The organism is Paenibacillus woosongensis (assembly GCF_009725165.1).
GTDB lineage: Bacteria > Bacillota > Bacilli > Paenibacillales > Paenibacillaceae > Fontibacillus > Fontibacillus woosongensis.
Genome location: NZ_WNZW01000014.1, coordinates 1 through 57,671, shown reverse-complemented (window position 1 = coordinate 57,671; position 57,671 = coordinate 1). Strand labels below are relative to the sequence as shown.

Below are 57,671 nucleotides of genomic sequence, written 5' to 3'. Positions count from 1 at the left end.
GAGAAAGGAATGGAACAAGGAGCAGAAAATGGACTTAAACAAGCGAAACAACCTAAATAAGCTAAACAAGCGGGCGCTCATTGAATCTATAATTTTTGTCGTCCTCATCTTGGCAGGTGTGGTCGGCTTTCAGGTCGTGCAAGGGGCGCTGTTGACCAGAAATTACGTCCCAGATGTTATTAATAACTATGCATCAGTAGAGCATTTACAGCAGCAGGTGGCATTTGGAACCATAGCTCGCACGGACGGAATAACCCTGGTTTTGGAAATAGGCGGTTTATTGCTCATGGCAATGGCCTACTACATGCTGCGAACGAGGCTGATTAGATTAAGGAAGCGCAAGAAATGAATAGCAGGGTCTTTTACACCAAAACATGCGTCCCGGTCTTAAAAGCGAGTGTGCTAGAACCTGGACGTTTTTAGATACGGATGAGATGTGAATGTTCAATTTGGCGGCGCCTCGCTAGCGTGGTTATGTCACCTTACTTCCCGATGCCGCATGAAGACCCAGACGCCCGCTATGATTATCAATCCGGAAAATAACCGCAATCCTGTCAGTATTTCACCCAGGAGCACCAGAGCGAGCAGGGAGGCGCAGATTGGTTCGCCAAGAATAGCCATGGAAACCGTGGTGGCATTCATATACTTCAGCAGCCAGTTAAACAGGTAGTGGCCAAACAGGGTGGACACGACGGATAATAGGAAGAATATTCCCCACTCTTTCATAGGATAACCGGTAAATGGATAACCCATTGCAAGGTTGTAGCAGCCCAAGGAACAAGCGGCCATGATGAACATCCAGAAATTATACGGCAGGGCAGCCAGATCCTTGCGCAAGTGCTGGCCGACCAGCATATTAACGGAGATCGCCAGCGTGCCCAGCAGCGAGAGAATATCCCCGTACAGGGCTGATCCCGACAGACGGAGGTCGCCCGAGCCAATGAGGATGGAGCCGACGACCGCTATGCCCATGCCGAGCAGCATCATTCGGTTGATTCTCTCCTTGAACAGCCAGATGGAGCCGAGCATGACGAGCACGGGCTGCAGCGTAAGGATAACCGTAGAGCTTGCCACGCTGGTATACCGCAGCGAATTCATCCACAGCAGAAAATGAATTCCTAGCAGCAGTCCCGAAGCGGCAAGCAGTCCCCATTGTTTCGGCTTTAGCCGCAGCATTTCATGCCTGTGTCGCCAGGCGAAAGGCAGCAGGATTAAATTGGTAATGAACAAGCGGTACATCGCGACAACGGATGCCTCCGCATTCGACCAGCGAATAAAGATGGCCGAGAAAGAGATAGCAATGATGCCGAGGATAAAGAAGATTTCATAGGCTCCCCCGGCACGTTGACGGCCAGACATGTATTTAACTCCCTTCTAAGATGTGTCATGGTGGCAGGTATGGCTAGAGTCGCTAGCTTCGTTAAGCGTAGTTCCACAACAATCTATTATACGGGCATTTGCGAGAATGGATAGATTTTTATATAGGAGCGAGGCGTAAAGATGTTCCCTGGCGCTCTACAATGTTAGAATGGAAATTAAAAGGAGGAGGGAAACGAGCAATGGACGTAATAGAGGCTATTCATACGAGAAGAAGTATTGGAAAGGTTAAGCAGGACAAAATTCCTGTAGAGACGATCGAGCAAATTTTAGAGGCTGGAGTCTGGGCGCCAAATCATAGACATACCGAGCCTTGGAAATTTTTCGTGCTCAGAGGCAAGGGCCGGGAGCAGCTGGGTCAGGCGCTGGCCGACATCATGCGGGAGGGCATGAAGAATCCCGATTCGCCCGAATCGCAGGAGGCGTTGGGTAAAGCTTTTGCCAAGGCCTTTCGCGCCCCTGTCATCATTGCCGCAGCCGTAACTCCCACCGATAAGCCGGGCGTGATCGAGCTGGAGGAATACGGAGCCGTATTTGCCGCAATACAGAACATGCTGCTCGCGGCGCACAGTTTAGGGCTGGGAGCGGTATGGAGAACCGGCGAACCTTGTTACCACAGCATCGTGAACGAAGCCTTTGGTCTCCGTGAGCAGGATAAAATGCTGGGTTTCATTTATCTCGGCGTTTCCGATATGGGCGAGCTGAAAGGGAAAAGAGATGATTTCCGCAGCAAAACCGTCTGGATCGGCGATGAAGAGTAGGTGAGGGAGGAAAGGCATCCCCCTTCTGCTCATTTGCAAACATGAAAGAACCTCAATCTCCGAAAGGCTTCTCTCGGGATTGAGGTTCTTTTTCTTACTCTTCGATTTCCTGAGGCTCGGGGGCCTGCTTGATGATTTCCAGCTTTCTGAAGCGGTGCGGCTCTTTCTCCAGCAGCTTGAAGATCAGCCCCTGGTGCTCGAACGTGTCGTCTTCATTCATTTCCGGATTCATCCCGTATAACCAGCCGCCGATCGTATCGACATCCTCGGTATTCAGCTCGGTCAGCATGATGTCGTTAATCTGATTAATCGTTACCTTGCCGTCAACGACCACATGGTATTCATCCAGATGGACAATCGGCTGTTCTTCTTCCTTATCGAACTCGTCGCGGATTTCTCCGACGATTTCCTCGAGAATGTCCTCGATGGTGATCAGCCCGGCTGTGCCGCCGTATTCATCGATTAATATCGCGATATGGGTACCTTCATGCTGCATTCTTTTTAACAGCTCATTCACCGGCGTTACCTCGGATACCGCCATAACCGGCTGTAGAATTGAGGAGATTTCCAGGTTCGGGTTATCCTCATACGATAGAAAGAATTGCTTCGTATTGATGATACCCACGATATTATCCTTATGCCCCTCGACAACAGGAAAGCGGGTATACTGCTGCTCTTTGATGATCCCCAGGTTCTCTTCCCGGGTCTTGTCTGTATATAAGCACACCATATCGGTGCGCGGAACCATAATTTCTTTGGCTAACATATTATCAAAAGCAAAAATCCGGTTCACGTACCCGTATTCGCTTTGATTGATTTTACCGCTCTCGAAGCTTTCGTTAATGATGATCTGCAGTTCTTCCTCGGAGTGAGCTTCTTCATGCTCGCTGGCAGGCTTGATTCCAAAAAGGCGTACAAGCTGAAGCGCAGATCCGTTGAGCGCCCAAATGAAAGGGTGCATAATCTTAGTGAATATAATCAGTGGTTTTGCTGTAATCAAAGCAACCTGCTCTGCTCTGCGGATGGCAATCGTCTTTGGAGCCAATTCCCCCACAACAACGTGAAGATAAGTAATTACGGCAAAAGCGATGATAAATGAAATAACGCTGCTTACTGCTTCAGGTACATTTAAACTATGGAACAGCGGGTGAAGTATTTTCTCCACTGTCGGTTCCCCTAACCAGCCAAGTCCGAGCGCTGTAATCGTAATTCCCAATTGGCAAGCCGACAAGTAACCATCCAGATTGCTAGTCACTTGTTTGACCGAGAGAGCATTCTTGCTTCCTTCGGCTATCATTTGATCCACCCGACTTGCCCGTACCCGTACGATGGCAAACTCCACGGCTACGAAAAACGCTGTAAACCCGATTAGTATGGCGACCAGCACCAAGTTTAGTACCAAAAGCCTGTCACTATCCATTCGATTCATCTACTCCTTCATGAAATAAAATATATGAAATACTATTAATTATATAGCATGCTCAACTGGAAAGCTAATATATGACACAATTTAGCCACAAGTTGGCTAACAGCGATATTTTACAATAACTTTACAATAAACCCATTGTGAGGAATTCCTTCGTATGTAAGATGGAAATGTAATCCAAGAAATGAAGGTGAAGGAGGAATCGATTACGGATGAGGAAGAAATGGGCAAGAAAGTGGCTGAATCGGATAGTGACAGGTGCGATTGCGGCAACCATGCTGGTGGGCTTAGCTCCGTTTGCAGGAGCAAGCGCACAAGAAAACGCACAGGAAATTCTGCTTCAGGCCAGCCAGGAGACAAGCGCTTGGAATGCGGCAGACACTGTTAGCGCTGATATTCAAGCAGCAGCTGTGCCTCTTGCTGTAGCTGACGCGATTGCTAAAGGAAATAACGGGGAATCTGTACAGGTCTCCGGCTATATTGTTGGACATGCTACCGGCTCGCTGACAACGAAGTTCCAGGGTCCTTTCGCGAATGACTACAATTTTTTGATTGCCGATAGTCCGGCTGAGCGCAGTTCGGCGAAGCTGATCGATGTGCAAATTCCCGCCGGCCTCAGAGACCAGTTCGGGCTGCAGAGCAATCCGGGACTGATCGGGCAACGCGTAAATGTAACGGGTACTCTTGCAGCTTATAACAACTTCGCCGGGCTTAAGAGCGTGTCCGCAATTCAGCTGGCGGATGCTGAAGGGCAGCCAAATCCAGGCGAAGGACAGCCAGGTCAGCCTGGGGGCGGAGCAAACCCGTCACTGCCGGACGGCACGGGCAAAAGAGTGCTCTTCGACAACGCTCACGCCCAGACGGCAGGGGCAGCCGATTGGATTATCGACGGGGCGTTCTCCGATTTTGCCGATGGGCTGCGTGGAGCAGGGTTTGCAGTAGAGTCGCTGGAGCGCACGACCCCTCATCGATTCGATACTCCCGCCATTACGTACAACCGTCTTAAAGATTATGACGTCTTCGTCATTCCCGAAGCGAATATCCCTTTCAAGAGCGCTGAGCAGGATGCGATCGTTCAGTACGTTCAAGGTGGAGGCGCCGTGTTCTTCATCGCAGACCACTACAATGCCGACCGCAACAAGAACCGCTGGGATTCCTCCGAGGTATTCAACGGCTATCGCCGCGGCGCCTACGGGCTGCCGGCCAAGGGTATGAGCGCGGAAGAAGCGTCCTCCCCGGCGATGCAGAACGTAACAAGTTCGGACTGGCTTGCCAATCATTTTGGCGTGCGCTTCCGCTATAATGCGCTTGGCGACGTGAATGCGACTGATATTGTCGCTCCGTCCCAGTCGTTCGGGATTACATCGGGCGTAAGCGCAGTCGCCATGCATGCCGGTTCAACGCTGGCGATTATTGATCCCGCGAAGGCCAAGGGTATCGTATACGTTCCGACCGGTGTGCCGAAGTGGGGAAGCGCCGTGGACAGCGGCGTCTATAACGGCGGCGGCCGGGCCGAAGGACCGTATGCGGCTATCGCCAAAATTGGACTTGGCAAAGCGGCGTTCATCGGCGATTCCTCGCCCGTTGAGGATGCTACGCCAAAATACGTCCGCGAGGAAAATGGAGCAAAGAAGACAACGTATGACGGCTTCAAGGAAGTGGATGACGGACTGTTTCTCGTCCAGACCGTGAAATGGCTCGCCCATAAGGAAAACTACACTTCCCTAAGCGAAGTATCCGGACTTGTGCTCGATACGCCGACAGTGCTGCGCGCGGACGAGATGCCAGCGGCTTCGACGGAACCGATGTCAGAGCCTTGGTCCGCGCCGGCCGCGGGCTACAAGTGGTATGATCCATCCACCTTCAAGCCGGGTTCTTACGGCTCTTCGCAGCCGCCAGCGGCCGAGCCGGTATATGCCTTCGTCCACCAATCCCAGCTGCCGAGCGCGCAGGAATTTACAATCCGCTTGACCGCCGATGGCCTGAACCCGGGGCAGACGGTAACCGGTCTTGCGGTTGGAATATATCTTAGCGGCGGCGAGCAGATCGCCCGGTTCAAAAATAGCGATGGCTCGTGGTCCGCTTACGGGTACAGCCCGAGCTTTTCCCTGACGGCCAATGCGCAGGGCAAGGCTTCGAAGGACCTGATCGTCCAGCTTAAACCGAACCAGGCGGGTGCTGCGAACCTGCGCTTGAAGCAGGATAGCGCCAACGTACTCACGAAGACGGTAACGATCGCTAACGTAAGTGCGCAGCCGCTCCCTCAGGCGGGAATCCTTCCGCTCAACGAGCTGGTGGTTGCCGCGCATCGGTCAGTATGGTTCGATCGTTTGCTTGGCCATACTGCACTGCATGCGGCGTAACGTTCATACGTGAAGATTTCAGTGAATACACATGAACATACGTGAACTTGAAGCTGAATTTGGCAAGCAATGGGCAGCCCTGCTAAGGGCTGCCTTTATTTTCCATCCGCCGGTAGGCGGTTTCTTCCCGCTTTGTGCCTGGTGCGTCATTCGGATATGATAGGAATTATAAACAACAGCCAACAGTAATCTGGTGGGGGAACGAGAAATGAACAAGGTAACGATGAAGGATATCGCCGAGGCGGCCAAGGTCTCCTTGGCCACGGTTTCCTATGTGCTCAACAACAATACGAGGCAAAAAATAAGCGAGGAAACCCGGCAGCGGATTCTCGCCATTGCCCAGCAGCTTCAATATGTTCCCAACATGGCCGCTCGCAGCCTGGTCGGGAATACGTCCTCCAAGCTCGTCGCCATCGTTACGCTTAAAGATAACGATAATCAGCCGTGGCGCAAGAGCAGGTATCACGATTTGACGATGCGGCTGCAGGAACTGCTCAATGAGCGGGGCTATGACGTGATCGTGGCAGGTACGGATAGCGCTCAGGTAGAACTGGACATTATTCTAAAAAGAACACTCGATGCATTATTCCTGATCGATGTGCCGGAAGAGCATTTTTTCAACATTTCACGTAAATTTACCGTGCCAATTATCGTTATCGACAGCTATATCGAGGATACGCTGTTCCGGAAGGTAGTCCCTGATTATCGATCCGCGATCCGGCTGGTCAGGGAAATGCTCGGCGGACTCCCGGAGCCTTTCCTCGTGACAGGGAAGTTTAATAATTCCGGAATGGAACAGTCCTTAACGGAAACATTTCGCCTGGATCATGTATATCAGATGGATACGCGGGAAGGATTGGAGCAGTACGTTCTTGCCCGCCGAGGGTTGCCGGGGATTTTTGCAAATGAGTTATTGGCGGTCATGGCAGCGCCCTATATGAGGGCTGAGGATATGATCGTGCTTGCCAATGCGGGGGCGGAGTATTTGCTGCCAAGCGGAGTGCGGCGCATCGTGTTCGATAACGGGGTTAAAGCCCAAATGTCGATTGCCGTTATGGAGAAGCTGCTGCGCAAGGAATATGATGAAATTGAAGATTATAGATATTTACCTCCTGAATTAGCGAATTCAACAGCGGATTGACACTCGTAAATGATCGGTGATATAATCCCGCTCAAACAGCCACTTAAGCGCTTAAGTTTGCACACGATATTTCGCGATTGGAGTGAATCAATTGGCGGTACAACGGGAGCATGACGTAGTTGTCGATTATGGCGATCTTGCGGTAACTGAAGGAATATCCGTCTTCGATAAACGGTTTGATGAAAAGTTCTATTACGGCGGGGATGACCTGGGTGCCGTGTACACGTCGAAGGAGACCAGGTTCCGGTTATGGGCACCGACGGCTTCGGAGGCGGAGGTCGTTTTCTATGAGTCATGGAATGAGGAGAAGCCCGTGCAGGTCCTCCCTATGAAGCGCGATATTCAGGGCACCTGGCTGCTGGCCGCGCAGGGGGATTATCTGGGGCGTTACTATACGTACCGCGTCAAGGTCGGGCAGGATTGGAACGAAGCGGCTGATCCATATGCCAAGGCCGTTGGTGTAAACGGGGACCGGGCGGTGGTCATGGATTTGCAGCGCACAGACCCGGAACGGTGGGAAGATGACCGTAAACCGCCTTTCGAGGCTGCGGTCGATGCGGTGATTTACGAGCTGCATGTCAAGGATCTGTCCAGTCATCCTCACAGCGGGATTGCGCATAAAGGAAAATTCCTTGGACTTGCGGAGAGCGGGACACGGGGGCCGAATGGCATTTTGACAGGCCTGGATCATATTGCTGCGCTTGGCGTGACACATGTTCAGCTTCTGCCTGTCTATGATTATGCCACCGAAAGTGTGGACGAGACGAGGCTCGACCAGCCGCAGTACAATTGGGGATACGACCCTAAGAACTACAACGTGCCCGAGGGCTCTTATGCTACCGATCCCTATGTGCCGGGTTTGCGCATAACCGAGCTGAAGCGGACCATTCAAGCCCTGCATGAGCGCGGGCTCCGGGTCATTATGGATGTCGTCTACAATCATGTCTACGATTGGTACTTGATCAATTTCACCAAGCTTGTGCCGGGATACTATTTGCGCTACAAGGAGGATGGCACGCTGTCGGACGGCTCGTTCTGCGGTAACGAATGCGCTTCGGAACGGCCGATGATGCGGAAATTCATCGTTGATTCGGTACTGTACTGGGCGAAGGAGTATCATATGGACGGCTTCCGGTTCGATCTCATGGGGTTGATGGACATCGAGACGATGAACGAAATTCGGAGGCGCCTGGATGAGCTCGATCCTGCGATCATCACGATCGGGGAGGGCTGGGTGATGGACACGGTGCTGCCGGATGAGCACAGGGCTCATCAGAACAATGCCGCCAAGCTCCCGGGAATCGGGCACTTCAACGATGATTACCGCGATGCAATCAAGGGAAGCATTTTCTATGCTGACCAGAAAGGTTTTGTCAGCGGCGGTGCCGGCTACGAAGGACTCATTCGGGAGGGAATCGTCGGTGCCGTTGACTATGACAGGGATATCCGCAATTTTGCGAATGAGCCGGGCCAATCCGTAAATTACGTCGAATGTCATGATAACCATACCTTATGGGATAAAATCGTCCTCTCGGCCGTAGGCGAGCCCGAAGAGCGCCACCGTGGCATGCATCGGCTGGCTTCGGCAATGATCCTGACGAGCCAAGGCATTCCATTCCTGCATGCAGGGCAGGAATTCATGAGAACGAAGGACGGGGAAGAGAACAGCTACAAATCCCCGATCGAGGTGAACTGGCTGGATTGGGAACGCTGCGCCGCACGGCAAAATGACGTAGCCTATATGAGGGAGCTGATTGCCCTGCGCAAGAGCCACCCGGCGTTTCGTCTGCGTAGTGCGGATCAAATTCGCGAGCATTTGCATTTTGAGCCGGCGCCGGAGCATTGCGTAGCCTATACGCTGCGCAATCATGCGGGCGGAGATGCTGCCAAGCATATTTATGTGCTGTACAAGGGCATGGAGGAATCCCTTCTTTTTAATTTGCCTGAGCTCGGGAAATGGACGATCCGCTTCGGAGGCGAGCATATCGCCGCGCTGGAGGGCCAACGATTAGAGGTGCATGGCCTCGGCATGGTTGTCCTTACGGTTGCGGAGTAATGATGGGTAAAGCAGGTAAAGCAGGTAAAGCGTCGTCGAAAGCTTCTTTGGCTAAGAAAGATTGCAATAATGCAGGAATACCTTCTCTTTATAGATGCTGATGTCCATTGAATGCGAAAGTGCAGGGGAAATTCCCGGTATCCAGTCATTTTTGAAGAAGTACGAGGAAATACTGCACTTTCCTTACGGCATCTTAGTTGAACTGGAATTTTTCCTTCCAAGTAGATTAGACGGCTGAATTATGGCGGTTCCTAGATGGCAAGGATCAGCTGGTAACTAGATGTAATTCATGCAGTTAGTTCATCGGTTTTAGCCTTGTTAGAGGGAACTAACTGCAAAACCTACATTTAGTTTTAGGCTATTTCGGCGAATTCGCTCCATTCAGGCAAACTAACTGCATGTATTACATTTAGCGCATGATTTTTTGATAAAAAAGCTTAACTAGCTGTATAAAATACATTTAGTTTTTAAATGGCCTAGTAAAACTAAACCAGGAGCTGGATGGCCGCCACCCATCAACAATATAGCAATCTCAAACAATCTCTAACAAACCACCGGCCCAGCAATCAAAGTGCTGAATGAATGAAACAAACATTAACAGTCCGTTATCAACCCGGCATCATATTGAAAATAATTGTTGTGCAAAATATAGTAATAAAGATGACTGCAATTCATATAAATTGCACATTCAGAAATTAGGAGATGATGGGATGAATACGATCTGTGTCTTTGCAGGCTCGAATTTAGGTGCGCATGAAGACTATAAGCAGGCTGCTGGACAACTGGGGCGCCATTTGGCCGAGCAGCAGTACCGTCTGGTGTATGGCGGATCGAGGATCGGGCTGATGGGAGAAGCGGCCAATGCGGCAATGGCTGCCGGCGGAGAGGTGATCGGTGTCATGCCATCGGGATTGTTTGCAGGCGAGATGGTGCATCGGGAACTGACTGAGCTGATTGAAGTGGACGGCATGCATGCCCGAAAAGCAAAAATGGGGGAGCTGGCCGACGGCTTCATTGCGCTGCCCGGCGGTTTTGGAACCTACGAGGAATTGTTCGAGGTGCTGTGCTGGTCCCAAATCGGCATCCATAAGAAGCCGGTTGGCCTCCTGAATGTTCGCGGCTTCTACGACCCGCTGCTTCAAATGGTCGAGCACAGCATTCAAGAGGGCTTCTCCAATTCTTCTCACCTGAGTTTGATTAATATCTCCCCGGATCCTGCCGAATTATTGCAGTTGATGGAATCCTACCAGCCGCAGGTGCTGGAGAAAAAGTGGAAGGAACTCGTTTAAGCCGCTTTGGAGGCAATGAAAGAGCTGCGGCGGGGAATAGCTAGTCTTGAATCCTGCGCATCTACACGCGCACAAACACGAAAAAAGCGTCCCTAGCCGCTATGGCTGAGGGGACGCTTTTTGGCTTCATGATAGCTTAAACTCTCACAGACGATCTTGCATACTGGACTTCGCCCAGGCCGCCGATCGTGTAGCTCCGGTCGTAAATGACGATCGCTGCCGGCGTCTCGGTTTCGTTGGTGACCGTGATGCTGTCTTCGGTTACGCTGACGTTCAGGCGGGCTCCCCGGAACATGACCTTGAACGAGAAGGCGGTCCAATGGGAAGGGACGAATGGATGCAGCTGCAGCGCTCCGTCTTTTACCTTCAAGCCGCCGAAGCCTTGAACGACGGACATCCATGTGCCAGCCATGCTCGTGATGTGCAGGCCGTCCTCGGTGTCGTTATTGTAATTATCGAGATCCAGGCGCGCGGTGCGCAGGTACATCTCGTACGCCTTCTCCTGGTAGCCCAGCTCGCAAGCGATGATGGCATGCAGGCATGGCGACAGGGAAGACTCGTGCACGGTCAGCGGTTCATAGAAATCGAAATTTCGTTTTTTGGTTTCCAGGTCGAACTGGTCGCCCAGGAAGTAAATCCCCTGCAGCACGTCGGCCTGTTTGATGAAGCAGGAGCGGAGAATCCGGTCCCAGGACCAGTTCTGGTTCAGCGGCAGGTCCTCTGGCTTCAGGTCTTTGACCGGGATAATCTCCTTGTCGAGGAAGCCGTCCTGCTGCAGGAAGACGCCGCGCTCCTCATCGTATGGATAGTACATATTATCGATAATTTCGTTCCACTTGGCGATCTCCTCGTCCTTCAGCTCCAGCTTGCCGACAAGCTCTGCATAACGGGCCTGTTCATGCTCCTTCAGATAGTTCATAACTTCCTGGGTATATTCCAGCGTCCAGACAGCAATCCGATTCGTGTACCAGTTGTTGTTGACGTTGTTCTCGTACTCGTTTGGCCCCGTGACGCCGAGCATGACATACTTGCCCTTGTCCTTGGAGAAATTGACGCGCTCTTCCCAGAAGCGGGAAATTTCCACGAGCACCTCAAGACCGTATTGGCCGAGATACGATTTATCCCCGGTATAGTTGACATAGTTGTAAATCGCGTACGCGATTGCTCCGTTGCGGTGGATTTCCTCGAACGTAATTTCCCACTCGTTATGACATTCCTCGCCGTTCATCGTTACCATCGGATAGAGGGCGCCTTTGGCAAAGCCAAGCTTGCGGGCGTTCTCCTTCGCCTTCTCCAGATGCTTGTAGCGGTAGATGAGCAGGTTGCGGGCAATGCTGGAATCCGCCGTGCTGAGGTAGAACGGCAGGCAGTAGGCTTCCGTATCCCAATAGGTGCTGCCGCCGTATTTTTCACCTGTAAAGCCCTTAGGCCCTATATTCAGACGGTCGTCATCGCCGGTATAGGTCTGATTCAATTGGAAAATATTGAAGCGAATCGCCTGCTGCGCGGACTCGTCGCCTTCGATAATAATGTCGCTTTCGCTCCATTTCGCGGCCCAGGTATCGACCTGTTCGCGAAGCAGCGTGTCGAACCCGGCTTCCTTGGCCGCGGTCAGCGATTTCGTACCGGCCTCTACCAGCTGGCCTAGACCATGGTTGCGGGAAGTAACGTTAGCTACATATTTGTACAAAGTGATCTGTTCACCAGCGGCTGCCTCGACGGCCACTTCACTGGAAACGAATTTCTCGCGTTCCTTCAGGGACGGGGCGAATTCCAGCTTGTTTCCGTCTTTGAAAACATCAAATGCCATCACCGAGGTGACATGGAAATCGAGCTTCTTCGTCTTTAGCGTCAGGTAGGAAATGTCCGCTGCCGCCGCTTTTTCTACTTCCAGCCAGAATTTCTCGTCGTAGTTCGAGTCCTTATTCTGCACATCCCCATCGAGGTAAGGTACTAGGCGGATCGTACCGCTAAAGTTCAGCGGTGTAATCGTATAGCGAATCGCTCCGATCTCATGGCGGGCCATGCTGACAAAACGCAGCGCCTCTACCTGAACTTGCTTGCCATCCTCAAGCTCCGCTTTGAAGCGGCGGGATAAGGTGCCTTCCTTCATGTTCAACTCGCGAACGAAGCCGCTGACTTTGCAATGGGCAAGGTCAAGCTCAGTGCCATCCAGGAATACGTTGATTCCGATCCAGTTCGTGCTGTTCAGCACTTTGGCAAAATATTCGGGATATCCGTTTTTCCACCAGCCGACACGCGTCTTGTCCGGGTAATAGACCCCGGCCATGTAGCTGCCTTGCAGGGATGAGCCGCTGTATTTCTCTTCGAAGTTGGCGCGTTGGCCCATAAATCCGTTGCCGATGCTGAATATGCTTTCGGATATTTCATGCGTTGATGGATCGAAGGACTCCTCGATAATCGACCATTCATTGATTTTAAGATATTGTCTCACGATAACCAGACTCCTTTAATCATATGATGAAGTAACAATTACACTTACATACGGACGAGTAAGGCGGCTGAAGCAGGCTGATCTAACGGGCGAGGCTCAGCTCCTTAAGGCGTTCTATCGTCATTTCCTGCAGCGAAGATACGACCAGCTCGGCCTGGCCCAGCGTTGCGGGCGAGCCTATGCCAACGCAGCTCATCCCGGCCCGATGCGCTGCTTCCACCCCGGCTTCGGCATCTTCAAAGACAATGCATTGCTCCGGCGGGACGGAGAGGGCTGCCGCTCCAAGCAGGAATACCTCCGGATCGGGTTTGGCATTCGTCGTGCGTGTTCCATCGATGATTGCATCGAAATACGGGGTAAGGCCGGTATTGTCAAGAATGGTCATGGCATTCTTGCTGGCCGACCCGAGCGCCGTCTTCAGCCCGTTCTCCCGGCAGGCTTTAAGAAAATTCAGCGCCCCTGGCAATATTTCCGTATGATCCATTTTGGAAATGGATTCGAAGTACCAGTTATTTTTCCGCTCGGCAAGCTCGTATTTTTTGGCGTTATCGAACTGCAGGCCGCCAACGCTGAGCAGAATGTCCAGGGATGCCATACGGCTGACGCCCTTCAGTTTCTCGTTATCCTGTTCGGTGAACGTGAATCCGAGCTCTTCCGCGAGCCGTTTCCAGGCCAGATAATGGTACTTGGCAGTATCGACGAGGACGCCGTCCAGGTCGAAAAGACATGCTTTGATTGAGGTCACAACCTCTCCTCCTTTAGCGCAAACGTTTGAACAAAAGATTAAAAAATAAATGAAGCAGCAGGGCTTCAATTATTTCTTCATCATTCCCCGCTTACGGGCGGACGGAATGGATGGATGATTCACGGATCATCAATCGATGCGGAATGATCTGACGCTTCTGGTAGGAGGCGTCCTGATTATTCTTGATCGACTGGATCAGTATCTGGGAAGCGGTATATCCCAAGTTGTAGATGCCGATATCCACACTGCTCAGCGGCGGGGTCGATAATTCGGACAAAGGTATATTGTTAAAGCTCACCAGGCACAAATCTTCGGGCACTTTATAATTAAGCTCATGCAGGCCGCGCAAAATACCGAAGGCGACGACATCATCGATCAAGACGAGGGCAGTCGGCCGATTCGGAAGATTCATGAAGAACGACATGGCCCGGTAGCCGCTTTCCTGCAGAAATTCTCCTTCAACGATCCATTCAGGGCGGGATTCCAGTCCAGCGTCAGCAAGGGCTTTCATATAGCCTTTCAGCCGATCCTTCGAGACGACAAGCTCCGGCGGGCCGCTGACAAAGCCGATCCGTTCATGTCCAAGCGAAATCAGGTGCTTCGTTGCATCATAGGATGCTTGAACGTTGTCGGTGTCTACGGACAGAATGTCGGGATATTTGTCGCTCCGCCCGATGAGGACGAAGGGATGGCCATGCTCTTCCAGGAAATCGATGACCGGATCGTCCGTTCTGGAGTAGAGCAGAATGACCCCATCGACTCTGCGTCCGTTAAGCAATCTGGAGACGCCTTCGACTTCCTCCTTCTCATTGGCTCCCGAGCTGATGAGTACATCATATCCCAAACGGCTTGCCTGGGTGACGATGCCGCGGATCAATTCCATAAAGAAATAATTCGAGAACAATTCTTCAGCCGATTTCGGAAGCATGATGCATATGCTGTTCGTTGTCTTCGATACCAGACTCTTCGCCATAATGTTGGGATGGTAGCCAAGCTGCTCCATAATGGCTCTTACTTTCTGGGAAGTCTCCGTGCTGATTCTTGGATGATTGGACAGCACCCGGGACACGGTGGAGGGAGATACTCCGGCCTTTCTTGCAACGTCTTTAATGGTTACAGCCATAATGACCTCCTGTGGAACCGTTTGCTTTACACTGTAATCTTAATCTAAAGGCTAGTGAAAGTAAATAGATAATCCCCGACAAAATACCATGTTCAGCGGCATATTTATTAAAAAAGTTCTGTTTTTCAGAAATCCGGATAAAAGAAGTGCTGGATTTGAATATGAAGGGAAATTAAAGAAAATCGGAGAAAAATCAAGAAAAGCACATAAATACTGTAGAAAACCACTTATGCAAACGTTTTAATTAAGTTAAACGCTTAAGTTATATTGTTATTGCAGATATAGCGCTTACATAAAACTCGGGAGCCATACAGGAAATTTCCGATCGTTCATGGTAACGTTTGCGCATTGAAATTTTGGATAGCGGTGTGAGACATGGCGTGGAAAGGGGGCGTTCATCCAGCTGAAGCTTCGAGGCAATCATCTGGTTCACAAATTTCTATGGTCAGGGAAAGGAGTCTATTGCTTATGGATTATAAAAGGTCATTTCGTATCGTTGCATTAAGCCTTGCCGTGCTGATGTTGGTTAACCTGCTTGGAATGAGTCAAGCGTCCGGTCAAGCTAATTCGCAGTTATGGACGGCCTCACAGCAAGGAGTACAAAACCAGGAGCCAAGCTTGATGTTCCATCCGGACGGGGCTGTAACCATAACCGGAATCACGGAAGCGGGCAAGCTGTACGTGGTGGGGAACTTTGCCGCATCGGGTTGGGCTCATTTTATAGAAATGACGGCAGTAAGCTCTTACACCGAGAATGGAACCCGAATGAATGTGTATTCATACACTATCCCGAAAACGGATTTTATCGCGAATAAAGGTGTCGTCGAATATAAATTTTCAACTGCAGATGGAGATTGGAATGCTTCCTACGCCGATCCTCGCAACGTCTCCAGGATCAGCGTAAATTCTGCCATTCACAGCTTAAGCGTTCGGGATTATGCAGGGCATCCGCCTGGAAAAGAAGTGGTCACAGGGCAATCCCTTGACCTGCGGGCGGTTAGAATTCTCGCGGATGGCACACCACTGGATTTCACGGACTATGCTGTCTGGTCGTCCAGCCAGCCGGGTGAGATTTCGGTTGCCGGCGGCAAAGTGCAGGTTGCCGATCACGCGGCGGCTGGAGCGAGCACGGTCATATCGGCCGTGTATGAGGATATCATAACTCAACTTGACCTGAAGGTTGTCGATCGGATTGTGGCCAGCCCAGTCATTAACGGGGACGGAAGCGTGACCTTTAATAACAATACCTATACAGGAAACGAGCTGTATGTCATCGGATCGATGAACGGCTGGTCCCCGGAGCAGAGTGAGGCCATGACGCTGGATGGGGCAGGGGTATTCTCGGCCACGATGGCCTTGGCGCCAGGCTCGTATTCTTATAAATTCAATTCGAGCCGCCTGCAGTGGGCGGATAATTTTGCCGATCCGCTAAATCCTCTCCAGCTTGACGGCAATTCTGTTGTTCATGTTCCCGGCATTCAAATCGGGGTACCGGATACCGTCGCCAAGGGAAGCTCCCTGGAGCTGAAGGCTGCGCTTGTCCAGCCCGATGGGACAACGGAACACGTGTCCCCGCAATGGTCCTTGAAAGAGAGCGGATTGGCCGGGATCTCGATTTCCGGGAGCAGGCTGGTCATCGCGGACGATGCGGCGGGGACTAGTTTTACGATTGTTGCCGAGCATGCGGGAAGCCGCAGCGAGAAGGAGGTTACTGTAGCTTCTGGGCTGTACACCTTCAACTTGCATTACTTCCGTTACGACGGCAAGCAAAACGACTGGAATATGTGGATTTGGCCGGAGGGGAAGGATGGCAGCGGTTATCCATTTACAGGCGTGGATGCTGACGGATTTGCGGTCGGAACGTATTCTTCTGTCTCTCCAAAAATCGGCGTCCTGACGCGGTTGAGCATACCGGGCAATGACTGGAGCGCGCAGGAGATGGACCGCAAGGTGGAAATGCCTGCCGGCCAGACCGCGGTTGATGTGTATATGGTGGAGAACGACCCGAAGGTGTATTTCGCCAAGCCGGATACATCGCCGAAGTTCAGTGCCGTTATGGCCGATAGCCTGGATACATTGATTGCTGAAGCCAGCAGCACAATAGCCGAGGCGGATCTGAGTACGGTTCAGCTGACGGATATTACGAATGGCAGCCGTAAGCTGTCCGTAAGCGCCGCTAAGCTAAACGGCCGTAAGCTTAAAATTACATTGAACGATCCGCAGGAATTCGACGTAACGCATCAATATACACTAGAGACGGCGCACTTAGCACCAACTTTGGTGACGATGCGCAAAATTCTGGACGATCCCTCGTTCTACTACGACGGAGACGACCTTGGGTTAACCTACACGCAATCAGGCAGCACGTTCAAGGTATGGGCGCCTACCGCAGCCAAAGTCAGCGTATCGCTGTACAGCGGCGCTGGTGATTATGACGGGAACGGCCTTGTCACCGATCATGCGGGCGGGTCGGAGCACTTGCTAAACCGTTCAGCAAACGGCGTCTGGTCGGGCTCGCTGTCCGGCGATTTGAAGGGGCTATTTTATATGTACAAGGTCGAGTTTGCGGATGGAACGGTCAATTATGCGGTAGATCCGTATGCGGTGGCCGTGTCAGCGAACGGGCAGCGCAGCGCCATCATTGATCTTCAAGATACGAACCCTGCGGGATGGACGCCAGAGAAGAAGCCGCAGCTGGTGGAGCCTGTCGATGCGGTGCTGTATGAGCTGCATATTCGCGATTTCTCGATCAGTCCGGATTCGGGAATGACGCATAAGGGGAAATACAAAGCTTTTACGGAGAGAGGAGCGAAGACCTCCCAGGGGCTTCCCACGGGGACCGATCACTTAAAAGCGCTTGGAGTCACGCATGTACATCTGCTGCCGGCTTATGACTTCAAGACAGTGAACGAGCTGGCGGTGGACGATCCGTCCTCCGATGCTCCGAAATACAATTGGGGCTACGATCCGCAAAACTATAACGTCCCCGAAGGAGCTTATTCTAGCGATCCCAGCGATCCTGCGGCGAGAATTCGAGAGTTCAAGGAGATGGTGCAGAGTCTGCATGACGAAGGCATCGGGGTCGTGATGGACGTTGTATACAACCATACCTTCTCCATTGAAGACGGTCCTTTCAACAAAATCGTCCCAGGCTATTATTATCGGACGGCGGACGCTGGGACGTATTCCAATGCCACGGGAGTAGGCAATGAAATTGCCTCGGAGCGCCCGATGGTCAGCAAATATATTCGCGAGTCCGTGAAATATTGGGCCGAGGAGTACGCCGTAGACGGCTTCCGGTTCGATCTTATGGGGCTGATCGATATCGATACGATGAAGGACGTGACAAGCCAGCTGCATCAGGAGGTCGACCCCAGCCTGATCGTGTACGGAGAGCCATGGGATATGGGGCCCACGCCGCTGCCGCAGAGCTTGAAGACGATTAAGGGCTCGCAGCGAAATCAAGGCTTTGCGGTGTTTAACGATGATGTCCGCGGCGCGATCAAAGGGGATAGCGACGGCACGGGCAAAGGCTTCGCTACGGGCGAGCCCGGCCAGGAGGCCGCCGTTGTCACCGGAGTTAAGGGAGCGACGGATTCTTTTGCTGCTAAGCCTTCGGAAGCGATCAATTACGTTACCGCTCATGACAATTTGAATCTGTGGGACAAAATCGTCAGAACACAGGGGTTGGACACCGAGCTGGGCATGCTGAGTATTCGAGACGGCGTGCTGGAGGGCGGAGGCAGCGTTGAGGACGCGGTAGCCGCTGCGCAGCCGCATAAGTATGTCGGCACGGGAGAGAACGTGTTCGACAACGAGACGGTAAGACGTTCGCTGCTGGCAAACGGAATTGTGCTTACCTCGCAGGGGGTGCCGTTCCTGCATGCGGGCGATGAGCTGCTGCGCTCCAAGTACGGGGATCATAACAGCTACCGGAGTCCGGATACGGTCAATCAGATCCGCTGGGACAACAAGGATAACTTCAGCCGGGTATTTGATTACTATCAGGGCTTGATCGAGCTGCGGAAGAGCCATCCGGCCTTCCGGATGAACTCGAAGGAAGCCATTGCAAAGCATTTGCAGGTGACGAAAAGCGATGGCAGCATCGTGTCGTTTCAATTGAAGGATCATGCAAACGGTGACACCTGGAACAACATCATCGTCATTTACAATGCCAACAAAACGGCACAGACCGTCAAGCTTCCCGGCGGGTCAGCCTGGAACATCGTTGTCGATGACCGCTCTGCAGGAACGGCAAAACTGGGGGCTCCTGTAAGCGGCAGCGTCCAGGTTGCCGGATTGTCGATGATGGTGCTGTACGACGAAGAGACGCTGTACACGCCGGAGGTGAGCAAAATTGAGCTGACTCCTGCTGCCTTAGGGTTGGAACCAGGCATGAACCGCTCGCTGACGGCCATCGTCCGCGACCAGAAGGGCAACCCCATGGCCGGGGCAGGCCTCGTCTGGAGCACCTCGGATAACAAGATAGCCACCGTGAGCGACAGAGGTCTGATTAGCGCCAAGGCGGAGGGGACGGCAACGATTACCGCCGCGATCGGCCAGATTCAGGCTGCCGCGACGGTGCAGGTTGGCATATTGCAGCCTACAGCACTGACATTAGCTGGGGCGGGCGAGGTTTATGCTACCCAATCAACGGTTGTAAACGCGACGCTGTTGGATCAATTTGGCCAGATTTTGAAAGGCAAGACCTTAGCTTGGAGCAGCTCGGATACGTCCGTCGCAACCGTAAGCGGGACCGGGGAAGTCAAGGGGCTGAAACCGGGAGTCGTTACGATCACCGCGCGGATCGGCGGACTTCAGGCTGAGAAGCAAATCAAAGTTCTGCCTTTTGAAAAGAAAACGGTACAGCTCCGTTATACACGCCCCGATCAGAATTATGCGGACTGGAACCTGTGGATTTGGGGAACCGGCGGTGTGAGCGACGGTCAGGTGAACTTCACGGTCCGGGACGGCGTTGCAGTCGCGAATATCGAGACCGCGCCGGACAGCGGCTCTGTCGGATTTGTTGTCCGCAAAGGCACGGACTGGAGCACGGCGAAGCAGGATATTCCCGATGACCGGAGCATTCCGCTCGGAACCGGACAGACCTTCGTGAAGGTGAATGTGCAGAGTATGGTCATGGAGATTGAAATCGTGCCGGAGGTGAGCGGGCCGGCGTTGAACGAAGGGAACATTATTTTCTATTACCGGGATGACGATCTGTATCGGCAGGATGCCATGCACACGATATCCGCCGTGAAGCTGAATGTGTCTTTGGGGCATGGTACCCATGATGTCCAAAGCTATGAGATGGTCTATGATCCGAAAAATGAATATTTTGTCTATACGCTGAAAAATGTGGAGCAGGGCAAATATTATTACAATTTCACGGTCACGCGCAATGGCCGGGACACCATTGTTGTGGATGACAAAAACCCGCAGCGTGAAGGCGGCCGTTCTGTCATCGAGTTCCTGAAGCCGGAGCTGGATATTCAGGCAGGGATATTCCCGGCCAGCTTGAACGAAGCCATCGCTTACCATGAAAATGCTGTGTTGACGCTGAAGGTAACCGGGGATGAAGGCGTCAAGCTGCGAGAAGCCTATGCGGATTTGCGGCAGCTTGGAGGCGGGGCGAAAGAAGCCATTGACCCGCTGCTGCTCGAACGGACGATCTCCGTGGCCGATCATATAGCAGCTGGTACTAAGACAATCGGGCTTACGGTCATTGATGAATATGGCAACAAGCATCAGGGTCAAGTAGAAATTACAGTGAAAGCGAGAACGGGGAGCTCGCCGCTGGATTTCGATTGGGATGAGGCGAGGATTTATTTTCTCCTGACGGACCGCTTCTATAACGGCGACCCAAGCAATGATAACCCGAATCATATTCCAGGAAGCTATGACCCGTCTCAACCGGAAGCCTATCATGGCGGAGATATCCGGGGTATTATTGAAAAGCTCGATTACCTGGAGAAGCTGGGGATCAATACGATCTGGATTACGCCAATCGTGGATAACATCGATTTTGATGTCCGCTACGGTAAAGATGGGCCGCAATTCGGCTATCACGGTTATTGGGCCAAAAACTTCGAGACGATGGATGAGCATCTTGGCGATATCGACGATTTCAAGGAGTTGATTGACAAGGCTCATGACCGCGGCATGAAAATCATGGTCGACGTGGTGCTGAACCATGCCGGTTACGGCATGAAGCAAGGGGATCAGGGCGCAGGAGTTCCGGGTTATCCGACGGCGGAGGATCAGGAGCGCTTCGCGGGCATGCTGCGCGACGGCGGAACGGACACGGTTCGCGGCGAACTCGCCGGCCTGCCGGACTTTAAGACAGAGGAAGCCGAGGTCAGGAATAAGCTGATCGAATGGCAGGTCGATTGGCTTAGCAAGGCGCGTACTGATCGCGGCGACACGATTGACTATTTTCGCGTGGATACGGTGAAGCATGTCGATGAGACGACATGGATGGCTTTCAAGAATGAGCTGACGAAGACTAAGCCCGATTTCAAACTGATCGGCGAATATTTCGGGGCATCCCCGGGCAATACCGGTGGATTTTTGGGGAACGGCATGATGGATTCATTATTGGATTTTCAATTTAAAGACAAGGCTAGAGATTTCGTGAACGGCCAGATCGACAGCGTGGAATCTTACTTGCAGCTGCGGAACGGATTGCTGACGAGCGACAAGACGTTTGGGCAATTTTTGAGCAGCCACGATGAGAGCGGGTTCCTGTCGCATTATGTGGACGGCGACATCGGCAAGCTGAAGGTGGCGGCAGCGCTGCAGATGACAAGCAAGGGCCAGCCGGTAATCTACTACGGTGAGGAATTGGGGCAATCGGGCGGAACGGCGGGCGACATGGATCTTGGCGAGTTTAACGACAATCGGGATGACATGCCTTGGGGAAAAATAGACGGCCTTGATGCCGCGGCGATGGATATCCACACTCACTACACGAAGCTGCTGCAAATTCGCGCGAAGCATTCGAAGGTGTTCTCCAAAGGAACACGGACGAAGCTCGGCGGATCGGATGCAAGCGGGTATGTTGTATTCTCCAGGACGCTTGGAGAAGAGGCAGTGATTGTGGGGTTGAATACGAGAGCAGAGGAGGCTGCGGCCGAGTTTAAGGTTCCTTTTGCCGCAGGAACGACACTAACGGATGAATACAGCCAGGCCAAGTATAAGGTGGCAAATGGCGGCAAAGTGTCCGTGGTCATTCCTGGCAAGGATCAGGGCGGAACCATTGTGCTGTCTGCTCCAGACAAAGGAAAGCCGCAAGAGCCTGGAAACGGGGATCCTGGCTCTGGGCCATCTCCTTCGACGCCGGGCAGCAGCGGCAGCAGCGGGAGTGGAGCAGGAGATGGTGCCCATAACGACAAGGGTAGCCAAGATAGTGCAGGCCAGCCTGCGGACGTGCAGTTTGTAAGTGATCCGGTTGCGGAGAAGGGTGTAGTCACGATTGAAGCCGAACCGGGCAAACGCATAATCCGGCTGCCCGCAAACGCCACCGCGCTAGACGGCAGCAACGCGCTGAGATTTAAGACGGAACCGTTCACGCTAGACGTGCCAGCCTCTGTCGTGAAGCAGCTGATCGATTTGATTTCGGCAGGCAATCAGAATGATGCAGCGAATGTGGCAGCGGATGGTTCTTTGGTAAGCGCTGTGAATGGAGCTGTGAATGGTACTTTGAATGGTGATTTGGATCGTATTTTGGATGGTGCCCAAATCGTAATCTCGTTCCAGCCTTTAGCGGATGAGGAAGGGCAGAGACTGCTGGCAACCGCCCAGATAGGGCGAGAAAGTGTTGTTCTGAAGGTACAAGGAAAAGTGTATGAAGTGGAGCTGTTTGTTGTGACAGGGGACGGGAAAATGCTGGCTCTCGATAGGTTCACCGCCCCGCTGCATATCCACTTTAATACGGATGATGGATCAGTCGGCTCCATATCAGGACTGCACGGAGTATTGGGCATTTACCGTTTTGCGGATAACGGTCTGCTCCAGTATGCAGGAGCCCGCAGGTCGGGGACAGGATTGTCGGCTGAGCTTAATGCACTTGGGAAGCTTGCGCTCGTAAGCTATAACAAAACGTTCAGCGACGTTCTCCCGGAGCATTGGGCTAATGATGCAGTCAAGCAGCTGGCCGCCCGGCAGATTGTCATGGGTGTGTCGGAGGATGCGTTCGCACCCTCAAAGAGCGTAACGCGAGCGGAATTTACCGCAATGCTGACTAGAGCGTTGGCATCGGAGCAGCAGCTCGAGGCGGAACAGCTTGAGCGGCAAAGATCAGGGCCAGGACAAGGGCAGGAGCAGGAGCAAGGGCAAGGGCAAATGCAGCAGGAGCAACAGCAAATTCACCCAGAGCAGCGGCGTGGACAGCAGCTAGAACTGGAGCAGAAGCAGTCGTCTGGAGTTGAAGCCACGCTGACGCCGCATGAATTGGACCCTACCGCTAACATGAGTTATCGTGACGTTTCCGCCTCCGCATGGTATGCAGATGCAGTTGCGATGGCTAGTGCAGCAGGTATCATTAAGGGCCGCGCGGACGGCACGTTTGGCGGCGACGACGTTATTACCCGCGAGGAAATGGCCGTAATGCTCATTAGAACCTACGACGTGATGAACGATGTCAAGGGCGGGCGCAACGAATACGGCACCGAGGACTCTAGTGCCGCTGATATGAACAATAGCACTGGAGAGGGGCACGATAAGGCCGGGGAATCTCCCCGCTCAGTAGAGGCTGCAATCAAGGACAGCAATAGCGTTGCTCCTTGGGCGCAGCAGGCAGTTCTGGAAGCAGCAGCTTTGGGTATGCTGAATGGCAAGGGGAACGGTCTTTTTGCACCGAAGGAACAGTTAACCCGTGCGGAAAGCGCACAGGTGATATGGAAGCTGCTGCAGCAATATTAAAAGTAATGCAAGAGACCCTTGGAGTGGATTGTTCTGCTCAAGGGTCTTTTCTATATTTATGGAAATTACTACACCACACCAAAGGTTACTCATCGTATGCCAAGTCACTACACCACACCAAATGTTACTCATCGTATGCCAAGTCACTACACCACACCAAATGTTACTCATCGTATGCCAAGTCACTACACCACACCAAATGTTACTTATCGTATGCCAAGTCACTACACCACACCAAATGTTACTCATCGTATGCCAAGTCACTACACCACACCAAATGTTACTCATCGTATGCCAAGTCACTACACCACGCCAAATGTTACCCAATGTACGCCAAGTTACTCCCCGTACTAAATGTTACTCAGTGTATGACAAGTTACTCCCCGTACTAAATGTTACTCAGTGTATGACAAGTTACTCCTCGTACTAATGTTACTCAGTGTATGACAAGTTACTCCCCGTACTAAATGTTACTCAGTGTATGACAAGTCACTATCCCGCACCAAATGTTACTCAGTGTATGACAAGTCACTATCCCGCACCAAATGTTACTCAGTGTATGACAAGTCACTATCCCGCACCAAATGTTACTCAATGGTATGCTATGTCACTTCACTGTACCATTGTTCCTCAACTCAAAGTTTCACCCGGGCATAAGCTTCCCCTGGAGAGTTTGGTTGTATTTCTTTACGGACCGAGAAGCCGTTATTTTGCCTGAAACGTGGTTTTTTGAAAGGTTAACGGACCCTCGTTCCGCTATTGTAGTGAAAAGGCGGCCAAAGGCATGAAAAAAAGCCCAATAAGGGCTTTTAGGTCCGTTAACATCAAAAAAGGGGTAATATATTGCAAATAGCGGAACCTCGGTCCGTTAAAGTCAAAGCGTGCATCTCGACCGACTGCCACAGGCGGTGCCACGCCGCCACGCTCGCCGCCGCGCGGCCTCCACGGCTAGCGCCCCCGCGGGCACGCCCGCCAGCGCCACCGCCGCCGCCAGCGCCAGCGCTGCGGCCCCGCTGGGCGATGCGCGCCTGCTACGCTCTCGTCAAGATCGCATAGCCGTAGGCTGGCAGCTTGACGGAGAGCGTGCCGTGCTGCACCGGCCACTCGCGGCCGTCAAAGGCGTCGACCCATGCCTCGCCAGCGGCTTCGACCTCGATCGTCTGGCCGACGCTGTCGTTGTTCAGCAGCACGAGCACCGATTGCTCGCCTAGGCGGCGCTCATAGGCCAGCTTGCTTCCCTTTGCTTCCGCAACGCGGAAGTGGATGGAGCCGGTGCGAAGCGCTGGCAGATCCTTCCGAATGGCAATGAGCTTCTGGTAGAAGGCGAACAGATTGCGATCCTGCTTGGCAGGGTCCCATTCCATGCATTTGCGGCAGTCGGGATCCTGGTCGCCGTCGAGGCCGATCTCGTCGCCATAGTAGATGCACGGCGTACCGCTGTATGTGAACAGTAAAATCGCGGCCAGCTTCATCAGGTCCTTGTTGCCCTCGCAGAGGGTGAGAAGGCGCGGCGTGTCGTGGCTGTCCAGCAGGTTGAAGGCCACCTCGCTTGCCTGCTGCGGGTAGCGGGACAACTGCTTGCCGATCGCATTCGCATATCCAGCCGAGTCCAAGGAACGGCGGACGATGAAGTCCAGCACCGCCTCGGTGAACGGATAGTTCATGACGGCGTCGAATTGGTCGCCCTGCAGCCAACCGGACGATTCATGCCAAATTTCGCCGAGAATGTACGCGTCCGGGTTGGCTTTTTTCACAACCTTTCTGAAATCCCGCCAGAACTGGTGATCGACCTCATTAGCGACATCCAGACGCCAGCCGTCGATCCCGACCTCCTTGATCCAGTACTCTGCAACGCCCAGCAAATATTCCTTCACCTCGGGGTTCTCCGTATTCAGCTTCGGCATATGCGGCTCAAAGGAAAACGTATCGTAGGTCGGAATCCCATCCTTAACCTGCAGCGGGAATTCGCGGACGACGAACCAATCCTTGTAGCGGGATTGCTCGCCATTCTCCAGGACATCGACGAAAGGGGCAAACGTCTTCCCCGAATGATTGAAGACCGCGTCAAGCAGGACGCGAATACCCCGCTCATGGCATGCCTTGACAAGCTTCTTCAGCGTCTCCGCATCCCCGAAATGGGGATCGACCTTCATGTAATCAGCCGTATCGTATTTATGGTTGGTGGTCGCCTCAAAAATAGGCGTGAAATAAATGGCGTTAATCCCCAGTTCGCTTAAATGATCGAGGTGATCGATGACCCCCTGCAGATCGCCGCCAAAAAAATTATGCCGCTCCGGCTTGCCGCCCCAAGGCAGGACATTAGCCGGATCCAAGCTGGGATCGCCATTGGCGAAGCGCTCGGGAAAAATTTGATAGAACACCGCGTCCTTCACCCATTCCGGTACGGTAAATATATCCGCCGGATTGATGTAAGGGTAATCGAACAGCCGATCCGGAACGGCCGGACGCTCCTGCGAGAACTCGCTTTCTGTCATCCAGATTTGCTCCTCGCCCTTTTGCAGCAGGAACCCGTATTTCAATCGGCGGTATGGCGGCTTTACGACGCAAGCCCAGTAGTCGAACAACTCGTCGGAGGCCATTTTGGACATCGGAATCAATTCTTTGCTTTGATCCCATATGTATTTGTCGCCGGTAAAGGCATAGACATGGGTAAGGTCATCTTTTTTGGCCCGGAGGCGAAGGTGGATCGTCTCCCGATCGTAGGCATAGGACCAGTTCAGTTTGGGACGGTGATAGACAGCTTCGAGCAGCATGCAAGATTCCTCCTAAACAATGAGTGATATGAGTACAGAAATCGCACGGAATGATTGGCTTAAGTATGGATCGAAATACGGCAATTCTATACTCGCAGGCGGATGACTCTCCTATCAAGCTGGTTTATGGATGAGTAACGTGAAGGCGGAGCAGGTAAAAAAGGCACATCAAGGCTAACAAGCAGCAGCCGAGGATGTACCTTAACGATAACAGCGCCTTCAGTTTGTATGCGTAAAATGCAGCACCAGCAAAGAGTTAACCGCATTCATGGTGGATTATAGCATTGTTCAAACCATTGCACAAGTCGGAAAATCAACGCCTAAAATTTAGAAAACAATTCTGCTGATTATAACGCGTAATAAACCCAAGAAACCGCAATATACATAGATTTATAGACTAACCAGGCCAGGATGCAGCTCCGGACAAGTTGGATAATTTTAAGATTTAATGTGAAAACGCGAGATATTGGAAGTTATTTAGATTAAATAGAAGGTTATATGACATAAACGACAAGTGCAAACGTTTTTACATGAGAATTGATGTGTTGTATGATGTGGGCGAGGATAAAGCGCTTTCTAGGTGGGGATTTGGTCAGGATTTCAAAATTATACATACCAAACAACCAGGATGATCGCATTTTTTGAAATCGTTTGCGCAATTTCCGCATTTGTAAGCGTAATAATTTTTAGGAGGGGTTAGCTTTATGAATTTCAAAAGGTCATTTAGAAAAGCGCTGCTGCTGGTCGCTGTACTGACTCTGACAGCTTCCATGACCGCCTGCGGCACTAAGAGCAATACTGGCGGGGGTGAAGGCCCGAATACTCCGGCGCCGTCAAATGCAGTAAATAACAAAGAAAATAATACCGCGGTACAGGACGGAGACCTGGTGCCGGAGGAAGGGGCGGAGCTCCTGGTTTGGGAGAGTAGAGAAGAGGTTCCCTTTACTGAGGAAATCGCCAGACAGTTCGAGGAGAAGTACGGCGTTAAGGTGAAAATTGAAGAAGTAGCCACTACTGATCAAGTGGGTAAATTAACGACGGACGGACCTTCGGGATTAGGTGCGGACGTGATCATCATTCCGCATGACCATCTGGGGAACGCTGCGGCATCGGGATTGATTCTGGCCAATGACGTCTTTGCAGAGGAGACGAAGAAGAACAATACCGAAGCTTCGATTATCGGCGCTACCTTCGAGGGAACGCTTTACGGTTATCCGAGAGCGGCTGAAACGACAGCTCTTTTCTACAATAAATCACTCGTTCCTGAAGCGCCAAAGTCCTTTGAGGATTTGATTGAATTCGGCAAAACGTTCACGGATAAATCCAAAAAGAAATATGCCCTGATGTGGGAAGCTGGAAATATGTACTTCAACTATCCGTTTATCGCTAGCGGAGGCGGTTACCTCTATGGCGACAACGGCACGAATAAGGACGATATTGGCCTTGCCCATGAAGGCGTAGCCGAGAGTATGAAGGTGTATCAAAGCCTGGCCGAAATATTGCCGATCAAGAGCGGAGACATTAACCCGGATATCAAACGCGGCCTGTTCGGTGCAGGCGATGTAGCCATGGATATCAACGGGCCATGGGAGGTTGCCGGTTACAAAGATGCTCTTGGCGACAACCTGGCGATTGCTCCGGTACCTACAGTGAATGGCAAACCGGCAATTACCTTCTCGGGCATTAAAATCTACACCGTAAGCTCCTTTGCGAAATATCCGAATGCGGCTAAATTGTACGCGCAGTTTGCAACGACCAAAGAAGCTCAGCTGCTGCTGAATGAGAAGATCGGCTCGGTGCCTACGAATCTGGAAGCGCTGGAGACCGACCAAATCAAGAACGATCCGATCGTATCCGGTTTCGCCGAGCAGGCTAAAAACTCGGAGCCGATGCCTTCCATTCCGGAAATGGCCAACGTATGGGCGCCTGTAAATGCCGCCATGGCCGACATTTGGGACAATAAAACCGACCCTAAGGCTGCCATGGAGAAAGCGATCACGCAAATCAAAGATCTGAACAACGGACTGGCTGCGGAGTAATTACAGGGCCTACAACGGAAATGAATTCACCCGTCGCGGTCTGCGGCGGGTAATTCCTTTGATGATCAAGGGAGAGGAGAAGGAGGAGAAATGAGCCGACACCGCACACGGGCAACAGTACTGTCGTCACTCTTGATGGGCCTTGGCCAAATCTATAACAAACAATATATGAAGGGCGCGCTAATGATGGCGTTCGAAGCTGCGTCCGTCATGTATTTTATCCTTAACCTGGGATATGCGTTTTGGGGAATCGTCACTCTGGGCGAAACGCCGCGAACCGCTGCAAATATGCAGCCCGGGCAATATGATCACTCCATCTTTATATTGATTCAAAGCTTGATTACGCTTCTGTATCTCATCGTATTCCTCGTCGTATATTACTTCAACATTCGGGACGCGAGAAAGATAGGCGCGCAGCGCGATGAAGGCAGACCGGTTCATAACTTCCGGCAATCGGTCCGTTATGTTCTCGATTATAAATTTGCGCAGGCGTTCCTGAGTATTCCCGCAATGGGTATACTGTTCTTCACGATCATGCCGATCATCTTCATGGTCATGATCGCCTTTACGAACTATTCCGCGCCAAACCACATACCGCCAGGGAAGTTGGTCGATTGGGTAGGCTTCGAAACGTTCAAAAACCTGCTTGCCCTCAAAACCTGGAGCCATACCTTTTACGGCGTGCTGACCTGGACGATCATCTGGGCGATTTTATCCACGGTGACGACTTATTTCGGCGGCCTGCTTGTTGCACTCCTGATTAATCAGAAGGGCATTCGTTTCAAAGGCTTCTGGAGAACGATTCTGATCCTGCCGTACGCGATTCCGCAGCTGATTTCACTGCTGGTGATGAGAAACATGTTTAACGGCGAGTTCGGCCCGATTAATCAGTATCTCGGTTATTTCGGACTATCCGGATTGCCATGGCTTACGGACCCGTTCTGGGCTAAGGTAACAGTGATCATTGTCAATATGTGGGTCGGTATTCCGGTATCGATGCTCTTGATCATGGGCGTGCTGACAACGATCCCGCGCGATATGTACGAAGCCGCCGAGGTGGATGGTGCGAGCGGTTATCAAAAATTCCGCATCATCACTTTGCCGATGATCCTGTTTACGACGGCTCCCACACTGATTGCGCAGTTTGCCGGAAACATCAATAACTTTAATATGATTTTCCTGCTAACGGGAGGAGATCCGGTCAAAGGGGATTACCAATATGCGGGTGCTACCGATTTGCTCGTTACCTGGCTCTATAAATTGACTTTGAACCAGAACAGATACAATATGGCTTCCGCAGTCGGCATTATCATATTCCTGATCATCGCCTCATTTTCGATCTATAACTATCGCAGAACGAAATCGTTTAAAGAGGAGGACATGATCCAATGAGCAGGCGTAAAATACGTAATTACATACGATTGACGGCTAGTTATATCACGCTGGCGATCCTGGCCATCTGCGCCATTTATCCCGCCCTCTGGATCGTGTTCGGCTCGCTGCGTCCAGGGACATCGCTCTACAGCAAAACCTTGCTGCCAGAGACCCTTACCCTGAAGCATTATGTTGAGTTATTCAACTCCAGGACGATTCTGTTCCCGCAATGGTACATGAATACGCTGAAGGTATCCGTATTCTCCATGCTGCTCGGTGTAACGCTGACGCTGCTAACGAGCTATGCCGTATCGCGCTTTCGTTTTAAAGGGCGGCAAAATGCGCTATCCGTTATTTTGGTACTCGGGATGTTCCCGGGCTTTATGAGCATGATTGCCATTTTTCTGCTGCTGAAGGAAATGCAGCTGCTCGATACGCATCTGGCTCTGATTCTGGTATATGCGGCAGGGGCTCCGCTAGGGATGACGCTGATTGCCAAGGGCTTCTTCGACACCATTCCGCGTTCGCTTGATGAGGCCGCCCGGATTGATGGTGCAAGCAACTTCCGGATATTTACATCGATTATCCTGCCGCTTTCCAAGCCGATTTTGACTTATATGGCCCTGCTGCAGTTTGTCGGTCCATGGGTGGACTTTATTTTTGCCAGACTGATATTGCGGAGCAAGGATAAATGGACGGTCGCCGTCGGGATGTGGGATATGGTTCAGGCCAATCAGAACTCGAACTTTACTATGTTCGCTGCCGGAGCGGTGCTCATTGCCGTGCCGATTACGATTCTGTTCATGTTCATGCAGCGGCTGCTTGTGGACGGACTTACTTCAGGGGCCAGCAAAGGCTGATGCTGCCGTTACGGTGCGAGAATAGCATATATATCAGACAGAAGGTATAGACTCGTTTATTTGGAGACTATACCTTTTTTGAGAATCCGAATGGATATGAGTTTTCGAAGTGTGTTCTTTATGAAAGGGTGACAACATCATGAAGCGTGGGGGCCGGATTCAGCTTGAGTCGGTAGGCGTGAAAATATTTATCGTTGTATTTGCTGCAGTTGTGATTGTATCCGCCGTGCTTGGCATTAGTTCTTATCTAATGTCTAAACAGATTATCCGGGGGCAAGTAGGGCTCGCGTCGTCGCAAGCGATCGAGCAGGCAGCGGACAAGCTGGACTTTTTATTTGCGGAGTATGAAGCGATCTCGCGGCAGCTTGCCGTCGACCAAGTGCTGCGGGCGGATTTGGAGACCGTCACCAATCAGAATGTTGACATTGTCAGGAAGACCGAGGCGGAGACGCGGATTCGCAATAAGCTGGACGCCATGCGGGGATCGGACGAACGCCTGGTAGGCATCAGGCTGATTTCGCCGGGGGATTTCTCGAATACATATGCCAGCTCAGGCGCCAGTCCACCGAGCAACGAGGATGCGGTGCAGACAAAGATTAAGGCGATACAGGATGCGCAAGGAAAGCCGCTATGGATTCCCGGACAGAAACAGGGCTTCTTCGAGACTTTCGCGAAGCCGTCGGTGACGATGGGGAGGATGCTGCAAAACTTGAAGCACCCGGAGGCGGAATACATACTGCTCATTGAAATTAAAGATGAGGCCTTGAGGCATACCCTTTCCAATTTAAAAATGGGCCGCTCCGGCGAGGTCCGCATTCTAACCGCCGACAACGTTATCGTTCATGCAGCGGATCCGGAGCTCATCGAGACAACATCCGATGTCGGCCTGGATGAACGGCAGCTGCAGATCGGGGAGGCCTCCTTTACAATGGAGGATGCTAACGGAGTTAAGCAGCTGGTGGTGTACAGGCAGCTCCAATCCGTGGATTGGCGTATCGTCGGGTACGCCCCGGAAAGCGACTTTCTCAGTGCAGCGGACAAGCTGATCTGGGTGATGGTGTTTGTTTTATGCTTTGCCGTATTGGTTGCTTTGGCTATCGGGTATTATTTGTTCCGGATGGTCGGCAAACCGCTCATGAAGCTGTGCCGTTTAATGGAGGAAGGGGAGCGGGGCAACCTGCGGGTACGGACGAACTTCAAGAGCCGGGGCGAAATCGGTCAGCTGGGACAGAGCTTCAATAGGATGCTGGAGCAAATTTCACTGCTGGTCGAACGGACGAATACGTCTGCGGAAGAGCTTTTAATCAATGCGGAACACTTGGCAAAGGCTTCAAGGGATACATCCCAATTTGCCGGAGAAATCGCTTCGGCTACGGGAGAGATCGCTGCCGGTGCAGCGAATTTGGCGGTGGAGGCCGAGAAGGGGGTGGATATTGCCGGCGAAATCGGGCAGCAGATGGATTACGTCATGAGCCTGAACGCGTCCATGGACGCATCCGCCGGAAGAGTCAGCGAAGTCAGCCGAAAGGGTCGGGAATATATGGACAATCTCGTCGAAAAGACGGAATCGGTCACCCGAATGACCGGGCTGATCGAAGAGAATTCTGCGAAGCTGAGCCAGAGCACCCATTCGATCCGGAGCATACTTGCGCCGATGGTGGAAATGACGAAGCAGACAAACATTCTCTCCCTGAACGCATCCATTGAAGCTTCCAGAGCTGGTGCGGCAGGCAAGGGCTTCGTGGTCATCGCCGAGGAAATCCGCAAGCTGGCGGCAGAGTCCAATGAAGCCATTCAGACCGTGTCGGCTATGACGGAGGAAATTCAGACAGCGATTGAGAATACGGTCAACGTCTTGATGCAGGTGACCCCCATGTTTGGTGAGCAGCTGCTGTCGGTGAAGGATGCCTCGTCGATTTTTCTGGATGTAGCGCAGGAAATGGAGCGGTTCGTGACCGATATCCAGAGTTCTTCAGCCTCCGTGCATGAGCTAAGGTCATCTCAGCAGGTGCTGTCCGAATTCATTGCCAGCGTAAGCTCTGTCGTTCAGCAAACGACAGCATCTACGGAAGAGGTCGCGTCCATGTCCTCGGAGCAGTTCAAAATCAGCGAGGAACTCGTCGAGCTGTCCAATCGGTTAGAGGGGTTATCGGAAACGCTGAAACAATCGCTGAGTTCTTTTCAGATAGATTCTATGTAGCGGTCCAATTACCGTTTTGTTGTATCAGGTCAGGCAATTCGTTGCCTGGCCTTTTTGCTGAAAGAATAAGCGAGTACGGGGCTGTTGAGATGATTCGAATGGGCTTCGCATATAATGATGTGTCAGGCTCTTCCGGACTGGTTAAAACGTTGGAAAGGCACGGCCCTTCAATGAAATGGATGCCATTCCCAATTATTTCTTGAATCGGACCAGTCCCTCCATGAGATATTAACCGTGAATTGGTTGCGCAATAATCGCTTTACAGAGGAGGGAATAAGTGGGGGATATGGCTTGTTCCACAAAGGAAATATGAGAGAAAATAGACTGTAATTTTATAATAAATTAATCCTACCCATTTAGTTGAGTTTATGATAATATTACGTCTGTAAATGAAACTTAATACTGACAACCAGTGGTCAAATATTAAGTGAAAAGGGGAGTTTAACCATGGAAACTTTGCAAATCATACTTAATATAGCGGTTATGCTCGTATTGCTAGGTCTTCTCTTCTGGATGCAGAAGAAACATATCTCTTTCACAAAACGGGTGTTCACCGGGCTGGGGCTGGGCATTCTGTTCGGTGTTGCGCTGCAGTTGATCTTTCCATCCGGTTCCCCGGTCATCGGCAAATCGGCAGACTGGTTCAATATTGTTGGCCGCGGATACGTCGGTCTGCTGCAAATGGTCGTTATTCCGCTGATCATGGTATCGATCATTTCCGCCATTATGAAGCTGAAGGGGAAGCAGAATCTCGGCAAAATCAGCGGACTGATTATCGCCGTATTGCTGATCACGACGGCGATCGCCGCATCGGTCAGTATCGTTACTACACTCAGCTTCGATTTGAAGGCGCTGGAGATTCCGGCGGGAGACCGTGAAATTGAACAAGGCGCGAAGCTGGAGCAGCGTCTTGGGGATGTGGCGGACAAGACGATTCCACAGCAAATTCTCGATTTCATTCCGAAAAATCCTTTTGCCGACATGACGGGAGCACGCAGTACATCTACGCTTGCGGTCGTTATTTTCTCAGCGTTTATCGGAGTGGCGGTGTTGGGGCTGGACCGGAAGAAACCGGAGCAAGCGGAGATGTTCCGCAAGATGGTGGATGCAGTGTATGCCGTCGTCATGCGCATTGTTACGCTGGTACTCAGGCTGACGCCTTATGGGATCCTGGCACTCATTACGAATACAGTAGCTACGACGAATCCACAGGAGATTCTGAAGCTGATTAAATTCGTCGGAGCATCTTATGTGGCTCTGATCGTTATGTTCATCATTCATCTTATCCTGCTCGCTATCTTCGGATACAATCCGGTGCAATATGTTAGAAAAGTACTGCCAACGCTCGTGTTCGCCTTTACTTCGCGTTCGAGCGCGGCGACGATTCCTTTGAACGTCGAGACGCAAACGAAGCGGCTGGGCGTGCCTGACGGCATTGCCAACCTGTCGGCTTCCTTCGGGGCGACGATTGGCCAGAACGGCTGCGCCGGCATTTATCCGGCCATGCTGGCCGTTATGATCGCACCAACGGTAGGCATTAATCCGGCAAGCTGGGATTTCATTCTTACGCTGATCCTTGTCGTTATGATCAGTTCCTTCGGTGTAGCAGGCGTTGGCGGTGGGGCGACCTTCGCATCCTTGATCGTCCTGTCGACGATGAACCTGCCGGTGGCTCTGGCTGGGCTTCTGATCTCCGTCGAACCGCTGATCGACATGGGACGCACGGCGCTGAACGTGAATGACTCCATTGCGGCCGGCGTCATTACCGGCAAAGTGCTTGGCGAGAACGATCTGGAGGTCTTCAAACGCAATGTCGATATTGATGTTGCCCAAGCATAATGGCTTGACTGGATAAGAATTATTGAATTTAGATAAGGCAGCCTGGGGATAATCTCCTCAGGCTGTTTTTTTATGAACAAGCCAAAGAGAAACAGGAAGAAATTAACTGTGAAATCGGCTTGATTTTGGTATTCTTGAAAATAAGGGTAAATGGAGAGAACGTTATCTTATTGCTTGCTAAGTATTTGCACAATAGGGTTTTAATTCTTGATACTTTTTGCCTGGAACGCCGTATATAATATTATCATTGCGGAAAGGTGGTGTATCGGTAGATGCATGCATGGGTTATTTGGCTGATTGCCGCCGGAATATTGTTAGTGCTTGAAATGATGACCTTGACCTTTTATCTCCTTTGGATAAGTGTCGGGGCGGGGGCGGCTGCTTTGGTTGCCTGGATTGCCCCGGATGCTTTCTTGCTCCAGGTCATCACAGGCTGTGTTATCGCCCTCGTGCTGACGGCATTTACGAAACCGCTGGCGAAGAGACTGCGGGCGTCCAAAGGTTATGAGGATGCCGGTACGGAACTTGTGGGGAAACAGGGAGTCGTGGTGGAAGCGATTGAACCGGGCCAATATGGCATCGTAAAAATCGGTGGAGATACGTGGAGCGCCACATCTACACAGCAGATTGGCAAGGATGAGCTGGTACGGGTAATGAAACGCGGAAGCAGCATAATTGAAGTAGAACGATGGGAGGAATTCATTTAATGGAATGGGCGATTATTGTAGTTATTGCCGTCGTCGTATTTGTCTTTATTTCACTTACAGTCAAAATCGTGCCTCAACAACGCGTGGGAGTCGTGGAGCGGCTCGGTAGATTCCACCGCTTGCTGACGCCGGGTCTCAACATTCTGATCCCGGTCATCGACCATGTTCGGATCTATCACGACCTGCGGATCCAACAGGCCAACGTGCCTCCGCAAACCGTGATTACGAAAGACAACGTACAGGTACAAATCGATACGATCATTTTCTATCAGGTCGTCGGACCGGAGCAAGCGACGTACGGCATTTCTGATTATGTATACGGCGTGCGCAACATCACGACGGCAACGATGCGTCAAATCATCGGTAAGATGGAGCTCGACGAGACGCTGTCTGGACGGGAGAAGATCTCCTCGGATATCCGGATTGCCCTTGACGAAGCAACCGAGAAGTGGGGCGTGCGCATCGAACGCGTAGAGGTTATCGATATTAAGCCTCCGCTGGATATTCAGGATGCGATGGATAAGCAAATGAAGGCTGAGCGGAACAAGCGTGCGATTGTTCTCGAGGCGGAAGCGGCGAAGCAAGACATGATTCTTCGCGCTGAAGGGGATAAGCAAAGTAAGATCCTCAAAGCCGAGGGTGACAAGGAAGCGCGTATCCGCGAAGCGGAAGGTTTCCGTCAAGCTCAAGAGCTGGAAGCACTCGGGGAAGCCAAGGCGATTGAAGCGGTTGCCGCAGCCGAGAAGTCCAGAATACAGATGCTGCGTGAAGCTGGCCTGGATGAGCAGGTGCTTGCATACCGTTCCTTCGAGGCATTAACCGAAGTGTCCAAAGGACCTGCGAACAAAGTGTTCATTCCTTCGAATGCGATCGAAACGCTGGGCAGCATTGGCGCGATCGGCGAAATGTTCAAGAACAAAGAAGGCAAGAAATAATCGTTGCCTAAATTATAAGGGAAGGGGCTGTCCCAGAGTCATCATAGATGACGGAGGGGCGCCCCTTTTTTTAGAAAGCTGTGCGTTTCACTGGAATCCATTTCTCCTTGCCTGTATCCCGTTCTATAGCTTATCTTATATAAGCTTACGGACTCGAACGTTAAGCTGTCGAACACTAAGCTTCCGAACATTAAGCTGCCAAAGACTAAGCTGCCGCAAACTAAATGGAATTCATGTATCTAATTATGCTCTAAACGAATGTTTCAGGGAATTAGATGGATTTTATGCACTTAAAATCAAGAATCCGGCCTACGATGGACAGTTCCCTTCTTCTAACGACATGATATCCATTTAAATTTACTTTCCTTTCGTTGCCGCAGAATCTAACTACCATAAATCCATTTACAACGAGAAAATCCGCGATTCATGCTTGGCCGATTCAGCTCGGCGTAAATAGGTAGGGAGCGTTAGTCACATTAAGGGCAACCGGTCATTCCGCAAATGAGAATGTAATTTTTTTAAGAACATTACATTAATATCAAATTGATAATTATCAGCAAGGATAAGGACTAACTCTTCAACTACATGCAGTGCATTCGCGTAGGCATGATATAAATCTTCTTTATCTAACCTTGAGGTCATTGAAGCATACTCTCCATACGCCTTTTCTGAAAGATCAGCTTCTAAGTTTTTTGTAGCGTTAAGCCAGCGCTCTACGTTCTTTTCGCGAATCCTGATTAATTGTAAAACGTACTTTTGAACATATGTCAGGCATTCCAGCGAACGTGCTGTTTCCCCTCTTTTTAAAACATTGGTGCCCATGATCCATGCATTTACAAAGTTATTAAAAGCAAAATTGACATTTTCATTTGTCATTCTCTCTGGCCCGTCACCCTTTAGATCATCTAAACATGCTTTTAATTTGCCTGTAGTATCATAAATAAACATGGATTCCGTGTCAGGGAACACACCTGTCTCTTTAAATGTCTTAATAACTTCAATCTCAGATTCAGGCTGGAAATGAAACTCCCCTCTAATTAAATTGGAAAACACGACAACCTCAGTTCCAAATTCATTAAAAAAGAGTAGATCATAAGGGGCAATATCTTTCATCCAGTCAGAAGACTCAAACTGCCCAATCTCCGTACTTTTTAAATAGACATAGAACTCAACATCCGAGTATTTGTCCCCTTCACCTTTTGTAAACGATCCATACATCATACACGCAGAAATACGAGGATCACTCTCACACTTTTCTTTAACTACATTAATTAATTTTTCCTGGAATAGCATATACAAAATAACCTCCCAATTATTTTAGAAATTTAAAGGGAATTTTGCATATCTACTACTGGGCAACATGAGCAGCACATATCTAATGCTCCTTTCATTAACATCCCATTTATCATATCAAATTTATGAATATGCCGACAATTAGGCGAGAAAAGAGGATATATGCTCATGTATTGAACATATATCCTCTTTATTAGCTTAGTCTAATGAACTCAAAGGGGCTTTTTTGCTTGTTGATGCGATTGGAGCGATTATTTGTTTTTATCAGAGGACAGCTGATCCTTCAAACGCTGCAGCTCCTCGCTTACAGCCGGGTCATTGTCAGGGTTAGCTGTGTCTGCGGAGAAGGGGCTATAGCCGGATTTTGCCATGGCGGCCTCCCATTCGGAAATTTTCTCCTCCATGCGCTCGAAGCCTTTTGCTGCTGCTCCGCTAAAGGTGCCGTAGCTGAAATTCGGGCTTTCCGCACTGCTGGATTGCTCCACCTTGCGTGCGCGTTCTGCCAGTTCTTTGCGTTTTTCTTTTAAGCGGGCCAGCTCTTCCTTTGCTTCCTTCAAACGCAGCTCCAATTCGAACACTTGGCTCTCGGCCTGCTTGGCGTTAGCCGCGAGTTGCTCAGCCTCGTCTTGATAATGGATTTTGGCTACGGCAGCGCGGCGGGCAGCTTCTTCATTACCGGCAGTTAATGCTTCCAGCGCCTTTTCTTCCTGCAGCTGGGCATTACGCGCGGCTTCAAGGCTCTTCTGCTCACTCACTTTAGCGGCAGTTTTGCGCTCACGCAGTAAATTCTCTTTTGCGGCAATATCCTCTTCCAGGTTTCTTAAGTACTGTCCTGTCATCAGGATCGGATCCTCCAGTTTGTTCAGTACCTCGTGAATCGTTGCTTTCGTCAAGTTGGATAGTCTGTTCAATATGCTCATGTTCAGAACTCCTTTTTATTGTATATTTTTAACAGCTTAAATCATTGGTTAAAAAATATTAGAATTTCGAGTAATGCTCATCATAACCGTAATCGTTGTAATCGTAGTGCAGGCCGGCAGGTTCTTTAGGAACGATCAGGCTGGCGATAAGGTAGATGGCCACGACGGTGCCGAAGCTGCAAATCGCTGCGATCAGGGCAATTAGACGAACTACGGTCGAATCTATGTTGAAATAGCGGGCAATACCTCCGCACAGACCGGAAATTTGCTTATCGGTTCTCGAACGGTACAATTTCTTCATCATACTTCACTCACTTTCATATATTGTCATCGGGATGATGCAATCCGTTGTTTATGACTTTATTTTATCGATTTTTTGGGAGGGGCATAACCGGCTGGGGACGGTTTTTGACCCCGACCATAGTCGGGTTGGCTCCTCGCCAGAAGGTGGGGGGCAAGCAGCAACAAACATATAAGCGAAGGAGTGGACCGCATGAGGATCGCAGTTCTGCATGGAAGTACGAGAGAAGAGGGCAATACGGAGGCGCTGACGGAGATTGTGCTGGATGGGCTGGAGCGGACGGATATTTATCTGCGGGGAAAAACGATAAGGCCGATTCATGACCAGAGGCATGAGGAGGGCGGATTCGACCCCGTTGACGACGATTATGACGGTATCGTTCAAGAGGTGCTGGCGCACGATATTCTCGTGTTCACTACACCGGTGTATTGGTATGGACCTTCAGGGATATTAAAAAACTTCATCGACCGCTGGTCGCAGAGCCTTCGCGACACCCGGTATAATTTCAAAGAAGTCATGGCGAAGAAGAAGGCCTATGTTATCGTCGTGGGGGGAGACAATCCGCGGATCAAGGCGCTGCCGCTCATTCAGATGCTTAAATACACTTTCGATTTCGTGGGCATGCCGCTGGAAGGCTATGTCATCGGTAAAGCCAGCCGGCCTGGCGATATTAAAGGCGATTCACGAGCGCTTGCGGAGGCGCAATGGTTAAACCGCGAATTGAAGAAAGAGGCCGGTTGTTAAAGGAAAGCAAAAGATCATGGGTTTAACTCTTGTAAATTGGGCTTCAGCGGGGTAGAAGCGCTTGGGCCGAAGGTTTTTAGCACCGTGCGAGGCTCCCGACGCGCGGTGCTTGGCGTTCTGAAATTCGGCCGAGTGGAATTCGCGCATTATACAGTTTTAACATTGCAGGATTATGATAAGCGTATGGTTAATTATATTTTGTGAAAGTACACAGAATAGAAGCTTACAAGAGGCAAGTGCATGCATAACAGGGAGAACGCAGGGAGGACGGGTATAACATGACCAAAGTGATTAATTTTGCGCATCGGGGTGCGGCGGGCCATTGTCCCGAGAATACGATGATCGCATTCAAACGTGCATTGGAGCTAGGGGCGACTGGGATCGAGACGGATGTGCAAATGACGAAGGACGGGCATCCGGTGCTGATTCACGACGAGACGCTGTATCGCACGGCAGGTTCTCCGGAGTGGGTCAAGGATGTCACGCTGGCGGAGCTGTCAACGAAGGAGGCGGGGTCGTGGTTTCACGAAGATTACTGCGGAGAGAGAATCCCGACACTGGAGCAGCTGCTCGAGCTTGTTGAGCCGCGCGACACGATCATTAATTTGGAACTGAAAAATGGGGTTGTCCAATATCCAGAACTTGAGAGTAATGTAATAGACATGGTTCGCCGTTTCGGATTGTCCGATCGCGTGATAATTTCCAGCTTCAATCACTATTCGCTTGTGGAGTGCAAGCGGATCGCTCCAGAAATTCGCACGGGGATTTTGTATATGGAGGGGCTGTACGAGCCATGGAATTATGCGAAGCGCATCGGTGCGGACGCCTTGCACGCCTTTCAGTACGCTGTCATTCCCGAGTTTGTCGCCGCCGCTTCGGAGCAGGGTATACCGTATCATCCGTTCACGGTTAATGAGAAGTCCGAGATGCAGGCGTTGATCCGTGCAGGCGTTGGCGGGATCATTACGGATTATCCCGACCGTCTGGCCGAGCTTCTGACGGCTGAAGGGGGTTAATGGGATGAGAAAAACGTGGCTGCTCGGTCTCGGCTTCCTCAGCATCAGCATGACGTGGGCGCTGTATAATGCGTTTGTGCCGCTTTTCTTGGCCAACTATTTAAAAAGCGCTGCCATGATCGGGTTCATGATGACGATCGATAATTATTTTGCCATGTTCCTGCAGCCGTGGATTGGCCACCGAAGCGACAAGACGCGCAGCAAATATGGGAGGCGGATGCCTTATTTACTGATCGGCATGCCGCTTGGAGCCTTGTTTGCCACGTTGATCCCGCTACATACCGGTTTTGTGGCTTTGGTGCTGTTTATGGTGCTGATGAACCTATCCATGAGCATCTTCCGTTCACCTACGGTGGCGCTCATGCCGGACATTACGCCGGAGAACAGTCGCACCAAAGCGAATGGAATTATTAATTTCATGGGCGGTCTCGGCTCGATTCTAGCTTTTGGCCTTGGCGCGCCGCTATACAAGCAGGCTCCGTATTTACCGTTTCTATGTGCCGGGCTGGTTATGCTGTTTTCTCTAGTCATCCTGAAGAGCTTCATTAAGGAGCCCATAGTTCTGACAGGTTATGGCGACGGCAGCAGTAATCCGTTCCAGACCGAGAGGGAGACCCGCAGTCCGATACGAATCAAAGACCAGTTCGACCGCACGACGTTGTTTATTTTAGGAGCTATCTTTTTCTGGTTCGTTGCTTATCAAGGGGTGGAAGCGCTGTTTACGCTCTATGGGACAAAATATATCGGCATGAGCGACAACGACGCGGCCTTCTCGCTAACGTTCTTCTCCCTGGCATTTCTGGCATTTGCGCTGCCCAGCGGATGGCTTGGCGCCAAATACGGCAAGAAGAGAATCATTGCGCTTGGCGTGCTGGGCTTGTTCGTCATTTTCGGCTCGCTCGTCTTCGTAAAGTCTGTGCTGCTCCTTCGTGTGCTGCTGGTCGTCGGCGGGTTGTTCTGGGCCTGTATCAACATTAACTCGTACCCGTGGATCGTTGCGACGGGGCGGGAGGAGAGCATCGGTACCCGAACCGGGATTTATTACTTCGTTTCCTCGCTTGCAGCCATCAGCTCCCCGCCTGTGCTCGGCTGGATCATCGATATGTTCGGATATCCGGCGCTATTCGCAAGCGCTTCGCTCGGGATGCTGCTGGCCGCGCTCTGCTTGATTGGCGCAAGGAACGACAACCGCTCCGCAGGTACGGGAGCCATCGATCAGGCTCCTTCGGCAATTCAATAGCTTTTAGGACATGAAAAACTCGGCGCTAGCGTCATATGACGTAAGCTCCGAGTTTTTTTGAGTTTTTGGCATCTAGAGATTTAGGCGGATTTCTTCCTGCCGCTAATCGCAAGGCCTAAGGCAATTAACGAGATCAACAGGGCGGCCGACGCCAGCACGATAGTCCATATGTTTGCAGAGCTTGCGCTTTCTGCAGCTTCCGACACAGGTGCAGCGCTAGTCTCGGCAGCGTTGGTGCTGCTGTGTGCCGCTGTATTTTCAGCGGCATTTTCTGCTTGCCCGGCGTCGCTGCTGGTGGCTTGATCCTGGTCGTGATCATGGCTGTGCGAGTGGCTTGCGCTGTCCGCGGCGGAACCCGCATCTGGGCTTGAAGAGACTGCGGTGATGGAATGCGGCTTCTCGCTGCCATCATCCCCTGTCCACTCGACAATGCTGCCATCGCTATAGTATTGGTAAGCATCCCATGCCAGCTCGGCATCGCTGTCTGGATTTTTGGCGACGAAATCGAACTGCTGGAACTCGCCAGGCTTAATGCCCTCGCCCTCTGACGTCCAGGTGACGACAGTAACTTTATCCGAGCTGTCTTTCGTTAGCTCTACCTTCCAGTCCGGAATGGCGCGGTATTGCTTGAAATCTAGGCCTTCGGGAATTTTCAGGGACACTTTGACCGTAGGAATGTCTTTCTCAACGGGAACTTTGATCGTGTAGGTCTCCCAGGCACCGGGAGCTGTGGTGCCCGGTTTGACGGTGACGTGCGCGCTGGCGAGGCTGGCAAACAGCAGCAGGGATGCGGCCATGGCTGGAGCCAGAGCTATTGCTTTTGTAAGCATGGCGGACAAGGATTGAATTTTTTGTTTCATAACGCTAAAAATCTCCTTTGCAAATTTTTATTTATAGTGAAGTTATAAATCACTTGTTGCCGACTTGAAAGGTGAAGCTGCTATCGACTGAGTCCAGTGAGGACAGCAGAATATGAACCTGAAGCCTCCAGCTGCCGCCCCTCGTTACGATCGCATTTCCGTTTAGCGGGATGGAATCGCTTCTCCCTGGGATTGCGAGTTCGATCGTTCCCATGTCCATGTCGAGGGAGGTTAGCGTCAGTGTTATTTGCTCGATGCCGTTTAGCGGTTTCTGCTCGCGATCCAGGGCGGTCACCTCAATACGGTTCTCGCCGACGGTATTCGGCGATACTTGTACAGAGATGTGGTAGCCGTCCGCGGTCACGGCTTTCAACTGAATCGGACCCGGGCTGGACAGAGCCGTCGGCATATTCGATAAAATTGCAGCCAGAACGAGCACGATCAATCCGGTCACGAATTCGATCCACACCCCACGGCCCAAGGGCCGGGTCCGCCTGCGGCCGCGCATGAACGCGGAAAGGCCAAGAGCCAGCATAACCAGCGTCAGTCCGCTCTTAGCAAGGAGGATGAGCCCGTAATTACTGTGCAGCAGCGCATACCATGTAGGTATATGGAGCATACCTGCGTAGACCCCTGAACAGAGCAGTATAGCAACGCAGCCTGCAGCGAGAATAGAGAAGCGGCGGATGGCCTCCCAATATAATTGACTCCTGGAGCCGGATGAGCTCCGCGTTGCTTCTGCGGCAGCAGGCAGCAGTAAAGCGAGCGAGAGCAGCCCTCCCAGCCATAGGAAGGAGGAAGCCTGGTGCAGGAAGTTCATGGCAATGGCCATACTTCTTCCGCTCGCGGCCGCGGCATGGCCGATAAACGATTTGGCGAGCAGAATGCCAAGAGTGGTCAAGAGTGCGGCCGCCGCGGTCAGGTCCGCTGCCAAGCGGCTTTGTTTTTTCGTAAAAATAATAAGTGCGGCGGTCAGTCCGGCCAGCATGAGCAGCAGTATCATTTCGGCAGTCCAGGCCTTACCGAATGAAGTAAGGCTGAGTGTGTCCTTGATCCATGCCGGGTTCCAAGCTTGGCTCCACGGAACTCCGGCATCGCTCGCCGCCTGCTGCGGCAGGCTCAGCCCGATTCCGGCTGCAGCTAGGAGGAGAGATAGAATGAGAAGCTGTTTGCTTCGCTGCCACACCGGCGACTTTGCCAAAGCATAAGGATGATTCTGGAGTCGTCGGGCAGCAGATTCAGCAATGGATCTGCGTTGCGGCAAGAGCAGCAAATGAAAGAGAAGCACGCCTATATATATGGCTAAGCCGCTATATTGGAGCCAGCGAAGAAGAAGGAGGCTAAGCTTGGGCCAATCCTGTCCTTGGCTGCTGCCGGGTTGATTCGCATCTGCAGGATTGTGGGCGGCTGCTGCGGCATCCCCGATGATAAAAGGGAATGTTCCGGTAACCGTATGGCCATCGCTGGACAGCACTTTGTAATTTACGGTATAAATCCCGTCCGGCAGCTCAGGCTTCAGATCCGCGATTAATCTGGCTGAATGGGCGTCATCCATCCGGGATTCTCCTGCGGTGGCTTGCTGGCCGGATGAATCGGTGACTTGAATCGAGTGAAACGCCTGTTCGATCGGCTCGTTAAAGGTAATGCTGACCTGGGCGGGAGCTTCCTCGAGCACTTCGTTCTCTCCAGGAGAGGATGCTACAATATAGGCATGGGCGGATACGGATGAAGGAAGGGAGAACAGAAGGCAGTAGAGCGTGAGTGCAATTAGCGCCTTGGTTGCGTGCCGTTTTTTCAATGCAGGGATCACTCCTTTTTACTAAATTGCAATAACATATTTCACAATGCACTTCATTTTACAGCTATTTTTTTGGGGAGAATATGACCTTATCGGGCTATATTAGAGGACTAAAAACGGAAAAATTGACATTTTTGTGAAATTTTTTGGACGAGGGCCGTTATAACGGGTGAAGTAATGCCTAACTTATGAGGCTAAAGATTTAAAAATGACCCATAGTAAGATAAAATAATTACGATCTAATTTTGAAGGAGGATACGTAAAGTGGCATCGAACATCAAAGTGGGTATCGTAGGTTATGGGAATTTAGGACGCGGCGTGGAAAAGGCAATCAAGCAAAATCCGGATCTAGAGCTCCGCGCAATTTTTTCGAGAAGAAACCCGGATGAGGTAGCGGCAGCCAGCGGCGTCGTGCATATTTCCGAGTTGGAGAAGTATAAGGGCGATATCGACGTGTTGATTCTTTGTGGAGGTTCGGCCACGGATCTTCCGCAGCAAGGGCCTGAACTGGCCGCTATGTTCAATACGGTGGACAGCTTCGACACACATGCGAAAATACCTGAGTATTTCGACAAAGTTAACGCATCGGCTTCTCAAGGGGGAAATGTGAGCGTGATCTCGACCGGCTGGGATCCAGGCTTGTTCTCTTTGAACCGCTTGCTTGGACAAGCTATTCTTCCTGAGGGCAATGAGTATACCTTCTGGGGCAAAGGCGTTAGCCAGGGCCACTCCGACGCGATTCGCCGCGTTGACGGTGTGAAGGGCGGCGTGCAGTATACGATTCCGGTGGAGTCCGCTGTAGACCGTGTGCGCAAAGGGGAAAACCCGGAGCTGTCCACAAGAGAGAAGCATGCTCGGGAATGCTATGTAGTTGCTGAAGAGGGTGCCGATCTCGCACGGATCGAACGTGAAATCAAGGAAATGCCGAACTATTTTGCGGATTATGATACGACGGTGCATTTCATCAGCGAAGAAGAGCTGAAGGCGAACCACTCTGCTATGCCGCACGGCGGCAACGTGCTGAGAAGCGGCCGCACGGGAGAGAACAACACGCAAATTATCGAATTCGGGTTGAAGCTCGACAGCAATCCCGAATTTACGGCAAGCGTGCTTGTAGCTTACGCGCGCGCAGCTTACAAGCTGTCCCAAGCTGGCGAGTCCGGGGCAAGAACGGTATTTGACATTCCGTTTGGCCTGCTGTCGCCTAAATCGCCGGAACAGCTTCGCAAAGAATTGCTGTAAGGCTGTTTCCTTTGTGGCTGCCTGGGAGAGTGGATCTCCCGGGCGGCTTTTTATTTGTTGGGCTATGGCAGCGCGCGCGCTTGGTGCCAGCAGTATTCTATGGTTGCTAAGTAAAACGTGAAGGTGCAGGCGAATACGGGTTGGAAGGGGGAGCGGAGGGGGCGGGCGGATTGGAGTAGGGATGAGTAGGGTGGAGTGGAATGGAGCGGAGTAGAGTGGAGCGGAGTAGGTGGATTGGAGTAGGGTAGAGTAGAGCGGAGCGGGGTAGGGGAGAGCGGAATAGGTAGGGTGGAGTTGAGCGAGTAGGGCAGAGTGGAATGGCTAACGGACCGGGGTTCCGCTATTTGTCCAAAAACGCTGAAATTGTTGTGCTAACGGACCCTAGTTCCGCTATTGCCCCTATAAGCGACTGAAAAGAGGCATTTAGGGGCAAATAACGCCTTCTGTGTCCGTAAGAATAAGAATTATCGAGTAAAGCGCGAAATAGCGGACCTGATGTCCGTAAGCAACCTACCCTCGAAGTGCCATTGTGCGTCGCCCCAGCCACCTACCCCCGAAGTGCCATTGTGCGTCGCCCCAGCCACCTACCCCCGAAGTACCATTGTGCGCCGTCCAGCCATCTCCCCCTCGTAGTGACTATATGCGCCGTTCCAGCAACTTTAACCCCGTACCAACTCTTTGTATTAAACAATCTACGACTTCTCAAAGCCACTTATTATGCCAGGCGAGCTAACCCTGAGCTCCATCTACAATTGGCGAACCTGATCACCCACCTCTCACATCCTCACGCACACATCCTCACGCACACATCCTCACGCACACATCCCTGCCTCACCTTTCACATCTTCACCTCCCCACCTCCAATACCCACTCATTTTCCACCCGCACAACCCCTGAAGGCTCATTCTGACGCGACCTAAATTGCCTGCGGAATAGCCCGCAGATTTAGCAATTTAGCAAGCTTTCTCACAGTGGGAGGCGCCCAAGAAGGTTCAAATGTATGTGATTTTAATTACAAAGTCTGTGGCCTATTATGACAATTCTGCGAACTCGGGTGCTCCGGACGTTCATTGTGAACAATTATCAAAATCGCCGAATTTGGCTTTTTTTGAGCAAATACGGCTGAATTTCGACTTTTGGGGTGGGGAGGTAAGCAGTGTACAGGCATTCAAATGTAAATATATTACATAATTGCCTTTCTCTATGGTTTGTTTTTGTTTTTAACGAATCCTAACATTGTTATTAGTTGTAATACTTAAGTTCACGTGACAGCTTATCAACCTGTATCACATCGTGTAACTTACTGCTTAGAAAGGGGTAACGGAATCTATGAAAAGAAGAGGGCTGCTGTTAATCGCATTTTCAGCGCTGCTTGTCTTCCTGTCCGGCTGCAATACTTTGAAGGTATTGGACCCGAAAGGACCTGTGGCCAAGACTCAATCCGACGTCATTATTTTCTCCATCATCACGATGGCGTTTATACTGCTCGTCGTTTATGTGCTTTACGTTTACATGCTGACCAAATATCGGGCTTCCAAAGCTGCTCCGGACTACGAACCGCCGCATGACGAAGGAAAGACCTGGCTAGAAATTACCTGGACGGCATTCCCGTTAATTATCGTTATCATTCTTTCGGTGGTTACGATTCGCAGTACGAATGCGGTCGAGGCAGTACCTAAGGATTATCAAGATCAAAAACCGATGATTATTTACGCGGCTTCCTCCAACTGGAAATGGCACTTCAGCTATCCGGAAGAAGGAATCGAAACGGTAAACTACGTAAATATCCCAACCCATCGTCCTGTCGAGTTCCGCCTATATGCGTACGGACCGATTACAAGCTTCTGGGTGCCGCAGCTCGGCGGACAGAAATATGCGATGAGCGACATGGTTACGAAGCTGAACCTCGTTGCCGAGCATGAAGGCTCTTTTGTCGGCAAGAATGCGAACTTCTCCGGCGAAGGCTTTGCTCACATGGAATTCGAAGTGCTGGCGATGAATCAGCAGGAATACGACAAATGGGTGGATGAAGTAAAAAACACGGCTTCCGAATTGACGCCGGACGAATTCCAAACCCTGCTGGACACGAAATTTGTCGGCAGAAAAACCTACTCCTCCACGCACCTGACGTTCTTACCGCCGCCTGAGGGCGAGCACGCTGGGCATAATCACGGCGACTCTGCCGCGAAATCCGAGCTCGATCAGTTCCAAATCGATCAACCCGGTGCAGAGAACAGCGGAGGCGGAGAGACGGAACACTCCGGGCACAATCATTAATCAGGTTAGAAGAGCAGGACGCTCGCAAGGCAACTAGAACTGGAAAGGAGTAAGCTAAATGAAATGGGACGAATTTTTCGTCACAGGCGAACCGATGATTTATGGCGCGATGGTCAGTATTGTTATTGTGTCTATTGCGATTGTTGTCGGGCTCACCTATTTTAAAAAATGGGGCTATCTGTGGCGTGAATGGTTAACAACCGTTGATCATAAAAAAATCGGTATTATGTATATCATTTCTGCACTCATCATGCTATTTCGGGGCGGCGTAGACGGCCTCCTGATGCGTGCGCAGCTTGCTGTCCCAGAGAATGGATTACTGGACAGCCAGCACTATAACGAAATATTTACGACGCACGGGGTCATCATGATCCTCTTCATGGCAATGCCGTTTATTATCGGCTTGATGAACGTCGTCGTCCCTTTGCAAATCGGGGCACGGGACGTAGCGTTCCCGCGCCTGAACGCTGTCAGCTTCTGGCTGTTCTTCGCCGGAGCGATGCTGTTCAACATTTCGTTCGTCATCGGCGGATCGCCGGATGCCGGATGGACGGCTTACTTCCCACTGTCGAGCATCGAGTTCAGCCCGACGGTAGGCAATAACTATTACTCCATTGCACTGCAGATTTCCGGACTGGGTACGCTCATGACCGGGGTGAACTTCATCGTGACCATTCTCAAAATGCGCGCGCCTGGCATGACGCTGATGCGTATGCCGATGTTCACATGGTCGATTCTGGTTACTTCCGTCATCATCGTATTCGCGTTCCCGGTATTGACGATCGCGCTGCTGCTGATGATGCTGGACCGGCAGTTCGGCTCACAGTTCTTCACCATGGCCAATGGCGGGATGGATATGCTCTGGGCCAACTTGTTCTGGGTATGGGGGCATCCAGAGGTATACATTGTTATTCTGCCCGCATTCGGTATCTTTAGTGAAGTTATATCAACATTTTCACGCAAAAACCTGTACGGTTACAAATCAATGGTGTTCAGTATGGTCATCATCTCGCTCCTGTCTTTTGTCGTGTGGGCTCACCACTTCTATACGATGGGACACGGCGCGATGGTTAACGGTGTCTTCTCCGTGACGACGATGGCGATTGCCATTCCGACCGGGATCAAAATCTTTAACTGGCTCTTTACGATGCATAAAGGACGCATCGAATTTACGACGCCAATGCTGTATGCTCTTGGCTTTATACCGATCTTTACGATTGGCGGCGTGACCGGCGTTATGCTGGCCATGGCAAGTGCGGATTACCAGTACCACAACACGATGTTCCTGGTAGCCCACTTCCACTACGTATTGATTCCGGGAACAGTCTTTGGGGTTCTGGCGGGAATGTACTACTGGTTCCCGAAACTGTTCGGCTTCCGCCTGAACGACAAGCAAGGCAAACTGGCTTTCTGGATTATTGTAATCAGCTTCAACGTAACGTTCCTGCCGCTCTTCGCCCTTGGATTGAATGGGATGACGCGGCGGATGTACACTTACTCCGCAGAGACCGGATTCGGTCCGCTGAACCTGATTGCTTCGATAGGCTCGATCGGTCTGGCCGTCGGCTTTGCGGTACTCGTCTACAACATTTATTGGAGCTTCCGCTATGCGCCTAGAGAGACGAGCGGCGATCCGTGGAATGCACGGACCTTGGAGTGGAGCACGCCAAGCCCGATTCCTCACTACAACTTTGCGCGCATGCCTGACATTGAAGGCCGCGATGCATTCTGGTTTGCGAAGAAGTCCGGCAAACCTCTGTATACTGAGGAATATAGCGACATTCATATGCCTAACAACAGTGGCCAGCCGTTTATTCTGGGTGTGATCTTTATGATCTTCGGATTCTTCATGGTATTTAACTGGTGGGTAGGGGCTGTGATTGGAGCCATAGGCATCTTCGTTATGATGATCATCAGATCCTTTGAACGCGATCACGGACATTATATTCCTGCGAAGGAAGTTGTGGCGACCGAACAACGATTGCGGGGTGAACAGGTATGAAAATAGATCATTCAGTACCGCTGGAATATAGTACGGAAGAAAACAAAAACCGCATCTTCGGCTTCTGGGTATTTCTCGGAGCAGAGATCGTCATGTTCTCCACGCTCTTCGCCGTATATTTCACCTTGTGGAACCGGACCGGCAACGGTCCTACGGCGAAAGAGATTTTTGAAATCGGACCGGTGCTTATCGAGACCTTCCTGCTTCTGACGAGCAGCTTCACGATCGGTCTGGCGATCAACAGTATGCGGCAAGGCTTGATGAAAGCGACATTAGGATTTTTTGCAGTTACTTTATTGCTTGGCCTAGGATTCCTGGGCGTCGAGATTTATGAATTCGTTACGTATGTAGGCGAAGGCGCGACACTGCAAACGAACGCGTTCCTGTCCAGCTTATTCACGCTGCTGGGCCTCCACGGGGCGCACGTTACGCTTGGATTGGTGTGGGGCGGCGGATTGATGCTGCAAATGAAACGTGAAGGCTTCACGCCGGATACGGCGAACAAGTCGTTCATCTTCTCGCTGTACTGGCACTTCCTGGATGTCGTCTGGATTTTCATCTTCAGCTTTGTATACCTGAAAGGATTGATGTGACATGAAAAAACTGTTCCCGCTTCAACACGTCATGGGATATGTCTCTTCGCTGATCCTTTCGATCGTTGCACTGACCGTTCTGTTCTTCGATATGTCCTACGGGATGCAAATGACGGTTCTGCTCGTTTGTGCGATCATTCAAATGTCAGTTCAGCTGTTCGTCTTCATGCACATCGGCGAGACAGGTACGAAGACATCACTTTATACGAATATCGCGTACGCGCTGTTCGTAGGTCTGGTGACGATTTTCGGTACACTGTTTACGATGATCTGGGGATATCAATAAGCGAATAGGCAAGTTTGAGTTTAATAAAGAGCTAGATTTATTTAGAAATGAGAATCACTCTGATCCAAAGGCGAAAGCCTGGGGTCAGGGTGATTTTTTTTGCGGCAAATCGTCGGGTAGATGCTTTCTGGTGAAATAAGGGAATATGCAGGGGGATGGGTTAACTTTTTTGAGCCTATGTCCGAAATATAGGTATGGATGGGTTACATTTACAAAAATAAGATTCGGAGGAAGAAGAGACTGCATACGATGAAGTACTTAGATGAACAGATTCTTAGCATGAAACAGGAATTAATACATAAGCAAAATGAGGCAAAAACGAGCCAATCTCAATTAACAGATTCAGAGCAAGTTAGCTTAGTGGCGGACAAGAATATGGTGCTGCGCATCGAAGATGAGGTTATAACTTTCGCCACTGTGACCGTACTGGATGGAAAAATCGAGGTGAAAATTCCGAAATCCTTTCATCTTATGCCCCTGGAGCAAGCTAAATTCAAATATCCTTCGGAGCATCGCCCGAAGGTTATTTACACTTCTTCTGCAGGGACCATCAATATGACCTTTAATCCGACAGACACGGCTTTGGAGCTGGAGGAGCTTCCTGATTTTATGGAGCGATTGGCAGATGTGCTGCGATCTGTACAACCCATCCGCAATTGGATAGGGGCTGAGTTGAGCGTTAATCCATCCGGTCTTTCTATAGGATGTATTCGCTTTGTAACAGCAGGGGTGGACGGGAACCTATATAACGAAATGCTGTTGTTTATTTTGGGAGGATACGTGATCATCGGTGCTTTCAACTGTATGGAATCCGATAGGGAAGCATGGCTGCCTGCAGCTAAATTTATAGTCCAGTCGCTTAGAGATGTCTCTGATTCCTCCGAGCTGCTGCACAAGGAAGGAGATGCTTCAAGATGAGTCTGGGATACGATAACATTCTAATTCAGCCATTTGAGAGAATTAACCTGGAACAGCTCACCTTAACGAAGAAAATAAATGAGCATACCCGGCTGTATTTTACAGGCGTGATTCCGGAAGATATGCGGGACAGCTGCGTAGAAACAACGCACAGCTATACGGTCATTGAAGTAAGTCAAATGGATGAGGCAGGCGGCACCACGCCATTATTTAGCGGGATTGCGCTCTCGGTTGAGGTGAAAGTTGTACGTGATGTCTACTATTTGGAGGTAGAGGCTATCTCGCATACCTACCGAATGGACATCAAGCAGCGCACACGCTCTTTTCAGAATATTAATATGACGATTCCTCAATTACTGGAACAGATTGGCGAGGATTACGAGGGGCTTGATGTGATTGACGGGGCTACTGACGGGGCCAAGATCGGGCGTATTGCCATCCAGTACCAAGAGACGGATTGGGCTTTCTTAAGACGGTTGGCATCCCGCTATCATACAAGCTTGATGCCCGCCGCCCGTTTTGATAGTCCGAAGTTTTATTTTGGCATCGAGGATATTCCTGCACATGTGGTGCTGGATCATAGCCGTTACACCGTACGCAAGCAAATGCTGCCTTTTCGTTATTTCCAGGAGAATGACCAGGCCAGGCTGACGGAGAACGACTTCATTTTTTATGAAGTGGAGACGGATGAGGTGCTGGATTTAGGAGCGCAGTTGAACTTTCAAGGGCACAGCCTGTTTGTGATGGAAGCTTATACCGAAATGAGACAAGGCCAGTTGAGACACCAATATGTATTGGGATCCTATCAAGGCTTCCGGCAAAAAAGCTACTATCAGGAAAAACTAGCCGGCGCATCGTTAAGTGGTGTCGTTGTCGACGTGCGCCAGGATCAGGTGCGCATTCATTTGGACTGCGATGAGCAGCAGAAGGTAGATGAGGCATACTGGTTCAATTACTCTACGGCTTATAGTGCTGAGGGACATACGGGGTGGTATGTGATGCCTGAAGTTGGCGATCCCGTTTCACTATATTTTCCGGGCAGCCGAGAAGAAGATGGAATTGCTGGGAGTGCAGTCAGACGAAATACGCAAGGAAGCGCTCATAATAAAATTTTGGATCCTCAGAGGAAAATATGGCGAACCCCTCATGGCAAAGAAATTTGCCTGGGACCCGATGAACTGGTCATTACGGGGAAAGAAGGGGCTATTTATATCAAGCTGAACGATAAGGATGGCATACATATTGTAAGCAACAATGCCGTAAGTATCTCGGCGGGGGGAGATCTAAGCCTGACGGCTGGGACAACGATGTCACTCTCCGCAGGCAGCGAGCTGCGTATGGATTGCAACGGCAGTTCTATTGAACTTAGCGGTTCAGCCAAGATGAAGGGCAGCGAAGTGAAATCTAATTAGCATAAGCGTACCAGGTGGTGTAAACGAAATGGACAAGCCTTTGGAGGATCCGGAGCAGCAGGTAAATTTTAATGAGGCAAGGCTCTTTAGTCGTAAAGATTGGGCGGAGATGCTTAAGGCTACGTTAGAACAACGTATTGAGGAATGTGTACAGAAATTTAGAGAATATTGCCGCGACATTCGTCAAAAGCAGGTTCAGGGACAAAAAGGCAGCATAAGCTACATCACTTACTCTATGCTGCGAACATCGTGGCTGGAGCAGCATCCGGTCTATCTAGTCGAGGCCGCCGATGAGTATTGGGTATTTGATGCGAACCCCATGCAATTTGAGTGGGAGATAAGCTGGGCCTTCTCCTATTGGAGTGATCTACAGCAGCAGCGCCATGCCGAAGCCGTGGAGCAGCCTTCAGAGGTCGGAATAGAGCAGATCATGCTGGACGCGGCGGCAGAACTCCATGCATTTATGGTAAATATGCTTCGTCTGGCGATGAAGCGAGCGGTGCGTACTCCCGAGTTCCAAGCGCTGGATCGTGCAGAGACATTTGAGATTCGGGCCGGAGAGTATTTGGATCAAAGCGTCTCCGTATACAAAGAAGATCGCCGGAAGCGGGATGTTCAAGAGGTTAAAGCATGGCTGGAATTAAAGGAAGCGCAGCAGTACGGCTATGAAGCCTTGACGGAGCTTGACCTATCGGAGGGGGACTACAGCCGCTTGGATTTTCGCTATACGGCTTTCCGCAGCATGCAGATGGAGAATAGCCGTTTGCAGTATTGCGTGTTGGTGGGTACTGATTGGCAGGATAGCTTGCTTCAACGGGCTGACTTTACCTTCAGCCTGATCTATGGAGCTGATTTTAGCGGCTGCTCCCTAAGGAATGCTCTGTTGGACAGGGTAATGGGTAGCGTAAGCGATTCAGATTCATGGCTGGAGTGGGAGCCATTAGGATTTAGCGGGGTGAATTTTACGGGGGCGGATCTGCAGGGAGCTTCTTTTAGAGCAGCTCAGCTTCAAGGTGCGGTATTCCGGGATACCCTGCTGCAGCAGGCTTCATTTATCAATGCGGATCTAGCGGCGGCTTGCTTCGAGAATGCCGATCTGACAGGTGCCAGTTTTGCTGGAGCAGATCTGACAGACGTGTCTTTTGATGGCGCGCGGTTGAGTGGAACTGATTTTACAGGCGCCAATTTGCGGGGTGTGAATATGACGGAGGAACAGCTCCGTGAAGTTAGGAGGCAACTTACGTGAGATATTATCGGCTAAGAATGGATGACCGGACCAAGCATCGGATTGAACCAGTGCCGCTGTCCTCATTATCCATGAAGAGCGGCATGCAGATGACTCTTGCTCAAGAGGAAGATGCGCCTTTGTTTTTAGCAATACAGCTTCATTCGCAATCCGTGTTTCCAGACTTTCTGGAATATCCCGTGCCGCTGGTATCCAATCGCATGAAGGCGTTATTGGAGAAATACAGGCCTGGCATGGAATGGAGAGCAGCCATACTTACAGATTTTAAGGTAGCCAGGCAAGAGGTGTACTGGGTGCTTCGCCCTCCTAAGGAGGAATGCTTGTCTGATAGCACCGAACGGTATCCCGATCGTACATTGAAGCATTTGGTACTGCAGCACGGGAAGGCCATGTCTCCTATTTTCCAAATAGCGGGTTTGATGGAGCCTTACATTTTTATCAATCTGGCGTTGGCAGAGAGCCTGCTGCGTCGTCCATTTATAGGGATTAGACTTGAAAGAGTAGAGACGGAAAGCAAGGAGGGAACAGGTTCATGAAGGAAGCAAAGGTAGAGCATGCGCAGGTGCAGCCAGGAGGGGGCGGGGCCAAAAGCTATGTCGTAGCCGGTGCGATTTTGAGCTGCAGCTATGGCACTCAGCCTACCCGGTTAAAGCGTCCTTTCAGCCATGGGGTATACGTCAAAAATAAAGCCATGATGAATATCGCAGATTACGTGCCCGGAGAGAACATTCCGTCCTTTGGCAACTGCTTCAGCCCTCTTAATCCTGCTGTGCAGACCAGTGAAATGGTTGATATTTACGGGGTGAAGAAGGCTCCGTGCGTCCCTGTTCTTACGATGCCATGGCTGAATGGGAAAAGCGATATGCTGATCGAGGGCCAGCCGGCTCTGACGCAGGACTGCACGCACCACTGCTTATATTGCGGACATATTCGCATAGAAGATGACGGCCAGGAGCTGGACTAACGGCAAGAGCCGTGACCGAATCAGGAGGGAGGAAGTACGACCTTGGGTTTACATATAGAGGGGATCGGTTATGAAAGCATACGTTTAGACGGTCCCTTTCAGCCGCAGCATATTCAGCAGTTACATATTCATAGAGCGATCAATGAACACGCATATTTACAGATGACCGGCATTCTTCCCGAAGAACAAGAGGCTGCATGGATCGGGCAAACGATGGATCAGGAACCTATCGTTATTCGCCAGCTGGACGAGCAGGGGCAAACGGTAAGAAGGTTATTCCACGGGATGACCACCCGCCTATCCATACACTGTATAAGGGGAGTCTATACTTTTGAGCTGGAGGCTGCCTCGCATTCCTATCAATTGGATCTGAAATTAAAGAATCGTTCTTATCAAGAGCCGCAGCGCACTTATGATGATTTGGTCACGGCAATGGTGCGGAAGTATAAGTACGGGGATGCGATTGATACCGTCACGGACGGCGCCAAACTGGAAACTTTCCTGCTGCAATATCAGGAGACGGATTGGGCGTTTTTAAAGCGCCTTGCCTCCCGATTCGGATCGGTGCTCGTGCCTGAAGTGACGGCAGCATCGCCCAAAATCTTTTTTGGGCTGCCGACAGGCAAAATGCATAAGCTGGAACGGGATGTATTCTACCGGGTGCGGAAAACGTTTCATGAGCTGTCTGCCGGGAATCCGGGGGAGCGGTCTGGTTCGTACGTCACTTATACGATTGAAAGCTTGGAGTACTATGCCTTAGGGGATGTGATTGAACTCCCCATTGGACAAGGTAAAGAACTTATCGTGGTTCGGGCCGTGACACGTTTAGAAGATGGAATGCTGCGTACGCGATATGATCTTCAACCCGAACAGGAAATTCGCTATGCGCGGGTTGAGAATGAGCAGATTACAGGGGTTTCACTACTAGGAAAGGTGCTGCATATAGAACAGGATCGTTTACAGCTTCAACTCAAGATTGACCCCGAGCAGCATCCTGCCGCCAGCTGGTTTCCCGTAGCTACCCGTTATGTGGCGGAAGCCCACAGCGGGTGGTATAATATGCCGGAAATCGGGGATCAGGTGGAGCTGTATCTGCCCACAAACCGTGAGCAGGACGCCTATGTCACCGATGCATTACGTCAAAAGCGTACGCATGGACAACCTGACGGCAAGGTCTGGCAGCATGCGAAGGGAAGCGTTGTAGAGCTGTCCGGGCAAGAGCTGTCGCTGCACTCTTCAGGGAAGCTGTCTATTACGCTTCATGAGACTAACGGCGTTACCATCAGCAGTCCGGGGAATGTGCAAATTCAAGGCGGCGACATTAAACTGGAGGCAGGGAAGGGACTATCACTACAAGCCGGCACAGCGCTGTATCTCAAAGGCGGAGCCAGCAGCATGGTGCTGGATGGTGAAACAGACCTCAAAGCTCCGGTGATCGAGCAGGAAGGGACGGTGAAAGCCCCGGTCTTTGTCACCGACCTGCCGCCTGTACCAGAGCCTGAGCTAATCAGCGTACAGGAGTATGAGGCAGCCAAATCATCTGCCGCATCCCATACTTCATCGGGTAGTGGAAATTCTCCTACAGCCAAAATTACGAGTCCGGCTGTTGAAGCCGCGGCCAATAGCATGCTGGCTACAGAGTCGAAGCTCGTGGGTTCGATTCCAGCGATGGCGGGAATTTTAATAGGTGCGCTAGGGGGGCCTGTGAATAAGGCTGTAGGCGTGGCGCTGCTGGCAACGGCAGGGGTTCCTGTGAGAAGTGACGGGAAGGCGCGTGATGTGCCTGCTAATAACCCTTTTCATCCGCTAAAGCAACTAGCAGGCCTGCTCCTACAGGGATTGATCGACCAGCGAATGTACGAAGAGGAAAGACAGGCTTACTACACCCAGTGGATTTTAGGCAAGATGGTAACGAGTGCTCGCCAGATGCTGTATTCGTCCAGCCCATTAGATCTTGTTTACAACGTGTTGAGAGAGTCGAACAACATGTTCCAAGCCTACCATCAGGTTCCTGAGGATGTGAGAAGGCGCTGGGAACCTCCTAGGTATTTTCCTGAGGAATATGTGGACACCCATCGGTTAACCTTAGAAGTACAAACAGAGCTGAACTGGTCCGATGAATTAACTAAGGATGTGGCGCAGCGAATTGCAAAGAAACAGGACTATAACTTGA

At 51.1% G+C, this 57,671-nt stretch carries 39 protein-coding genes (1 of these 39 running past the window's edge); 28 read left to right on the top strand and 11 right to left on the bottom strand.

The genetic code is table 11. The annotated features are described in order from the left end of the window. On the top strand, positions 1-349 hold the 3' portion of the coding sequence (locus GNP95_RS22090) for a hypothetical protein (protein WP_155613003.1). It extends 2 nt beyond the left edge of the window; only the last 349 of its 351 coding nucleotides appear in the window; only part of the start codon is in view: it crosses the left edge, with 1 base visible at position 1; it ends in the stop codon at positions 347-349. A 128-nt stretch (positions 350-477) separates the two neighbouring features. Here GNP95_RS22090 and GNP95_RS22085 read toward each other — a convergent pair whose 3' ends face one another. Then, complete coding sequence (locus GNP95_RS22085) at positions 478-1,359, bottom strand: DMT family transporter (RefSeq protein WP_155613002.1); 882 nt, start codon at positions 1,357-1,359, stop codon at positions 478-480. A gap of 200 nt (positions 1,360-1,559) precedes the next feature. Here GNP95_RS22085 and GNP95_RS22080 point away from each other — a divergent pair, with 200 nt between their 5' ends. Beyond that, positions 1,560-2,138, top strand: a complete 579-nt coding sequence (locus GNP95_RS22080; RefSeq protein ID WP_155613001.1) for a nitroreductase family protein — start codon at positions 1,560-1,562, stop codon at positions 2,136-2,138. Positions 2,139-2,232: 94 nt separating this feature from the next. Here GNP95_RS22080 and GNP95_RS22075 read toward each other — a convergent pair whose 3' ends face one another. Next, positions 2,233-3,558 carry a hemolysin family protein gene (locus tag GNP95_RS22075; protein ID WP_155613000.1) on the bottom strand — a complete coding sequence of 442 codons (1,326 nt, stop codon included), beginning with the start codon at positions 3,556-3,558 and terminating at the stop codon, positions 2,233-2,235. A 218-nt stretch (positions 3,559-3,776) separates the two neighbouring features. Between GNP95_RS22075 and GNP95_RS22070 the strand changes: the two genes are divergently transcribed. The 4 genes from GNP95_RS22070 to GNP95_RS22055 all read left to right on the top strand — a co-directional run bounded on the left by GNP95_RS22070 (position 3,777) and on the right by GNP95_RS22055 (position 10,413). After that, the gene (locus tag GNP95_RS22070; protein WP_155612999.1) at positions 3,777-5,927 is read left to right on the top strand and encodes a DUF6359 domain-containing protein; all 2,151 of its coding nucleotides are present in this window, start codon (positions 3,777-3,779) and stop codon (positions 5,925-5,927) included. A 208-nt stretch (positions 5,928-6,135) separates the two neighbouring features. Beyond that, a complete protein-coding gene (locus GNP95_RS22065; RefSeq protein WP_155612998.1) occupies positions 6,136-7,068 on the top strand; it encodes a LacI family DNA-binding transcriptional regulator in 933 nt (310 codons plus the stop codon). A 91-nt stretch (positions 7,069-7,159) separates the two neighbouring features. Further along, a complete protein-coding gene (pulA, locus tag GNP95_RS22060) occupies positions 7,160-9,124 on the top strand; it encodes a type I pullulanase (protein WP_155612997.1) in 1,965 nt (654 codons plus the stop codon). A 710-nt stretch (positions 9,125-9,834) separates the two neighbouring features. After that, positions 9,835-10,413 (top strand): LOG family protein, encoded by a 579-nt coding sequence (locus tag GNP95_RS22055; RefSeq protein ID WP_155612996.1) that lies wholly within the window; start codon positions 9,835-9,837, stop codon positions 10,411-10,413. Between the two features lie 136 nt (positions 10,414-10,549). Here the strand turns inward: GNP95_RS22055 and GNP95_RS22050 are convergent, their stop codons facing one another. The 3 genes from GNP95_RS22050 to GNP95_RS22040 all read right to left on the bottom strand — a co-directional run bounded on the left by GNP95_RS22050 (position 10,550) and on the right by GNP95_RS22040 (position 14,736). Next, entirely contained in the window at positions 10,550-12,868 is a 2,319-nt protein-coding gene (locus tag GNP95_RS22050) for a glycoside hydrolase family 65 protein (RefSeq protein WP_330163566.1), read from the bottom strand. Positions 12,869-12,950: 82 nt separating this feature from the next. Continuing rightward, positions 12,951-13,613, bottom strand: coding sequence for a beta-phosphoglucomutase (gene pgmB, locus GNP95_RS22045; RefSeq protein ID WP_213590982.1), 663 nt, complete (start codon positions 13,611-13,613; stop codon positions 12,951-12,953). Positions 13,614-13,704: 91 nt separating this feature from the next. Beyond that, positions 13,705-14,736, bottom strand: coding sequence for a LacI family DNA-binding transcriptional regulator (locus GNP95_RS22040; protein ID WP_155612993.1), 1,032 nt, complete (start codon positions 14,734-14,736; stop codon positions 13,705-13,707). Positions 14,737-15,204: 468 nt separating this feature from the next. Here GNP95_RS22040 and pulA (GNP95_RS22035) point away from each other — a divergent pair, with 468 nt between their 5' ends. Next, positions 15,205-23,658, top strand: a complete 8,454-nt coding sequence (gene pulA / locus GNP95_RS22035; protein WP_196427284.1) for a type I pullulanase — start codon at positions 15,205-15,207, stop codon at positions 23,656-23,658. 1,031 nt (positions 23,659-24,689) lie between these two features. On the opposite strand, the gene GNP95_RS22025 is transcribed toward pulA (GNP95_RS22035), so the two are convergent. Further along, positions 24,690-26,432, bottom strand: coding sequence for an alpha-glycosidase (locus tag GNP95_RS22025; protein ID WP_155612990.1), 1,743 nt, complete (start codon positions 26,430-26,432; stop codon positions 24,690-24,692). Positions 26,433-27,136: 704 nt separating this feature from the next. On the opposite strand from GNP95_RS22025, the gene GNP95_RS22020 reads away from it, so the two are divergent. The 7 genes from GNP95_RS22020 to GNP95_RS21990 all read left to right on the top strand — a co-directional run bounded on the left by GNP95_RS22020 (position 27,137) and on the right by GNP95_RS21990 (position 36,386). Further along, the gene (locus GNP95_RS22020; RefSeq protein ID WP_155612989.1) at positions 27,137-28,471 is read left to right on the top strand and encodes a sugar ABC transporter substrate-binding protein; all 1,335 of its coding nucleotides are present in this window, start codon (positions 27,137-27,139) and stop codon (positions 28,469-28,471) included. A gap of 90 nt (positions 28,472-28,561) precedes the next feature. Beyond that, the gene (locus GNP95_RS22015) at positions 28,562-29,863 is read left to right on the top strand and encodes a sugar ABC transporter permease (RefSeq protein WP_155612988.1); all 1,302 of its coding nucleotides are present in this window, start codon (positions 28,562-28,564) and stop codon (positions 29,861-29,863) included. Next, a complete protein-coding gene (locus GNP95_RS22010) occupies positions 29,860-30,705 on the top strand; it encodes a sugar ABC transporter permease (RefSeq protein WP_155612987.1) in 846 nt (281 codons plus the stop codon). The genes GNP95_RS22015 and GNP95_RS22010 overlap by 4 nt, the downstream gene beginning before the upstream one ends. Positions 30,706-30,844: 139 nt before the next feature. Next, the gene (locus GNP95_RS22005; protein WP_155612986.1) at positions 30,845-32,905 is read left to right on the top strand and encodes a methyl-accepting chemotaxis protein; all 2,061 of its coding nucleotides are present in this window, start codon (positions 30,845-30,847) and stop codon (positions 32,903-32,905) included. A 447-nt stretch (positions 32,906-33,352) separates the two neighbouring features. Beyond that, entirely contained in the window at positions 33,353-34,744 is a 1,392-nt protein-coding gene (locus GNP95_RS22000) for an L-cystine transporter (protein WP_155612985.1), read from the top strand. Positions 34,745-35,016: 272 nt separating this feature from the next. Further along, the gene (locus GNP95_RS21995; RefSeq protein WP_155612984.1) at positions 35,017-35,451 is read left to right on the top strand and encodes an NfeD family protein; all 435 of its coding nucleotides are present in this window, start codon (positions 35,017-35,019) and stop codon (positions 35,449-35,451) included. Continuing rightward, entirely contained in the window at positions 35,451-36,386 is a 936-nt protein-coding gene (locus GNP95_RS21990; RefSeq protein ID WP_155612983.1) for an SPFH domain-containing protein, read from the top strand. The genes GNP95_RS21995 and GNP95_RS21990 overlap by 1 nt, the downstream gene beginning before the upstream one ends. Before the next feature lie 471 nt (positions 36,387-36,857). Here the strand turns inward: GNP95_RS21990 and GNP95_RS21985 are convergent, their stop codons facing one another. The 3 genes from GNP95_RS21985 to GNP95_RS21975 all read right to left on the bottom strand — a co-directional run bounded on the left by GNP95_RS21985 (position 36,858) and on the right by GNP95_RS21975 (position 38,903). After that, positions 36,858-37,679, bottom strand: a complete 822-nt coding sequence (locus GNP95_RS21985; protein ID WP_155612982.1) for a nucleotidyltransferase — start codon at positions 37,677-37,679, stop codon at positions 36,858-36,860. Between the two features lie 251 nt (positions 37,680-37,930). Continuing rightward, the gene (locus GNP95_RS21980; RefSeq protein ID WP_155612981.1) at positions 37,931-38,599 is read right to left on the bottom strand and encodes a PspA/IM30 family protein; all 669 of its coding nucleotides are present in this window, start codon (positions 38,597-38,599) and stop codon (positions 37,931-37,933) included. A 58-nt stretch (positions 38,600-38,657) separates the two neighbouring features. Continuing rightward, a complete protein-coding gene (locus GNP95_RS21975) occupies positions 38,658-38,903 on the bottom strand; it encodes a PspC domain-containing protein (protein WP_330163564.1) in 246 nt (81 codons plus the stop codon). Positions 38,904-39,092: 189 nt separating this feature from the next. Between GNP95_RS21975 and GNP95_RS21970 the strand changes: the two genes are divergently transcribed. From GNP95_RS21970 to GNP95_RS21960, 3 genes are all read left to right on the top strand, one after another. Further along, positions 39,093-39,644, top strand: a complete 552-nt coding sequence (locus GNP95_RS21970; RefSeq protein WP_155612980.1) for a flavodoxin family protein — start codon at positions 39,093-39,095, stop codon at positions 39,642-39,644. Positions 39,645-39,922: 278 nt separating this feature from the next. Continuing rightward, a complete protein-coding gene (locus GNP95_RS21965; protein WP_155612979.1) occupies positions 39,923-40,660 on the top strand; it encodes a glycerophosphodiester phosphodiesterase in 738 nt (245 codons plus the stop codon). A 4-nt stretch (positions 40,661-40,664) separates the two neighbouring features. Further along, a complete protein-coding gene (locus tag GNP95_RS21960; RefSeq protein WP_155612978.1) occupies positions 40,665-41,900 on the top strand; it encodes an SLC45 family MFS transporter in 1,236 nt (411 codons plus the stop codon). Positions 41,901-41,980: 80 nt separating this feature from the next. On the opposite strand, the gene GNP95_RS21955 is transcribed toward GNP95_RS21960, so the two are convergent. Next, a complete protein-coding gene (locus GNP95_RS21955) occupies positions 41,981-42,760 on the bottom strand; it encodes a YcnI family copper-binding membrane protein (RefSeq protein ID WP_155612977.1) in 780 nt (259 codons plus the stop codon). Between the two features lie 49 nt (positions 42,761-42,809). Beyond that, positions 42,810-44,558 (bottom strand): copper resistance CopC/CopD family protein, encoded by a 1,749-nt coding sequence (locus GNP95_RS21950; protein WP_155612976.1) that lies wholly within the window; start codon positions 44,556-44,558, stop codon positions 42,810-42,812. Between the two features lie 264 nt (positions 44,559-44,822). Between GNP95_RS21950 and GNP95_RS21945 the strand changes: the two genes are divergently transcribed. The 11 genes from GNP95_RS21945 to GNP95_RS21895 form a co-directional block, all read left to right on the top strand. Continuing rightward, entirely contained in the window at positions 44,823-45,800 is a 978-nt protein-coding gene (locus GNP95_RS21945) for a diaminopimelate dehydrogenase (protein ID WP_283926861.1), read from the top strand. Positions 45,801-47,129: 1,329 nt separating this feature from the next. Continuing rightward, positions 47,130-48,077 (top strand): cytochrome aa3 quinol oxidase subunit II, encoded by a 948-nt coding sequence (qoxA, locus tag GNP95_RS21940; protein ID WP_155612975.1) that lies wholly within the window; start codon positions 47,130-47,132, stop codon positions 48,075-48,077. A gap of 58 nt (positions 48,078-48,135) precedes the next feature. Next, positions 48,136-50,079, top strand: a complete 1,944-nt coding sequence (gene qoxB / locus GNP95_RS21935) for a cytochrome aa3 quinol oxidase subunit I (RefSeq protein WP_155612974.1) — start codon at positions 48,136-48,138, stop codon at positions 50,077-50,079. Then, on the top strand, positions 50,076-50,672 hold the full coding sequence (gene qoxC / locus GNP95_RS21930) for a cytochrome aa3 quinol oxidase subunit III (RefSeq protein WP_155612973.1): 597 nt from the start codon (positions 50,076-50,078) through the stop codon (positions 50,670-50,672). Before qoxB ends, qoxC begins: the two co-directional genes overlap by 4 nt. Position 50,673: 1 nt before the next feature. Beyond that, positions 50,674-50,958 (top strand): cytochrome aa3 quinol oxidase subunit IV, encoded by a 285-nt coding sequence (qoxD, locus tag GNP95_RS21925; protein WP_155612972.1) that lies wholly within the window; start codon positions 50,674-50,676, stop codon positions 50,956-50,958. 249 nt (positions 50,959-51,207) lie between these two features. Further along, positions 51,208-51,876, top strand: coding sequence for a hypothetical protein (locus tag GNP95_RS21920; RefSeq protein WP_155612971.1), 669 nt, complete (start codon positions 51,208-51,210; stop codon positions 51,874-51,876). Further along, positions 51,873-53,288 (top strand): phage baseplate assembly protein V, encoded by a 1,416-nt coding sequence (locus GNP95_RS21915; protein WP_155612970.1) that lies wholly within the window; start codon positions 51,873-51,875, stop codon positions 53,286-53,288. The genes GNP95_RS21920 and GNP95_RS21915 overlap by 4 nt, the downstream gene beginning before the upstream one ends. 28 nt (positions 53,289-53,316) lie before the next feature. Further along, complete coding sequence (locus tag GNP95_RS21910; RefSeq protein ID WP_155612969.1) at positions 53,317-54,534, top strand: pentapeptide repeat-containing protein; 1,218 nt, start codon at positions 53,317-53,319, stop codon at positions 54,532-54,534. Beyond that, positions 54,531-55,070: a hypothetical protein gene (locus GNP95_RS21905; protein ID WP_213591005.1), complete on the top strand. Its 540-nt coding sequence runs from the start codon at positions 54,531-54,533 to the stop codon at positions 55,068-55,070. Before GNP95_RS21910 ends, GNP95_RS21905 begins: the two co-directional genes overlap by 4 nt. After that, positions 55,067-55,498: a DUF4280 domain-containing protein gene (locus GNP95_RS21900; RefSeq protein ID WP_155612968.1), complete on the top strand. Its 432-nt coding sequence runs from the start codon at positions 55,067-55,069 to the stop codon at positions 55,496-55,498. Before GNP95_RS21905 ends, GNP95_RS21900 begins: the two co-directional genes overlap by 4 nt. 42 nt (positions 55,499-55,540) lie before the next feature. After that, positions 55,541-57,671 (top strand): contractile injection system protein, VgrG/Pvc8 family (locus GNP95_RS21895; protein WP_155612967.1); only part of this gene is annotated, 2,131 nt, incomplete at its 3' end.

Coding starts and splice junctions, on each gene's coding strand:
- GNP95_RS21995 (WP_155612984.1), top strand. CDS start 35,017: ATGCATGCATGGGTTATTTGGCTGATTGCCGCCGGAATATTGTTAGTG.
- pulA (WP_196427284.1), top strand. CDS start 15,205: ATGGATTATAAAAGGTCATTTCGTATCGTTGCATTAAGCCTTGCCGTG.
- GNP95_RS22075 (WP_155613000.1), bottom strand. CDS start 3,558: ATGGATAGTGACAGGCTTTTGGTACTAAACTTGGTGCTGGTCGCCATA.
- GNP95_RS22010 (WP_155612987.1), top strand. CDS start 29,860: ATGAGCAGGCGTAAAATACGTAATTACATACGATTGACGGCTAGTTAT.
- GNP95_RS22020 (WP_155612989.1), top strand. CDS start 27,137: ATGAATTTCAAAAGGTCATTTAGAAAAGCGCTGCTGCTGGTCGCTGTA.
- GNP95_RS22015 (WP_155612988.1), top strand. CDS start 28,562: ATGAGCCGACACCGCACACGGGCAACAGTACTGTCGTCACTCTTGATG.
- GNP95_RS22040 (WP_155612993.1), bottom strand. CDS start 14,736: ATGGCTGTAACCATTAAAGACGTTGCAAGAAAGGCCGGAGTATCTCCC.
- GNP95_RS21970 (WP_155612980.1), top strand. CDS start 39,093: ATGAGGATCGCAGTTCTGCATGGAAGTACGAGAGAAGAGGGCAATACG.
- qoxA (WP_155612975.1), top strand. CDS start 47,130: ATGAAAAGAAGAGGGCTGCTGTTAATCGCATTTTCAGCGCTGCTTGTC.
- GNP95_RS22025 (WP_155612990.1), bottom strand. CDS start 26,432: ATGCTGCTCGAAGCTGTCTATCACCGTCCCAAACTGAACTGGTCCTAT.
- qoxC (WP_155612973.1), top strand. CDS start 50,076: ATGAAAATAGATCATTCAGTACCGCTGGAATATAGTACGGAAGAAAAC.
- qoxB (WP_155612974.1), top strand. CDS start 48,136: ATGAAATGGGACGAATTTTTCGTCACAGGCGAACCGATGATTTATGGC.
- GNP95_RS21900 (WP_155612968.1), top strand. CDS start 55,067: ATGAAGGAAGCAAAGGTAGAGCATGCGCAGGTGCAGCCAGGAGGGGGC.
- GNP95_RS21955 (WP_155612977.1), bottom strand. CDS start 42,760: ATGAAACAAAAAATTCAATCCTTGTCCGCCATGCTTACAAAAGCAATA.
- qoxD (WP_155612972.1), top strand. CDS start 50,674: ATGAAAAAACTGTTCCCGCTTCAACACGTCATGGGATATGTCTCTTCG.
- GNP95_RS21990 (WP_155612983.1), top strand. CDS start 35,451: ATGGAATGGGCGATTATTGTAGTTATTGCCGTCGTCGTATTTGTCTTT.
- GNP95_RS22055 (WP_155612996.1), top strand. CDS start 9,835: ATGAATACGATCTGTGTCTTTGCAGGCTCGAATTTAGGTGCGCATGAA.
- GNP95_RS21920 (WP_155612971.1), top strand. CDS start 51,208: ATGAAGTACTTAGATGAACAGATTCTTAGCATGAAACAGGAATTAATA.
- GNP95_RS22085 (WP_155613002.1), bottom strand. CDS start 1,359: ATGTCTGGCCGTCAACGTGCCGGGGGAGCCTATGAAATCTTCTTTATC.
- GNP95_RS21980 (WP_155612981.1), bottom strand. CDS start 38,599: ATGAGCATATTGAACAGACTATCCAACTTGACGAAAGCAACGATTCAC.
- GNP95_RS21985 (WP_155612982.1), bottom strand. CDS start 37,679: ATGCTATTCCAGGAAAAATTAATTAATGTAGTTAAAGAAAAGTGTGAG.
- GNP95_RS22005 (WP_155612986.1), top strand. CDS start 30,845: ATGAAGCGTGGGGGCCGGATTCAGCTTGAGTCGGTAGGCGTGAAAATA.
- GNP95_RS21910 (WP_155612969.1), top strand. CDS start 53,317: ATGGACAAGCCTTTGGAGGATCCGGAGCAGCAGGTAAATTTTAATGAG.
- GNP95_RS21965 (WP_155612979.1), top strand. CDS start 39,923: ATGACCAAAGTGATTAATTTTGCGCATCGGGGTGCGGCGGGCCATTGT.
- GNP95_RS22000 (WP_155612985.1), top strand. CDS start 33,353: ATGGAAACTTTGCAAATCATACTTAATATAGCGGTTATGCTCGTATTG.
- GNP95_RS21960 (WP_155612978.1), top strand. CDS start 40,665: ATGAGAAAAACGTGGCTGCTCGGTCTCGGCTTCCTCAGCATCAGCATG.
- GNP95_RS22065 (WP_155612998.1), top strand. CDS start 6,136: ATGAACAAGGTAACGATGAAGGATATCGCCGAGGCGGCCAAGGTCTCC.
- GNP95_RS22080 (WP_155613001.1), top strand. CDS start 1,560: ATGGACGTAATAGAGGCTATTCATACGAGAAGAAGTATTGGAAAGGTT.
- GNP95_RS22070 (WP_155612999.1), top strand. CDS start 3,777: ATGAGGAAGAAATGGGCAAGAAAGTGGCTGAATCGGATAGTGACAGGT.
- GNP95_RS21915 (WP_155612970.1), top strand. CDS start 51,873: ATGAGTCTGGGATACGATAACATTCTAATTCAGCCATTTGAGAGAATT.
- GNP95_RS21975 (WP_330163564.1), bottom strand. CDS start 38,903: ATGATGAAGAAATTGTACCGTTCGAGAACCGATAAGCAAATTTCCGGT.